This window comes from Oleiphilus sp. HI0066 (assembly GCF_001635725.1).
Window position 1 is genome coordinate 1 of record NZ_LWFH01001056.1, and the last position, 54,989, is coordinate 54,989.

57 protein-coding genes, 1 tRNA gene and 1 pseudogene are annotated in these 54,989 nt (G+C 44.7%); 47 read left to right on the forward strand and 12 right to left on the reverse strand.

Annotated elements, in window-relative coordinates; genetic code table 11:
• The coding region (locus tag A3738_RS12930; RefSeq protein ID WP_197473843.1) for a hypothetical protein at window positions 1-638 on the reverse strand (638 nt) is incomplete at its 3' end.
• Window positions 639-877: 239 nt separating this feature from the next.
• On the opposite strand from A3738_RS12930, the gene A3738_RS12935 reads away from it, so the two are divergent.
• The 14 genes from A3738_RS12935 to secF all read left to right on the forward strand — a co-directional run bounded on the left by A3738_RS12935 (window position 878) and on the right by secF (window position 15,469).
• A complete protein-coding gene (locus A3738_RS12935; protein ID WP_231876648.1) occupies window positions 878-1,666 on the forward strand; it encodes a DUF58 domain-containing protein in 789 nt (262 codons plus the stop codon).
• On the forward strand, window positions 1,666-3,663 hold the full coding sequence (locus tag A3738_RS12940) for a DUF3488 and transglutaminase-like domain-containing protein (RefSeq protein WP_068476668.1): 1,998 nt from the start codon (window positions 1,666-1,668) through the stop codon (window positions 3,661-3,663). The genes A3738_RS12935 and A3738_RS12940 overlap by 1 nt, the downstream gene beginning before the upstream one ends.
• Window positions 3,664-3,669: 6 nt before the next feature.
• A complete protein-coding gene (locus A3738_RS12945; RefSeq protein ID WP_068476670.1) occupies window positions 3,670-4,665 on the forward strand; it encodes a DNA polymerase III subunit delta' in 996 nt (331 codons plus the stop codon).
• An 84-nt stretch (window positions 4,666-4,749) separates the two neighbouring features.
• Complete coding sequence (locus A3738_RS12950) at window positions 4,750-5,100, forward strand: PilZ domain-containing protein (protein ID WP_068476673.1); 351 nt, start codon at window positions 4,750-4,752, stop codon at window positions 5,098-5,100.
• A gap of 98 nt (window positions 5,101-5,198) precedes the next feature.
• Window positions 5,199-5,978 (forward strand): TatD family hydrolase, encoded by a 780-nt coding sequence (locus A3738_RS12955; RefSeq protein ID WP_068476799.1) that lies wholly within the window; start codon window positions 5,199-5,201, stop codon window positions 5,976-5,978.
• Complete coding sequence (locus A3738_RS12960) at window positions 5,965-6,846, forward strand: alpha/beta fold hydrolase (protein WP_068476674.1); 882 nt, start codon at window positions 5,965-5,967, stop codon at window positions 6,844-6,846. Before A3738_RS12955 ends, A3738_RS12960 begins: the two co-directional genes overlap by 14 nt.
• 27 nt (window positions 6,847-6,873) lie before the next feature.
• Complete coding sequence (locus tag A3738_RS12965) at window positions 6,874-7,737, forward strand: DUF4892 domain-containing protein (protein WP_068476676.1); 864 nt, start codon at window positions 6,874-6,876, stop codon at window positions 7,735-7,737.
• A gap of 102 nt (window positions 7,738-7,839) precedes the next feature.
• Window positions 7,840-8,736: a 50S ribosomal protein L3 N(5)-glutamine methyltransferase gene (gene prmB / locus A3738_RS12970; protein ID WP_068476678.1), complete on the forward strand. Its 897-nt coding sequence runs from the start codon at window positions 7,840-7,842 to the stop codon at window positions 8,734-8,736.
• Window positions 8,737-8,757: 21 nt separating this feature from the next.
• Window positions 8,758-9,858, forward strand: a complete 1,101-nt coding sequence (aroC, locus tag A3738_RS12975) for a chorismate synthase (protein ID WP_068476680.1) — start codon at window positions 8,758-8,760, stop codon at window positions 9,856-9,858.
• 8 nt (window positions 9,859-9,866) lie between these two features.
• Window positions 9,867-10,895, forward strand: a complete 1,029-nt coding sequence (gene queA / locus A3738_RS12980; protein WP_068476682.1) for a tRNA preQ1(34) S-adenosylmethionine ribosyltransferase-isomerase QueA — start codon at window positions 9,867-9,869, stop codon at window positions 10,893-10,895.
• A gap of 51 nt (window positions 10,896-10,946) precedes the next feature.
• A complete protein-coding gene (gene tgt / locus A3738_RS12985) occupies window positions 10,947-12,086 on the forward strand; it encodes a tRNA guanosine(34) transglycosylase Tgt (protein ID WP_068476801.1) in 1,140 nt (379 codons plus the stop codon).
• Between the two features lie 43 nt (window positions 12,087-12,129).
• Window positions 12,130-12,498 (forward strand): preprotein translocase subunit YajC, encoded by a 369-nt coding sequence (gene yajC / locus A3738_RS12990; RefSeq protein WP_082869160.1) that lies wholly within the window; start codon window positions 12,130-12,132, stop codon window positions 12,496-12,498.
• Window positions 12,499-12,614: 116 nt separating this feature from the next.
• A complete protein-coding gene (gene secD / locus A3738_RS12995; RefSeq protein ID WP_068476684.1) occupies window positions 12,615-14,471 on the forward strand; it encodes a protein translocase subunit SecD in 1,857 nt (618 codons plus the stop codon).
• A 20-nt stretch (window positions 14,472-14,491) separates the two neighbouring features.
• Window positions 14,492-15,469 (forward strand): protein translocase subunit SecF, encoded by a 978-nt coding sequence (gene secF / locus A3738_RS13000; protein ID WP_068476686.1) that lies wholly within the window; start codon window positions 14,492-14,494, stop codon window positions 15,467-15,469.
• Window positions 15,470-15,544: 75 nt separating this feature from the next.
• Here secF and A3738_RS13005 read toward each other — a convergent pair whose 3' ends face one another.
• Complete coding sequence (locus tag A3738_RS13005) at window positions 15,545-16,345, reverse strand: inositol monophosphatase family protein (protein ID WP_068473937.1); 801 nt, start codon at window positions 16,343-16,345, stop codon at window positions 15,545-15,547.
• Window positions 16,346-16,487: 142 nt separating this feature from the next.
• Here A3738_RS13005 and A3738_RS13010 point away from each other — a divergent pair, with 142 nt between their 5' ends.
• From A3738_RS13010 to A3738_RS13100, 19 genes are all read left to right on the forward strand, one after another.
• Window positions 16,488-17,285 carry an RNA methyltransferase gene (locus A3738_RS13010; protein WP_231876647.1) on the forward strand — a complete coding sequence of 266 codons (798 nt, stop codon included), beginning with the start codon at window positions 16,488-16,490 and terminating at the stop codon, window positions 17,283-17,285.
• Window positions 17,286-17,292: 7 nt separating this feature from the next.
• Window positions 17,293-18,069, forward strand: a complete 777-nt coding sequence (gene cysE / locus A3738_RS13015) for a serine O-acetyltransferase (RefSeq protein ID WP_068476687.1) — start codon at window positions 17,293-17,295, stop codon at window positions 18,067-18,069.
• 72 nt (window positions 18,070-18,141) lie between these two features.
• Window positions 18,142-18,603 (forward strand): Fe-S cluster assembly transcriptional regulator IscR, encoded by a 462-nt coding sequence (gene iscR / locus A3738_RS13020; RefSeq protein ID WP_068475890.1) that lies wholly within the window; start codon window positions 18,142-18,144, stop codon window positions 18,601-18,603.
• A gap of 24 nt (window positions 18,604-18,627) precedes the next feature.
• Complete coding sequence (locus tag A3738_RS13025; protein WP_068476689.1) at window positions 18,628-19,773, forward strand: cysteine desulfurase family protein; 1,146 nt, start codon at window positions 18,628-18,630, stop codon at window positions 19,771-19,773.
• A 133-nt stretch (window positions 19,774-19,906) separates the two neighbouring features.
• Window positions 19,907-20,335 carry a nucleoside-diphosphate kinase gene (ndk, locus tag A3738_RS13030; RefSeq protein WP_068476691.1) on the forward strand — a complete coding sequence of 143 codons (429 nt, stop codon included), beginning with the start codon at window positions 19,907-19,909 and terminating at the stop codon, window positions 20,333-20,335.
• An 87-nt stretch (window positions 20,336-20,422) separates the two neighbouring features.
• Window positions 20,423-21,541 (forward strand): 23S rRNA (adenine(2503)-C(2))-methyltransferase RlmN, encoded by a 1,119-nt coding sequence (rlmN, locus tag A3738_RS13035; protein ID WP_068476693.1) that lies wholly within the window; start codon window positions 20,423-20,425, stop codon window positions 21,539-21,541.
• 8 nt (window positions 21,542-21,549) lie between these two features.
• Window positions 21,550-22,329, forward strand: a complete 780-nt coding sequence (pilW, locus tag A3738_RS13040; protein ID WP_082878354.1) for a type IV pilus biogenesis/stability protein PilW — start codon at window positions 21,550-21,552, stop codon at window positions 22,327-22,329.
• Window positions 22,330-22,331: 2 nt separating this feature from the next.
• The gene (locus A3738_RS13045; protein ID WP_068476695.1) at window positions 22,332-23,258 is read left to right on the forward strand and encodes a helix-turn-helix domain-containing protein; all 927 of its coding nucleotides are present in this window, start codon (window positions 22,332-22,334) and stop codon (window positions 23,256-23,258) included.
• A 4-nt stretch (window positions 23,259-23,262) separates the two neighbouring features.
• The gene (ispG, locus tag A3738_RS13050; protein ID WP_068476698.1) at window positions 23,263-24,375 is read left to right on the forward strand and encodes a flavodoxin-dependent (E)-4-hydroxy-3-methylbut-2-enyl-diphosphate synthase; all 1,113 of its coding nucleotides are present in this window, start codon (window positions 23,263-23,265) and stop codon (window positions 24,373-24,375) included.
• Between the two features lie 27 nt (window positions 24,376-24,402).
• On the forward strand, window positions 24,403-25,668 hold the full coding sequence (gene hisS, locus A3738_RS13055; RefSeq protein ID WP_068476700.1) for a histidine--tRNA ligase: 1,266 nt from the start codon (window positions 24,403-24,405) through the stop codon (window positions 25,666-25,668).
• Between the two features lie 64 nt (window positions 25,669-25,732).
• A complete protein-coding gene (locus A3738_RS13060) occupies window positions 25,733-26,386 on the forward strand; it encodes a tetratricopeptide repeat protein (RefSeq protein ID WP_068476702.1) in 654 nt (217 codons plus the stop codon).
• A gap of 20 nt (window positions 26,387-26,406) precedes the next feature.
• The gene (gene bamB, locus A3738_RS13065) at window positions 26,407-27,558 is read left to right on the forward strand and encodes an outer membrane protein assembly factor BamB (RefSeq protein ID WP_197472266.1); all 1,152 of its coding nucleotides are present in this window, start codon (window positions 26,407-26,409) and stop codon (window positions 27,556-27,558) included.
• A gap of 15 nt (window positions 27,559-27,573) precedes the next feature.
• On the forward strand, window positions 27,574-29,007 hold the full coding sequence (gene der / locus A3738_RS13070; RefSeq protein ID WP_068476706.1) for a ribosome biogenesis GTPase Der: 1,434 nt from the start codon (window positions 27,574-27,576) through the stop codon (window positions 29,005-29,007).
• A complete protein-coding gene (locus A3738_RS13075) occupies window positions 29,004-29,495 on the forward strand; it encodes an asparaginase domain-containing protein (RefSeq protein WP_068476708.1) in 492 nt (163 codons plus the stop codon). Before der ends, A3738_RS13075 begins: the two co-directional genes overlap by 4 nt.
• Window positions 29,488-29,724 carry a cysteine-rich CWC family protein gene (locus A3738_RS13080; RefSeq protein ID WP_068476710.1) on the forward strand — a complete coding sequence of 79 codons (237 nt, stop codon included), beginning with the start codon at window positions 29,488-29,490 and terminating at the stop codon, window positions 29,722-29,724. Before A3738_RS13075 ends, A3738_RS13080 begins: the two co-directional genes overlap by 8 nt.
• A 45-nt stretch (window positions 29,725-29,769) precedes the next feature.
• The gene (crcB, locus tag A3738_RS13085; protein ID WP_068476712.1) at window positions 29,770-30,141 is read left to right on the forward strand and encodes a fluoride efflux transporter CrcB; all 372 of its coding nucleotides are present in this window, start codon (window positions 29,770-29,772) and stop codon (window positions 30,139-30,141) included.
• Between the two features lie 34 nt (window positions 30,142-30,175).
• A complete protein-coding gene (gene serS, locus A3738_RS13090; protein WP_068476714.1) occupies window positions 30,176-31,450 on the forward strand; it encodes a serine--tRNA ligase in 1,275 nt (424 codons plus the stop codon).
• Window positions 31,451-31,461: 11 nt separating this feature from the next.
• A complete protein-coding gene (gene cysG, locus A3738_RS13095; RefSeq protein WP_068476716.1) occupies window positions 31,462-32,853 on the forward strand; it encodes a siroheme synthase CysG in 1,392 nt (463 codons plus the stop codon).
• Between the two features lie 140 nt (window positions 32,854-32,993).
• Window positions 32,994-33,467 carry a hypothetical protein gene (locus A3738_RS13100; RefSeq protein ID WP_068476718.1) on the forward strand — a complete coding sequence of 158 codons (474 nt, stop codon included), beginning with the start codon at window positions 32,994-32,996 and terminating at the stop codon, window positions 33,465-33,467.
• A 45-nt stretch (window positions 33,468-33,512) separates the two neighbouring features.
• Here the strand turns inward: A3738_RS13100 and A3738_RS13105 are convergent, their stop codons facing one another.
• Window positions 33,513-34,577, reverse strand: coding sequence for a 3-deoxy-7-phosphoheptulonate synthase (locus A3738_RS13105; RefSeq protein WP_068476719.1), 1,065 nt, complete (start codon window positions 34,575-34,577; stop codon window positions 33,513-33,515).
• Between the two features lie 226 nt (window positions 34,578-34,803).
• Here A3738_RS13105 and A3738_RS13110 point away from each other — a divergent pair, with 226 nt between their 5' ends.
• Window positions 34,804-35,169, forward strand: a complete 366-nt coding sequence (locus tag A3738_RS13110) for a PilZ domain-containing protein (protein WP_068476721.1) — start codon at window positions 34,804-34,806, stop codon at window positions 35,167-35,169.
• A gap of 18 nt (window positions 35,170-35,187) precedes the next feature.
• Here A3738_RS13110 and A3738_RS13115 read toward each other — a convergent pair whose 3' ends face one another.
• From A3738_RS13115 to flgA, 9 genes are all read right to left on the reverse strand, one after another.
• Complete coding sequence (locus tag A3738_RS13115) at window positions 35,188-36,306, reverse strand: alpha/beta fold hydrolase (protein ID WP_068501280.1); 1,119 nt, start codon at window positions 36,304-36,306, stop codon at window positions 35,188-35,190.
• A gap of 98 nt (window positions 36,307-36,404) precedes the next feature.
• A complete protein-coding gene (locus A3738_RS13120) occupies window positions 36,405-37,196 on the reverse strand; it encodes an enoyl-ACP reductase (protein ID WP_068476725.1) in 792 nt (263 codons plus the stop codon).
• A 24-nt stretch (window positions 37,197-37,220) separates the two neighbouring features.
• Entirely contained in the window at window positions 37,221-38,837 is a 1,617-nt protein-coding gene (locus tag A3738_RS13125) for an ABC transporter ATP-binding protein (protein WP_068476727.1), read from the reverse strand.
• A gap of 12 nt (window positions 38,838-38,849) precedes the next feature.
• Window positions 38,850-39,887 (reverse strand): ABC transporter permease, encoded by a 1,038-nt coding sequence (locus tag A3738_RS13130; protein ID WP_068476729.1) that lies wholly within the window; start codon window positions 39,885-39,887, stop codon window positions 38,850-38,852.
• On the reverse strand, window positions 39,887-40,981 hold the full coding sequence (locus A3738_RS13135; protein ID WP_068476807.1) for a microcin C ABC transporter permease YejB: 1,095 nt from the start codon (window positions 40,979-40,981) through the stop codon (window positions 39,887-39,889). The genes A3738_RS13130 and A3738_RS13135 overlap by 1 nt, the downstream gene beginning before the upstream one ends.
• A 5-nt stretch (window positions 40,982-40,986) precedes the next feature.
• Window positions 40,987-42,786, reverse strand: coding sequence for an extracellular solute-binding protein (locus A3738_RS13140; RefSeq protein ID WP_068476731.1), 1,800 nt, complete (start codon window positions 42,784-42,786; stop codon window positions 40,987-40,989).
• A 143-nt stretch (window positions 42,787-42,929) separates the two neighbouring features.
• Window positions 42,930-43,436, reverse strand: coding sequence for a flagella synthesis protein FlgN (locus A3738_RS13145; RefSeq protein ID WP_068476733.1), 507 nt, complete (start codon window positions 43,434-43,436; stop codon window positions 42,930-42,932).
• 26 nt (window positions 43,437-43,462) lie between these two features.
• The gene (gene flgM / locus A3738_RS13150; protein ID WP_068476735.1) at window positions 43,463-43,765 is read right to left on the reverse strand and encodes a flagellar biosynthesis anti-sigma factor FlgM; all 303 of its coding nucleotides are present in this window, start codon (window positions 43,763-43,765) and stop codon (window positions 43,463-43,465) included.
• Between the two features lie 86 nt (window positions 43,766-43,851).
• Window positions 43,852-44,562 carry a flagellar basal body P-ring formation chaperone FlgA gene (flgA, locus tag A3738_RS13155; RefSeq protein ID WP_068476737.1) on the reverse strand — a complete coding sequence of 237 codons (711 nt, stop codon included), beginning with the start codon at window positions 44,560-44,562 and terminating at the stop codon, window positions 43,852-43,854.
• A 124-nt stretch (window positions 44,563-44,686) separates the two neighbouring features.
• Here flgA and A3738_RS13160 point away from each other — a divergent pair, with 124 nt between their 5' ends.
• From A3738_RS13160 to tolQ, 13 genes and pseudogenes are all read left to right on the forward strand, one after another.
• Window positions 44,687-45,625, forward strand: coding sequence for a chemotaxis protein CheV (locus tag A3738_RS13160; RefSeq protein ID WP_068476739.1), 939 nt, complete (start codon window positions 44,687-44,689; stop codon window positions 45,623-45,625).
• Between the two features lie 18 nt (window positions 45,626-45,643).
• Complete coding sequence (locus A3738_RS13165) at window positions 45,644-46,468, forward strand: protein-glutamate O-methyltransferase CheR (RefSeq protein ID WP_068476741.1); 825 nt, start codon at window positions 45,644-45,646, stop codon at window positions 46,466-46,468.
• 75 nt (window positions 46,469-46,543) lie between these two features.
• Window positions 46,544-46,631, forward strand: a tRNA-Ser gene (locus tag A3738_RS13170).
• 182 nt (window positions 46,632-46,813) lie between these two features.
• Window positions 46,814-47,899, forward strand: a pseudogene (locus A3738_RS32010) (ammonium transporter); the annotation flags it as partial.
• Window positions 47,900-47,926: 27 nt separating this feature from the next.
• Window positions 47,927-48,724, forward strand: coding sequence for a sensor histidine kinase KdpD (locus tag A3738_RS32015; RefSeq protein WP_255376170.1), 798 nt, complete (start codon window positions 47,927-47,929; stop codon window positions 48,722-48,724).
• Complete coding sequence (locus A3738_RS13185) at window positions 48,702-49,235, forward strand: response regulator (RefSeq protein ID WP_068476747.1); 534 nt, start codon at window positions 48,702-48,704, stop codon at window positions 49,233-49,235. Before A3738_RS32015 ends, A3738_RS13185 begins: the two co-directional genes overlap by 23 nt.
• Window positions 49,236-49,423: 188 nt before the next feature.
• Window positions 49,424-49,681 carry an FmdB family zinc ribbon protein gene (locus A3738_RS13190; protein WP_068476749.1) on the forward strand — a complete coding sequence of 86 codons (258 nt, stop codon included), beginning with the start codon at window positions 49,424-49,426 and terminating at the stop codon, window positions 49,679-49,681.
• A 33-nt stretch (window positions 49,682-49,714) separates the two neighbouring features.
• The gene (gene aspS / locus A3738_RS13195; RefSeq protein ID WP_068476752.1) at window positions 49,715-51,499 is read left to right on the forward strand and encodes an aspartate--tRNA ligase; all 1,785 of its coding nucleotides are present in this window, start codon (window positions 49,715-49,717) and stop codon (window positions 51,497-51,499) included.
• Between the two features lie 221 nt (window positions 51,500-51,720).
• Window positions 51,721-52,239, forward strand: a complete 519-nt coding sequence (ruvC, locus tag A3738_RS13200) for a crossover junction endodeoxyribonuclease RuvC (protein ID WP_068476754.1) — start codon at window positions 51,721-51,723, stop codon at window positions 52,237-52,239.
• Window positions 52,240-52,282: 43 nt separating this feature from the next.
• Entirely contained in the window at window positions 52,283-52,888 is a 606-nt protein-coding gene (ruvA, locus tag A3738_RS13205) for a Holliday junction branch migration protein RuvA (RefSeq protein ID WP_068473367.1), read from the forward strand.
• 89 nt (window positions 52,889-52,977) lie between these two features.
• Window positions 52,978-54,003: a Holliday junction branch migration DNA helicase RuvB gene (ruvB, locus tag A3738_RS13210; protein WP_068476756.1), complete on the forward strand. Its 1,026-nt coding sequence runs from the start codon at window positions 52,978-52,980 to the stop codon at window positions 54,001-54,003.
• A 5-nt stretch (window positions 54,004-54,008) separates the two neighbouring features.
• Window positions 54,009-54,419, forward strand: a complete 411-nt coding sequence (locus A3738_RS13215) for a YbgC/FadM family acyl-CoA thioesterase (RefSeq protein ID WP_068473881.1) — start codon at window positions 54,009-54,011, stop codon at window positions 54,417-54,419.
• A 10-nt stretch (window positions 54,420-54,429) separates the two neighbouring features.
• Window positions 54,430-54,989: protein TolQ (gene tolQ, locus A3738_RS13220; protein ID WP_068763631.1), on the forward strand; the 560-nt coding region annotated here is incomplete at its 3' end.

Here is a 54,989-nt window from a genome sequence, read left to right on the forward strand (position 1 = left end):
AAGCCACCGCCTGGGCGGGGAATTAATTCGACTGGACCACCGTCTTGAACCGCTTCAGGGATATTAATTTGATCAATTCCTGGCAGGTTGCCAATAGAGAACGTTAGCTTATCGCCCTGTCGGCTAAGTGCTAAGTCATCACCAATGTATGAGAAGTCGAAGTCACCTTCAGGTGGACGATATCGTTCATCACCAAGAATATCGGCAACCGGCTGAGTGTTGATCTCCTCATAGGTGGGAATGTCAACTTCAATCTCAGGGATAAATACAGCATCAACCGAAGAGTTTCTCAGGGTTTCCTCATCAAGAGCAACGGCGTTAATCAAGCCTGTTTGAGATTCTTCCTGCTCGATCAGTAACTCAGAGTCGGTGTCTTCACCTTCATATGGCGCAATTGTGACACTTGAAATTGTTCTCTGTTGGCTCAGATTACTTTGTTTTTTCGGGGTGATAATAATCGTAGAGTCTTCAATGTACGTATCGGTTAATTCTGAGCTCGTTAGTGACTTAACTTCAGCCTGAACGCTTGAGCTAATTGCGAAGACGCTTCCTGCGACTGTAATGAACGCGCTTTTTCCTAAAGAGCGAAGAGATAGACGATCAATCATAAAGTCTTTACTTCTATGTGAATGCCCCATGAGTATTTACCCAAGTCTCGTTTATTGCAAGTTGACGCGCTATTTATATGCTTCTTTTATTAGGTGTTTATGCTGTAATTAGATGCAGTTAAAAAAATTGGAGAATGACAATAAAAAAGCTATTTAGGCGTTGGCTTGAACGTCGTACGCAAAGGCGCTCCGAGTACCTTCTTACCCAAAAGAATATTTATATATTTCCGAGTAAGCAGGGTTTTTTCTTTCTGTTGATGTTGCTAGTGATGCTAATCACAGCGATCAACTATCAGAGCAGCCTTATTTATTTGTTCGTTTTCATGTTGGGTGGCGTGTTTGCAGTCTCGATTTGGCTTTGTTTTTTTAATATGCAAGGTTTGACTTTGCGACTCAGCGAAATGTTACCGGTTGAGGCTGGAGAAAAGGTCACAGTAAATGTCGTTGCAGATACGGCGGGTAAGCAGCGTTCTGGGTTTTATGCTGCATTTGAAGTAGGGCCAGAATCGATATGGCATATGGAGCAGAGTTTCGATGTAAAGGTTCAGACTCAGTCATTTGAACGAGGCGTGCACTCGTTATCAGGTATTCGTCTTCAAACATACTTTCCTTTCGGTTTAGTTCGAGCATGGACATGGATGTGGTTTGACGAAGCTGTGTACGTTTATCCTAGACCCTTACCGTCACCCGAAAATACAAGCCTAGAGCGCAATGCGGTTTCAGGATCGGGGCAGATCTCGGGGCAAGAGCTCGATAATGTTAAGGCTTATGATAAGGGCGATAATGTTCGAAGAATTCTCTGGAAGCATTTTGCTAAGCGTGATGAGCTAATAGTTCGCTCGCCAGAGCTTCTTAGCGCGGATCCTGTCCATCTTGAGTATGACTCATATATGCGCTTTGGTAAGGAGTTGGCGCTGAGTTATTTGTGTTTCGATGTTTTTGAGTTACATGAAAGTCGTCTTCCGTTTTCGTTATCCTTGCCAAATGTAAGTGTTGGCGAAGAGCAGGGCGAGCTGCATTTGCGACGCTGTTTGAGGGCTTTGGCGGAGTGTGCTTAATGGCCGAAGTGCAAGTATCCCAAACTGAGGTTCTTGAATTAAACGGCATTCGGCACGGAGTTGTTGGTGTCATGCTGCTTCAGGCCGTGTCATTTTTATCGATCGCGCCAATATGGCTCTTCTCGTGCATCGCCCTGTTTATCGCTTTAGTTGCATTACCAGGTCTGGTTGGTAAGCGCTTGTTAAATGTGATTGTTCTCAGTGCGTCATTCATTGTTTTCTTCCTTGACTATCGACTGGATTATTCCGTTGAAATGGCAGCTGTGTTTCTCTTGTTAGTCGGTTGTATGAAGTCACTAGAGTTGCGTTCTCAGCGGGATGTGCTCATTTTCGTTTATGTGATGTTATATTTAAGCGCAGTATCGATGCTGTTTGAGCAAGGTATCATGCATGTGGTGCTGCAGTTTTGCTCACTTCTCTTTTGTTTGGCGCTGCTCATGCGTATTAACGATAGTGTGATAGGAAGCGTGCGCTCTCAAATTGGACGAGTGTTGAAGATTGTTTCTTTGGCGTTTCCGTTGGCAATTTGTCTTTTCATGTTTTTTCCTAGAATTGCGCCACTGTGGTCGATGCCAATTAAAACAAGTTCTGCACAAACCGGGCTCAGCGAGACACTTCGTCCTGGTGCTATTGCCGATCTCACTCAGTCCGCGGAAACGGCATTTCGTGCCACATTCTTTGGTTTGCAGCCAGAGCGAGAAACCTTGTATTGGCGAGCGCTTGTTTTAGATCGATTCGATGGTGATGCTTGGTCGCGTGATCGTGAAGCGCTTTTGGTGGAGCGAGGGCGTGCTGGCATTGCTTCAGTTCAGGCACAAAAGATATATCAGCCGCAATCTGTGAGTACGCCATATTATGATGTGATCCTGGAGCCGCATAACAACCGATGGGCTCTCGCATTGGCAGGTTCAGAATCTGCATCAGGAAACGTATTTTCTATAGGGATGGGGATCAGCGAATTTAACTACTCTCTTAACTCTCCAACACCATACCGAATGAAAATAGATGGGGTGGCAAGTTCCTACGAGGGTACGGCAATTGCTTCTTTGCCTGATGTATCACGTAAGGTATCTAGTTCATTTCAGGATGTGCAGTTGCCGGCTAATGGAAACCCACGCGCTCGTGACTTAGTGACTCGCTTTTTATCCGATGGTACCACCGAAATCGAACTGATATCTAAAATACTGGATTTTTATGCTTCTGAGGGTTTTGCATACACGCTTAAGCCGCCATTACTTGAGCAAGATACAGTCGATGGTTTTCTATTCGATACAAAGCTTGGTTTTTGCGAGCACTATGCAAGTAGCATGGCTTTTTTGCTGCGTGAGGCGGGTATTCCTTCAAGGATTGTTTTGGGATACCAAGGCGGAGAATTTAACGAGAGTGCAGGGCACTGGACGATTCGCCAATATGATGCGCATTCTTGGGTTGAAGCCTATGTTCAAGGGCATGGTTGGTTGCGTATTGATCCGACAGCCTATGTGGCGCCAGATCGCTTGTCTTTCGGGCTTGCGGCAGCAGTACAGGCGGAAGGAACTTTTCTTCAGGATAACTATTTAGCTTCAATCGGTTATCGAGTGGGTGCGTTACGCTGGCTGATTGAGCAGGGTGATGCAATCAATTATCGTTGGCAGCGTTTTGTCTTAGGGTATGGAGAGGCTGATCAAAAAAAACTGCTTCAAAGTATGTTGGGTGAGTTTAGCTGGCGACATTTAGTGTATTTGCTTATTGGTATTCTCTCTGTGTTATCCGCCGCAACGATGCTTTATTTATATCTTGGACGATATTCGAGAAGTTTAACTCGCGTTGAACGTCGCTATTTGCGTTGTTTGTTAGTGTTGCGAGTTTTTCGCGTCGAGCGTTTGCGCGGTGAAACGCCGATCAATTTTTATAAGCGTGTGAGTGATGCTTTGCCGACATATATAAAAAAATATCTTGCCATTCGTACTCGCGAGCTGCACAAAAAACTATACAATGCGGATCTGTCTTTAGAGTAGTGAATTATGAATATCATGCCTTGGCATGCTGAGTTGGTCGAGACAATCTCAGATTTAGAAAAAAGAGACGCATTACCTCATGCGGTTATGTTATCAGGCGGAGAAGGCTTAGGTGTCGATGTGCTTGCGCATACTCTAGCTAGGGCATTGCTGTGTGAATCGCCTGCTTCTGGTTATCCCTGCGGACAGTGCAAAGCTTGTCATTTGATGGAGGCAGGGAGCCACAACGACTTTATGTCTCTTGAGCTAGAAGAGGACGCAAAGCAAATTAAAATTTCTCAGGTGAGAAGCTTGGTTGATTTCGTTAGCGAGTCTAGCATGCGTGGCGGACATAAGGTTGCGGTGATCAATCCGGTCGAAGACTTAAATATCGCCGGTTCAAACGCCTTACTAAAAACGCTTGAAGAACCAGCAGGCGATACGATTATATTTCTCGTTGCGCAGCGTCAAGAAGCTGTATTGGCAACTATTCGTTCTCGTTGCCAGATCTTAAACATCCAGCCGCCCTCACATGAAGATGCTTTATCGTGGTTAATGCAGAGTTTGCCTGCTGCAGATTCTGATGTTGTTCATTCATGCTTGAGTATCTCGAATGGCGAGCCAGTTACAGCGATGCGATTTATTGAGCAAGACGCTTGGGGTCAGCAAAAAACTATGATTGAAGGGCTTGGTGCGGCCGTTAAGCGTAAAAAAACAGTCAGCGATTTGGCTGAGTCATGGGCGGATGACTATTTGCAGGATCGACTCGTTTGGCTGATTCAATGGATCGAGCAAATGATTCGTTTTAGTTCGACGGAAGATGAGAGCGTCTTTTTAAACGCTGATAGCGTTGCAATGCTTAAGTATTTGGCAGGCAAGGCGGGTTTTTCCGTATTGTTTGAATTGCGCGAAGCGCATTTGGTGCAATTGCGTCTATTGATGGGAAGCACAAACCCCAATCCGCAGCTTCTTTGTGAGTCGCTGATTATTCTATGGCAAGACCTAATGCGAAGTTCTCGATAATGTTGCGCTAATTTCACTCGCAGAAATGCGTCATTGCCCTATACTTCAAAAATAGACGTTATTTTTCAGGAATTTAAAACGATTATGTCAGCTGGGTTCGGAGCGCGTAGCGGTATATTAACGCTAACGATCAAAGATAAAGCAGTACTGTATGCTGCGTATATGCCATTTATTCAAAATGGCGGCTTGTTTATCCCGACAGGCAAAAACTATCACCTGGGTGATGAGGTGTTTTTGCTTCTCAATCTAATGGATGAGCCTGAAAAAATTCCGGTAGCAGGTAAGGTTATTTGGGTGACACCAAAAGGTGCGCAAGGAAATCGCGCAGCAGGTATTGGCGTTCAGTTTAGTGCTGAAGACGAAACAGCAAAAAATATTATTGAGAAGGAATTAGCTGGGGCATTAAGTTCGGATCGTCCGACCCACAGTATGTAATTCGTTCTTTTGTAAATAAAAAAAGGCGCACATCATGATGCGCCTTTTTTGTGTTCGCGTTACACTGGCGCGCATTATTTGTGTGTATTCGAGTACTTATGTTTATAGATTCCCATTGCCATTTAGATCGATTAAAGCTTGAGAAATATGAGGGTGGATTAGCAGATGCCATATCTGCAGCTCGTGACGAAGGTGTGAGTGAAATGCTTTGTGTTGCGATTGATCTTGAGCACATCGAAGATGTGTTAGGCGCGGCAAGCTCCTTTGATAATATTTATGCTTCGGTCGGTGTTCATCCAACAAGTTATGAGGGCGAAGAACCGAGCGTTGAGCGTTTATTAGAGCTATCTAAGCGAGAAAAGGTCATTGCGATTGGTGAAACGGGGTTAGATTACTACTACAGCGAAGATAAAAAAGAGCTTCAGCAAGAACGCTTTATTCGACACCTAGAGGCAAGCAAGCAATGTGGCAAGCCTGTGATCGTCCATACGCGAGATGCAAAAGAAGATACCTTAGAGATTATTGCAAAACATGGTGACCCTAGTGTTGCTGGCGTGCTCCATTGTTTTACCGAAGATCTCGATATGGCCTTACGCGCGATTGAACTCGGTTACTATATTTCGTTTAGTGGTATCGTCACGTTTAAGAATGCAGTTGAGCTGCAAGACGTCGCTAAGTCGATTCCGCTTGAGCATATGCTAATTGAGACAGATTCACCTTATTTAGCGCCTGTTCCGTTTCGCGGTAAGCCTAATGAGCCAAAGTATGTTCCTAAAGTGGCGGAGTTTATAGCCGAGTTGCGCGGTATTTCTGTTGAGGAAGTGGCCAAGAAAACCGCGGAAAATTTCCACGCTCTGTTCACGCATGCAAGAGCGTAAGTGTATTTTGAATTATCAGCACTTTTCTCAACAAACTGAGCGATTGACGCTTGCGGGCTTCCATAACGGACAAACGCAGGGCCGGCCTGTGATCATGCTTCATGGGTGGCTAGACAATGCGGCGGCCTTTGAGCCTATGCTCGAAAGGCTTCAACTAGAGGGGCGTCCTGTGTATGCATTGGAGTTGCCTGGTCATGGGAAGTCACAGCATCGCGATAAGTCAGCTCAATATCACCTTGTTGATAATACGATCGATGTCTTGGCGTTTGTTGATAGTATTTCTGAAGGAAGTGATTTCGATATCGTTGGTCATTCCATGGGTGGCATTATCGCGACCTTAGTTGCTGCTTCAGTGCCCGAACGAGTTAAGCATTTGGTGTTGCTAGATAGCTTAGGGCCGCTGACTGATGAAATTGAAAATGTGTTGCCGCAACTCAAAAGAGCGGTGAAGCGTGCATCCTCGTTGAGAAACTCAAAGCTTAATGTTTATCCTACTAAAGAAGTGGCTGCCCGCGCGCGAACGGCAGGGGTCGGTAAGATTTCTATGCCTGCATCAAGACTTCTTGTAGAGCGGGGCACGATAGAGGTGGAAGGTGGTTGGACGTGGTCATCTGATCCAAGGCTGTTAGAGCCATCACTTTTGCGATTTTCTGAAGCGCAGGTTGAGGCAATAATGGGAGGCATCGAATGTCCTGTGCTATTGCTTGTTGGAACGGATGGTTATTTCAAGCAATATGAAGCTATTAAGAAGCGGCTTGCGTATATAAAAACGTTAACGCAGCATCAAGTAGACGGCGGGCATCACTTCCATATGGAAGGTGACGTTGCGCTGACAGCTCAATTAGTCGGTGACTTTGTCACTGAGTAACTACATCGAACCAAAGGGGTTTAGTGAATGCAAAACAGGTTGGCTCGTTCAAGTTGGATGAATGTACACGTGTTTTTGGTCTCTATGCTTTCGATTGCGCTAGTACAAGTAGCGCATGCGAAGCAATTTAGTTTTGAGGCGCCGGGCTTGGAGTTTGTTTCGAAATCGGAACAGGACGTTGCTTTGCATCCGTTTCCTCTTAGTAGCATTAAACGGGTGAGCAATAGTTTACGTGTTGACCGCCAAACTAGCCTCGAAGGTAGTCGAACTAATTATTTATACCGTGTTGCGAGTTTTTCGAGTCGCGATAAGGTCTTAAGTTACTACCGAAATTTGCTTTCATCAAAGGGAAAAATTGAATTTGAATGTGCCGAGCGTAACTGCGGATCGAGTAATGATTGGGCTAACAAAGTGTTCAGTATTCGAAACCTTGCGGGGCGAGACAACAATCAATCTTACTTAGTTGGGAAGGTTGATGATGGTGTAGAGCAAGGCTGGCTTAGTGTTTACGTTGTTGAAAATGTTCGTCGCGAGAATATGGTATATCTGAGCTTCTCCGCGGCGCCTCCAGCAGATTTAGTCGCAGACATGAAGCGCGGTTTATTGGTCAGTGATTCGATGCTAAAGCATTTCAATGCGGATGCGCTAAATGATTATTTGACGAAAACCGAAGGCGCTAAAGTTGTTGCTTTGGCTTATTCGAGTGTTGAGGGTGAAACGCAAGTTGAAGCTTTGGGCGCTGCCGAAGCCTTCGCAAAGCCCTTGCTGCAAGATATCTATGCCCAAGGTTTGAAAGCTGAAAACGTTGAATTTCGACCGATGGGCCGTTTAGGCCAAAAGCCACTTTCTCTCGACGCTAGCCAATGGCTATATCTATATCTCTTAGATTGAGGCCTCTTTTTTATAGTTTTTACGCTTCAGTAGCCAGCATGCTTAGCACTCTGGCTCCATTCCCTATATAATTGCGCGGTTTTTCTACCTTGAGGCAATGTTGTGGCGGCGCAACTACACACAATTGCAGACTTTATTCGATATAGCTTTACGCGGCTCAATAGCAGTGATGTCTATTTTGGTCACGGTACAGATAACGCGTGGGATGAAGCTGTCGCATTAGTTTTACAAACCTTGTCTCTTCCATGGGATTTTGACCGTGAACTTTGGGCTTGTCGTGTGACGGATGAAGAAATTCTTCGCCTCACTAAGAATCTCAATGCGCGCATTGATCAACGTATTCCTTTGGCTTATTTGACCAACAAAGCTTACTTTTGTGGCCTAGAATTTTACGTTGATGACCGCGTTCTCGTGCCACGCAGTCCGCTGGCACAGCTCATTGAGAATGGTTTTTCTCCTTGGTTATTGGATGAACCGCAACGCATTATGGACCTTTGCACAGGTAGTGGGTGTATTGGTATTGCGTCGGCACTTCTTTTTGAAGAGGCTCAAGTTGACTTATTAGATATTTCTGAAGACGCATTAGAGGTATGCAATAAGAATATCTCGAAGTTTGCCCTGCAGGATCGCGTTACTGCCATGAAGTCAGATTGTTTTTCTGCGCTAAGTGAGCGAGATCATCACACTTACGACTTGATTGTGTCTAACCCTCCGTATGTCGATGCAGAAGATATTGGCAGTATGCCGGACGAGTATCGCAAAGAGCCGATGCTGGGTCTCGCATCAGGCAATGATGGCTTGGATTTCACAAGAGAAATGTTACGTCAGGCTGCTTCATATTTATCGCCATCAGGCGTCCTGATCGCTGAGGTTGGAAATAGTTGGGTTGCGCTAGAAGAGGCGTACCCAGAATTAGAATTTACGTGGATTGAATTTGAGCACGGCGGGCATGGTGTATTTATGCTCACGGCAGACCAACTTCAAGCCGTTAAAGAATAAGCAAAACGAAAGGGTTATACGATGTCAGGTAATACCTTCGGAAAGTTATTTACGATAACCACCTTCGGCGAAAGTCATGGTAAGGCACTCGGTTGTATCATCGATGGTTGTCCTCCAGGAATAGAGATTTCTGAGGAAGATATTCAACACGATTTAGATCGTCGTAAACCCGGGACTTCGCGCTTCACCACGCAACGTCGCGAAGCGGATGAAGTAAAGATCTTGAGTGGCATTTTCGAAGGAAAAACCACAGGGACATCGATCGGTATGATTATAGAAAATACTGATCAGCGCTCAAAAGACTATTCAAATATTGCTGATACCTTCCGTCCTGCACATGCCGATTATGCCTACACGCAGAAGTACGGTTTTAGAGACTACCGTGGCGGTGGTCGTTCCTCTGCGCGTGAAACAGCGATGCGTGTCGCTGCGGGCGCTGTTGCTAAAAAGTATTTAAGTCAGGCTTTTGGCATCGAAATTAAGGGATATTTGTCTCAACTAGGCCCGATTAAAGTTGAGAATGTTGACCTGTCTATCGTTGAGGGAAATCCTTTCTTCTGCCCGGATGCGGATAAAATTCCGTTGATGGAAGAGTACATGAAAGACATCAACAAAGAAGGTAATTCGATCGGTGCAAAGATCACGGTGATCGCGACAGGAATGATGCCGGGCTTGGGTGAGCCAATCTTTGATCGTCTTGATGCTGAAATTGCTCATGCTCTGATGAGTATTAATGCAGTAAAAGGTGTGGAAATCGGTGCAGGTTTTGATTCCGTTGAGCAGAAGGGTACTGAGCATCGCGATGAGATGACTCCTGAAGGTTTTCTTTCCAATAATGCTGGTGGTGTCGTTGGTGGTATTTCTACGGGGCAAGATATTGTTGCTCACATTGCTTTGAAACCAACATCAAGCATGCGCCTACCTGGCAAGAGTATTGATCGTTTCGGTAACGAAATTGAGGTAGTGACACATGGTCGTCACGACCCTTGTGTTGGTATTCGTGCAACGCCAATTGCTGAGGCGATGTTAGCGATTACATTGTTGGATCATGTTATGCGTCATCGTGCTCAAAATGCCGACGTTAAATGCGAAACACCAATTATTAAGTCTGAAGCAAACTAAGAGGGTACATGAAGGTTTCTGATTTCGACTTTGAATTGCCAGAGTCGTTGATTGCAAAATATCCACCGAAGGTAAGAGGCGAAAGCCGCTTGCTGCATGTTCAAGGCGCAACCGGCGCCTTGGCAGATCTTCAGTTTGCTGACTTACCTAATTTGCTTAGGAAAGGCGATCTTCTCATTTTCAATAACACGAAGGTCGTTCCCGCTAGGATGTTTGCAAAAAAAGAAACCGGCGGGGCACTCGAAATCTTGTTCGAACGTAAAGTCGAAGAGCAGGTTTTTTTAGCACATGTTCGTTCGTCTAAATCACCGAAACCTGGTTCCAAGTTATATACAGAAGGCGGAAGTGAACTTGAAATGCTTGGGCGCAGAGGCGCGCTGTTTGAATTGAAAGTTTGCGGAGATCAAGAGGTGTTTGCGCTTCTTGAGTCGGAAGGCCATGTACCGTTGCCACCATACATCGATCGTGAAGACGAGTCTCTTGACGATGATCGTTACCAAACTGTTTACGCCAAAGAACCTGGCGCCGCCGCTGCGCCTACTGCGGGTCTGCACTTTAGTGATGAAATGATCAGTGATCTTGCTGAGCAAGGTGTTGAATCGGCTTTTGTCACCTTGCATGTTGGGGCGGGAACGTTTCAACCAGTAAAGGTTGATAGTGTCGAAGACCATGTTATGCACAGTGAGTGGATTCAGGTCACCAAAGAATCAGTCGACAAAATTCGTGAAACGAAGGCAAATGGCGGTCGCGTCGTATGTGTCGGTACAACCAGTATGCGAAGCCTGGAGGCAGCTAGTCAATCAGGTAGCTTAGAGCCTTTCGAGGGCGATACTGATATTTTTATCTACCCAGGGTATTCGTTTGTAACTGTCGATGCCTTAGTCACAAACTTTCATTTACCGCAAAGCACGCTATTAATGTTGGTCTCGGCGTTTTCTGGTCAAGAGAACATGATGAACGCGTATGCTCATGCGATTGAGAATAAGTATCGCTTTTTTAGCTATGGTGATGCGATGTTCTTAGAGCCTCAGCGCTAATCACAAACTATTTTATTTATTGGAGAAGCTATGTCTCGCCCTGAATGCTTTATGTCGTTCGAATTAAAGACGACAGACAAAGTTGCGCGACGCGGAGAACTGAAATTCCCAAGAGGAACGGTTCAGACTCCGGCATTTATGCCTGTAGGTACCTACGGCACGGTTAAAGGTATGCTGCCTCGTGACATCAAAGAGATCGGTGCAGAAATTATTCTAGGTAATACATTTCATTTGATGTTGAGACCAGGAACTGAAGTTATCGAAGAGCATGGTGACCTTCATGACTTTGCGCAATGGGACAAGCCAATTCTTACAGACTCAGGCGGTTTCCAAGTATTCAGCTTGGGCGACATGCGTAAGATAACCGAAGAAGGTGTGAAGTTTAAAAGCCCTATTAATGGCTCTGAAGTGAATGTTACGCCTGAAGTGTCTATGCAGGTTCAGCGTAGTCTCGGCTCAGATATCGTGATGATCTTTGATGAGTGTACGCCTTATCCAGCAACATGGCAGGAAGCGAAAGATTCGATGGAGCGTTCTATTCGCTGGGCGCAACGTAGTAAAGATGAGCATGGTTCAAGTCCTTCTGCACTATTTGGTATTGTGCAGGGTGGTATGTACGAAGATTTACGCGATATCTCTTTAGAAGGCTTAACCGATATTGGTTTTGACGGTTATGCAATTGGCGGTCTTTCTGTTGGTGAGCCAAAGGAAGACATGATGCGCATACTCGAGCATTTGCACGACAAGATGCCAGAGGATAAGCCACGTTATTTAATGGGTGTTGGTAAGCCAGAAGATCTCGTGGAAGGTGTTCGTCGAGGTGTTGACATGTTTGATTGTGTGATGCCTACGCGAAACGCACGAAACGGACATTTGTTTACGCACAGTGGTGTTATAAAGATTCGCAATGCGGTACATCGTCATGATCTAGGTCCAGTTGATTCTGAGTGTGATTGTTACACTTGCAAAAACTTCTCACGAGCATATTTGCATCACTTAGATCGCTGCAATGAGATGCTCGGGGCGCAACTGAATACCATCCATAATCTCCGTTATTATCAAAATCTTATGAGTGGTTTGCGCGAAGCAATCGAACAAGGTAAATTGTCCGACTTTGTTGACGACTTCTATGCTGCGCTAGGGCGCGATACGCCCCCATTAGACATCGAAGATGCGTTTAACGACGCTTAAAACACTAATTTTTTAAATATTCTAAATAGTTAAGAGGAAGAAAATGAGCACGCTTATTAAACAACTTTCGTTATTGGTTCTTATGGTTATGTCAGGTGCGGCATATGCAGAAGGCGCAGCGCAACCAGGTGAGCCTAGCGCGCTTATGCAACTTATCTTCTTCGGTGGTTTCATCTTGATCTTTTACTTCTTGATGTGGCGCCCACAGTCTAAGCGAGCGAAAGAGCATAAGAATCTTGTAGCTAGCTTGAATAAAGGCGATGAGATCGTTACTAACGGCGGAATTGCGGGCAAGATCACAAAAGTATCGGATGACTTTGTTTCGGTCGAGGTTTCTGAAGGTGTTGAATTGAAAATTCAGAAAGTGGCCGTATCTTCTGCTTTACCGAAAGGGACGTTGAAAGGTATTTAATGGAAAGCCGGGTTCGCCCGGCTTTTGTTTTTTTGTGCGCAGTAACTTCTTAGTAACATCCTACTCAAGTTGCATGTGATTAGACACAACAATTAGAAAGGCATTTAGGAGCTCACATGCTCAATAAATATCCGGCTTGGAAATATGCATTGATCGCCCTGATTTTGGTGATCGGTGGTATTTATGCAACGCCTAATTTATTCCCAGACGATTTCGCGATTCAGGTGACGGGTACTCAAACTACGACCGTTGCTGATCAAGAACTTGCGAACGACATTAGCGAAGCGCTTGAACAAGCAGGTATCAATCCCAAAGCGGTTGAATTGCAAGACCGTCTTGTATTGGCGCGATTTGATTCAACTGAACAGCAGCTGAGTGCTAAAACTGTACTTCAGGATGCGCTTGGTGATGATTTTATTGCTGCGCTGAACATGGCACCAACTACGCCAGATTGGTTGAAAGCACTTGGTGCAGGGCCAATGAAGCTAGGTTTGGACTTACGTGGTGGTGTTCACTTTTTGCTTCAAGTAGATATGGAAAAAGCGCTAAGTCAGCGTTTGTCTGTATACGAAAGTGAAATTAAGAGTGCGTTGAGAAATGAGCGTATCCGATATAGAGCTTTCTCGATTGACGGTTTGGACGGTATAAAGATCAAATTCCGTACCGCTGAAGAGCGTGATAAAGCAACTTCTTTTGCGGCGACAGAATACCGCGAGTTCACACGCACCAATCAAGATGAAGAAGATGCGGCTTACCTCATCTTGCGTCTTTCAGAACAAAGCGTGAAAGAGATTGAAGACTATGCCGTTCAACAAAACTTAGTCACGCTTCGTAATCGTGTTAACGAGCTGGGCGTTGCAGAGCCATTGGTTCAGCGCCAAGGGCGTGATCGTATCGTAGTTGAGCTTCCAGGTGTTCAGGATACTGCAACAGCTAAACGTATCATTGGTAAGACGGCTAACCTTGAGTTCCGTTTGGAAGCCAAAGCTGGTGCGCCAAGTAGCCAAACTCAGCGTTTTAACTTTAAGCAAGACGAAAACCGTAGCGGTATTCTCGAAAAAGATGTGATCGTTACGGGTAGTAACGTATCCAATGCGAATGCTGGTTTTGATGAAAATGGCGTCGCGCAGGTAAATATTTCGCTTGATGGTAACGGCGGCAAGATGATGCTTGACGTTACGAAGCGCAGCATCAAACGTCGTATGGGTGTTTTGTTTATTGAGCAGAAAACAGAAACTCGTAAGCGTATTGTTGATGGTGAAGAGGTGGTCGAACGCCGCAATCGTGAGATTCGTAACATCATCAACCTTGCAACAATTCAATCTGCCTTTGGTAATGCCTTCCGTATTACCGGTCTAGATTCCCCGACTGAAGCGGCTGAGCTTGCATTGTTATTGCGTGCTGGTTCATTGGCGGCACCAGTGTATTTCGTTGAAGAGCGTACGGTTGGACCAAGCTTAGGACAGGCTAACATCGATGCTGGCTTGTTGTCCGTGCAGATCGGTTTTGCTCTAGTACTATTGTTTATGCTTGTTTATTACCGTGTATTTGGTGTGATTGCGAACATCGCGCTATTAGTTAACGTTGTGCTCTTGTGTGCATTGATGTCTATGATATCGGCGACGTTAACTTTGCCGGGCATTGCAGGTATTGTTTTGACGGTCGGTATGGCAGTTGATGCGAATGTACTCATATTTGAGCGTATACGCGAAGAATTGAAAGCAGGCATGTCTCCACAACGAGCGATTGATGCGGGTTATGGCAGAGCTTTCGTTGCGATTTTAGATGCAAACATTACAACCTTTATCGCAGCGATTATTTTGTTTGCTGTAGGCACCGGACCAGTGAAAGGCTTTGCGGTTACCTTAGCGTTAGGTATTTTTACCTCAATGTTCACTGCAATTTTCTTGAGTCGTGCCATTACTAATTTGGTTTACGGTTCACGTAAAGTTGAAAAGTTATCCATTGGTTAATAGGTAGTAGGAAACAAAATATGAATACGATTAACTTTATGGGTAAACGCAAACTAGCAGCGCTAGCTTCTATTTTGCTTCTTATCGCATCGATAGCTTCTATTGCTACACAGGGCTTGCAGTTAGGTCTCGACTTCACCGGTGGCACATTGGTGGAAGTGGAGTACGAAATGGCTCCTGATCTAGAGGAGGTTCGAGCGACCCTTAATGATGCAGGTTACGACAAGCTTGTTGTTCAGAACTTTGGTGCAGATACCTCTGTCTTAGTTCGTTTGTCACAAGGCTTTGACGACACAGTTGGTGTGCAAGTGCTGAATGCCTTGTCACAGAGTGGTGAGAAGGTAACGCTGGAGCGCGCAGAATTTGTTGGCTCACAAGTCGGTGAAGAATTGCGTGAGCAGGGCGGTCTAGGGTTGTTGCTCGCACTTGGTATCGTGATGGTTTATGTTGCCTTGCGCTTCCAATTCAAATTCTCTGTGGGTGCCGTAGCGGCCCTTATCCACGATGTAATTATCGTGGTGGGTGTTTTCTCGATCACGCAGTGGGATTTTGACCTGACAGTATTGGCGGCATTGTTGGCGGTCATTGGTTACTCTCTAAATGACACGATTGTTGTTTCGGATCGGATCAGGGAAAACTTCCGTAAGCTGCGGAAGTCGGACTCCGAAGAAGTCATCAACATTTCTTTAACTCAAACCCTGTCGCGTACCTTGGTGACCTCGTTGACAACGATCCTAGTGTTGATTGCGTTATACATTGTGGGTGGAGAGATGATCAATGGCTTCGCTAAAGCTCTTTTGATTGGTGTTTTAGTAGGTACATACTCTTCAATCTATGTGGCAAGTAATATCTTGCTTGCAATGGCGGTCACCAAAGAAGATCTTCTTCCGCCTGTTGATAAAGATGGAGAGGAGTTTGACGAAGGTCCAAGTGAAGCGGATCTGAGAAAGCTTGAGGAACAAGATCGCAAGCGTGCTGAACGTGAAGTGCAACCTTAATCACCAAATAGTGATGAACAATAAAAAACCAGCTTCTTAGCTGGTTTTTTATTGTTTGGAGTAAAGCAAAGCTATTTAACTTTGTAACTTACTTGCATAGCCGCTAAAGCGCTGCAGTGTTGTTTTGAACAACTTAGGGTTGGCTGCAACAACGGAACGGCTATTTGAATTAATCATTCCAGTAGCAAGGTCACCAACTAGGGCGCCAGCTTCTTGGCAGATCAACAAAGCAGCTTCAAGGTTTTCTGATTTTGCCGACGTAAGTAGGGCTGCATCAAGTTGGCCTGAAGCGACTAGTGCCAAATCAAGTGTAGGGCAGTTACTGACACGAGAATTGATTCCCGCGTTGCCCATGTCTGTGATCAGATCGCTAACAACATGATCGGTGCTGCTGTTGCCGAATTGATTGACGACATCACTTGCAAAATATGCGGCGTCTAGATTACGTAAGCTGTTAACGCGGCAACGATGGTCATTGAATGTTGCACCGCTTCCTCTTACTGCAACGTATTCTGCGCCGGTAAAAGGGTTTACGACTGCTGCGCTATGAATCTTTCCGTTTTTCTTGTGCACAAAGCTGTACGCAGTGTCAGGAAGTTTGCGAAGTAGGTGTTGTTCATTGTCGAAGCCTTGGATGAACCAGGCATCTTCTTTTATTTCACTAATTTTCTCGCCAACTTCAGCAACGTAGTGTGTTGGGTAGCCTTTTTTCAGCGCGTCCATAAGTGTTTTGAAAAGCACTTCTTCTAGGTGACGAACCAATTTTAGGTCTTCCTTGAGATCGTTAGCGTTATGCTCTTTACGATCGATGCTTAAGTTCACGTACTCGTTAAATTGTCTGGCAGCGCGGAGCGCGATTTTCAGAATCGGTTGCATTCTTTTCACCTAGTCCTAATCTTGTGGCGCGCATAATAGCAAAAAAGAGTTTTATTGCAGCAAAAAAGCGGTTTTGTTCACAATATATGAATATACTTGCCCTCAATTATAGTCGCAGTTCTTTTTATTGGAGTGGTTAAGGGTGCAAGAGCCGGAGTCTGGTCTCGATATTTTAAATTATCTCAATGACAACGTTGCCGTTATTTTGGTCGGAACGACGCATGCTGGAAATATTGGTGCCGTTGCGCGAGCGATGAAAAATATGGGCTTAAGTGACTTGCGTTTGGTGAGTCCTCAAGACTTTCCCTCTGATGAGGCGGTAAGCAGGTCTGCAGGTGCTGTAGATATTATTGAGAATGTTAAGGTGTTTGATAGTCTCGCTGAAGCCTTGAAGGATCGTCAGCATGTGGTTGGCGCTAGTGCACGTGTTCGAAGTTTTCCTTGGCCAATTGTTAACCCTCGTGTCGCCGCTGAAGATACTCTGGACTTGATTAGTACGAATACAGCCCCAATTGAGGTTGGCTATGTATTCGGTCGTGAATCGAGCGGCTTAACGAATGAAGAGCTACAGCAATGCAATAGCCATGTAAATATCCCAGCCAACCCGATTTACTCTTCATTGAATTTGGCAATGGCTGTTCAAGTTATTACGTATGAATTGAGAATGACCGCATTACAAGGTCTCGATTCGCAGTTGCTCAAAACAGTACGTGATGGCAAATCAGGTGACTGGGATGAAGAGTTAAGTTCACAAGAAGAAGTTGGCGGTATGCTAGATCATCTGACGCGCGTTATGGTTCAGACTGGTTTTTATGACCCCGACAATCCAGGTCAACTTTTACCAAGATTACGACGATTGTTTCAGCGTCGCCATCTCGACAAAATGGAAGTTAACATTTTGCGGGGTATACTCAAAAGTGTTGAGAAAACGATTAAGTAGGTAAGTAATGTTCAAAGCGATGAAAGAAGATATTCAAAGTGTGTTTCACCGTGATCCGGCGGCACGGAATACATTCGAGGTTTTGACAAACTACCCTGGGCTGCATGCTCTTTGGTTCCACAGGATCGCTAATAGCTGTTGGAGAAACGATTTTAAATGGTTGGGGCGTTTTATTTCTTCAGTGAGTCGGTGGTTTACAGGGATTGAAATTCATCCAGGCGCGACCATTGGGCGGCGGTTTTTTATCGATCACGGCATGGGTGTTGTGATCGGAGAGACAGCTGTGATCGGTGATGACGTCACTTTGTACCAAGGCGTGACGCTTGGCGGGACTAGCTGGAATAAAGGTAAGCGACACCCAACCTTGAAAGATGGAGTGGTTGTCGGTGCAGGCGCCAAGGTTCTCGGCCCCTTTGAGGTTGGTGAAAATGCAAAAGTTGGTTCGAATGCGGTTGTAACGAAAGCAGTTCCTGCAGAAGCGACGGTGGTTGGTATCCCTGGGCGAATCATTTTGAAGTCTGTACCGACTTCAAAGGCCAGCGTTGATGAATCGAAGCGTAAAAAAATGGAAGAGAATTTCGGCTTCGATGCATATGGTTTGAGCGAAGAAATGCCTGACCCAGTGGCGCGATCTATCAGAAGTATGCTTGATCATATGCATTTGGTTGATGAGCGTATGAATCAGATGTGCAAAGAGCTCAGAAAGCTTGATAACTCTTTCGTAAAAGAAGATTTGCAAGGAATTAACGAGCAGGATATCGACTGCTTCAAACAAGCAAAGTAAGGGTATGCTTAGTAGTTGACTGATTTGGTCAGGTATTGAATAATGCGATTAATTCCTATTTGATGTCTGACTATGCGTTTAACTACAAAAGGGCGATATGCCGTCACAGCAATGCTTGATCTAGCGCTTCACAGTGCATCTGGTCCGGTTACCTTAGCAGACATCTCTGGCAGGCAAGGTATTTCATTGTCATATCTCGAGCAGTTATTTTCTAAGTTGCGCCGACGCAAGCTCGTCGCAAGTACGCGCGGCCCTGGTGGCGGATATACGCTAGGCCAAATGGAATGCTCTGTGTCGATTGCGGCGATCATAGATGCAGTAGACGAGTCGATAGATTCAACGAAGTGTCAAGATAAAGGCAATTGCCAGCAAGGTCAGAAGTGCCTTACTCACCATCTGTGGTCCGATCTGAGCGAACAGATCCACTCTTTTTTGAGCGATATTACACTAGAACAGCTTATGTCGAAGCGTGAAGTGATCGAAACTGCAGAGCGACAAAATTCTCTTGCGGGTCTAATATACGCCGAGCAGTGAAATATCTCTTGTAGAGCGAAACAAATGATTTATCTCGATTATGCGGCGACGACGCCAGCAGATCCTCGTGTTGTTGAAAAAATGTTGGCTTATTTGGGCCACGATTCTTGTTACGCAAATCCAGCATCTCGCTCCCATATGTTAGGTTGGCAAGCTGAGGCAGCCGTCGAAAGTGCACGCAAACAAATTGCGACAGGATTGCATTGCGATGTAAGAGAGTTGGTTTGGACGAGTGGAGCGACGGAAGCAAACAATTTAGCTATTAAAGGTCTGGCTGAGTACTTTGCTGATCAAAATGACCCACGAAAACATATTGTAAGTTCTGCTACCGAGCACAAGGCAGTCTTAGATGCATGCACGTACCTCGAGACAAAAGGTTATGAGGTGACGTTTGTGCGTCCAGATGATCAGGGTGTTGTTACCCCAGAGATTCTGGAAGAGGTTGTACGGCCAGACACTTTGCTGGTTTCAGTCATGCATGTGAATAATGAAACAGGCGTGATTAATCCTATTAAGGAATTGGCAGAGTTTATAAAATCGAAAGGCATATTCTTCCACGCGGATTGCGCACAAAGTGCGGGAAAGTTGCCGTTAGATTTATCTAAAATTCCTGCTGATTTAGTCTCTTTGTGCGCGCATAAAATTTATGGCCCAAAAGGTATAGGTGTTCTGTTTGTTCGTCGGAGCGCGGATTTTCAGTTAGTGTCACAAATACACGGTGGCGGACACGAGCGTGGTATGCGTTCGGGTACCTTGCCTACTCATCAAATCGCTGGGTTTGGTGAGGCATTTCGCTTGTCACTAGATGAGATGGACGGCGAGCAGAGTCGCATCGAATCACTTAAAAAGCGTTTTGTCGATGCGCTTCAAGGTGTCGATATGATTGTTAACGGGGAGGGCGCAATGTCTGTCGCTGGAATCGTTAATTTGAGTTTTCCTGGTGTAGACGGGCAGATGTTGTTAACAGCTCTTCCTAATTTAGCTATTTCTTCCGGTAGTGCGTGTAATTCTGCAAGCATGGCTCCATCACATGTGCTTAAGGCAATGGGGTTGTCTGATGAACTTGCTTTGAGTTCATTGAGGTTCTCTTTTGGGCGTTTTACGACGGATGCTGATGTTGATAATGCTGCGGCGGTATTGAAAGATGCGCTGCTTAAAATGCAAAGTTAACAAAGTAGCTATAAGTTTTACGAAAGTAAGCGGAAGAAAGATATATTTTTGCTTTAATCGGCCTTATAATTCCGCGGCAAATTTTTAACAGCTCATATTAGAGCGCTAATACATAATTTATGGGGATAATATCATGGCGGTAGAACGCACCTTATCAATCGTTAAGCCAGACGCAGTTGCTAAAAACGTAATCGGCAAAATCTACGATCGTTTCGAATCAAACGGTTTGCAAATCGTTGCTGCAAAAATGGTTCAACTTTCTCAAGAGAAAGCTGAAGGTTTCTACGCTGAGCATAAAGAGCGTCCTTTCTTTGGTGACTTGGTGGCGTTCATGACTTCTGGTCCTGTATGTGTACAAGTTCTTGAAGGCGAAGGTGCGGTTCTTAAAAATCGTGAGTTGATGGGCGCAACAAACCCACAAGAAGCTGACGCTGGTACTATCCGTGCAGATTTCGCTTCTTCAATCGATGCAAACGCTGTTCACGGTTCAGACTCTACTGAATCAGCAGCGCGTGAAGTTGCTTACTTCTTTGCTGATGAAGAAATCTGTCCTCGCGGCTAATTTCTTTTTCGCAGGTAGACAAAAGCAGGGCTCTGTTTGGGGTCCTGCTTTTGTGCGTATTAGGACATCGTATTTTAGGTGACAAACATGACTGAAGTGACAAGCACTCCGCGTAAAAATTTACTTGGAATGCCAAAAGCTAAATTAGAGGCATTTTTTGCTGAAATTGGTGAGAAGCCGTTTCGAGCCAAGCAGGTCATGCAATGGATTCATCAATATGGTGTGTCAGATTTTGATGAAATGACTAATATTTCCAAAAGCTTACGAACTAAACTTAAGGAAATTTGCGAAATTACGCCGCCCGAGGTAACTTACCAAAACATTTCTGCTGACGGAACGCGCAAATGGGTTATGCGTATGCCTGGTGGTAGCAGTATAGAAACTGTTTTGATTCCTGAGGGTAATCGCGGAACGTTATGTGTTTCATCTCAGATTGGATGTGCGTTGGACTGCAGTTTTTGCTCAACTGGCAAGCAAGGCTTTAACCGAAACTTAAGTACTGAAGAAATTGTGGGGCAGATTTTCAATGCGATTGCCTCATTCGAAGGGATTGATCGAAACAAAGAGCGTCCAGTTACAAATGTTGTGTTCATGGGTATGGGCGAGCCACTTCTAAATTTCGATAACGTCATGGATGCCGTAAATCTCATGATGGACGATCTTGCTTATGGGATTTCTAAGCGGCGTCTTACGGTGAGTACTGCGGGTGTAGTGCCTGCGATTGATAAAATGAGCGAAGTGACGGATGCAAGTATCGCGATCTCCTTGCATGCGCCAAATGATGAGTTACGAAATGAATTGGTACCTGTAAATAAAAAGTACCCAATTGACGTGCTAATGACCTCGGTAAAGAATTACCTGAGTGGATTGCCAGACAAGCGTAAAGCGACCATAGAATACACATTGCTCGCTGGCGTGAATGATCGTAAAGAGCATGCCCAACAGTTAATTGAAGTATTGAAAGGTTTGCCTTGTAAAATCAATTTGATCCCATTTAACCCGTTTCCGCATAGCGGGTATAAAAAGCCAAGCAATAACGAGGTGCGTCGTTTTCAAGAGTGGCTGACAGAGGGTGGGTACATCACGACAGTTAGAACAACTCGTGGTGACGATATAGATGCTGCGTGTGGCCAATTAGTCGGGCGCGTTGATGATCGTACTAAGCGCAGCGAACGATACATAAATCTGAGACAAATGAACGAGTAAATTTAACTATGATGAGCCGTATTATAATAATTCTCGGTTTAACAGTTTTGTTGGCTGCATGTGTGACGACAAATGATAGCTCCTTGTCTCGCAACGCAGATCCTGAGGTTGCACTTGAACGCTACGTTAATCTTGGCTTTGAGTACATCAAACGAGAAGACTTTACGCGGGCGAAGAAACATCTAAATAGAGCTTTAGAAATTGATGATGATAATGCGCCGGCTAATAGTGCTCTTGGCCTTATTTATTCTCGTCAGGGCGATAAAGAAATCGCCGAAAAAATGTTCAAGAAGGCAATTGCAGCGGATTCAACGTATACGCGCGGCCGCACTTACTATGCAGCGTATTTATTTACGGAAGGACGTTTTGAGACAGCGCTGGAGCAATTTTTAATCGCGGCGGAAGATACTACATTCCCTTCTAGAAGTCAGTTGTATACCAATATCGCTTTGTGTCAGATTCGCCTCGATAATCCTGATGCAGCAATCTTAGCTTACGAGCGCGCTTTGCAGCTTGATCGATTTAACTCGAACGCATTAGCTGGAATGACAGAGTTATTGCTCACCAAGAACGACTTTAAACGTGCGCAGTTTTACTACAATCGACTTGTGAATCAAATTGCACAACAGGCGTTGACTCACTCGGCTCAGACCTTGTGGCAAGGCGTACGTATTGCCAAACATTTTAATGCTGTAAAGCAGGCCGAAAGTCTAGCTGCACTTTTGCGTGAGTTATATCCAGACTCACAAGAATATAAAAACTACCTAAGTCTATATTTCGGTAAATAAGCATGAGTGAACAAGAAGAAGTCCAAGAAATTACTCATCCCGGACCTATTCTCAGGGCGGCAAGAGACGAACTTCGTTTGTCGATCGATGAGGTGGCAAGTCAGCTTCACTTGCGTCCAAGTGTTGTCGCAATGATCGAATCCGAAAATTATCATGATTTTTCCAGCGATGTCTTTTTGAAAGGGTATTTTCGATCTTACTGTCGTTTAGTTGGTTTGCATGAAGAGCGCATGGTGGAATTGCTTGAAAGACAGCTCACAGTCATCGTGGAAGAAAAGAGGCAGCTAGACAAGCAGCAAGCTGACGAAAAGCTCAAAGCAAAACGTATTCATTTGATGAAATTGACTGGTGTTGCAGGGTCGATTGTGGTGGTTTGCGCTTTACTGGTCTGGACCTTGATTGGTAGTGAGAATGAGCATGAGCTTGAACAGCGTTCAGATAGTTCGTTGGAAAGTCCAGGGGCGGTTGTTGAACCCCCGGCAGCGCCGGAGGAAGTGGCGGAAGAGAATGATTCAGTAGAGCTTGTGTTAGTTGATGAGAAACAGTCCGCTGCTGAAACCTTAGGCGAAACGTCTGCAGTAACTGATGTAGCTATTCAATCATCGAATCTAGATGCAGAAGATCAGTCTTCTGAAAGTCAGCCTGTGGATGAAGTTTCAGCGCTTTCAAATCAAGATCAACCTCAAGTCAGAGGGACAATTTCAATCACTTTTACAGGTGACTGTTGGTTTGAAATATATGATGACCAAGATAATCGTATCAGCGCTGATTTGATGCGTGATGGTCGTAAGTTTGACTATGAATTTTCAACGGCACTTCGCGTTGTTCTTGGCGATGCAAGTGTTGCGCAAGTGTTCGTAAACGATGTCCAGTACGATATTTCGTCCTATGTCAGCACAACTGGACGCGCAGAATTTACTGTAGAGTAGAGTTATGAAGTTTGAGTCGCCGATAAAGCGAAGAGTTTCCCGTCAAATTATGGTGGGTGATGTGCCTGTGGGCGGAGATGCTCCGATTGCAGTGCAAAGTATGACGAATACTGAGACCACCGACGTCCAAACGACGCTCGGGCAAATTCAAGAATTAGCCGATGCGGGGGCGGACATTGTTCGGGTATCAGTCCCAACGATGGATGCCGCCGAGTCATTTAAGTTAATCAAGCAAGGCTCGCCAGTACCTTTAGTTGCAGATATTCATTTTGATTACAAAATTGCACTTAAAGTTGCTGAATATGGGGTCGATTGTTTACGTATCAATCCCGGAAATATCGGTAAAGAAGAACGTATTCGTGAGGTCATTGCGAGTGCTAAAGACCACGGGATTCCAATCCGAATTGGTGTGAATGCAGGGTCGCTAGAGAAAGACTTGCAGAAGAAGTACGGCGAGCCAACGCCTGCTGCGCTTGTTGAGTCTGCGATGCGTCATGTCGAGATTTTGCAGAGACATAATTTCGATAACTTCAAGCTGAGTTTAAAAGCGTCTGATGTGTTCATGACGGTTGCAGCATATAGAGAAATCGCTCGATTGATTGATCAGCCATTGCACTTGGGTATTACAGAAGCGGGCGGTTTTAGGGCTGGAGCGGTTAAGTCTGCAGTTGGTCTTGGCATGCTTTTAATGGATGGTATTGGCGATACGCTTCGTGTTTCGCTGGCAGCAAATCCTGTTGAAGAAGTCAAAGTCGGTTATGACATTCTTAAGTCTTTAAAGCTTCGTTCAAAAGGTATCAATTTTATTGCTTGCCCTAGTTGCTCGCGACAAAACTTCGATGTCGTTAAGACAATGAATGAGCTTGAAACACGTCTCGAAGATATTTCAACGCCGCTCGATGTTGCCATTATTGGATGTGTTGTTAACGGTCCTGGTGAAGCTAAAGAAGTAGATCTTGGGTTAACTGGTGGATCTCCGAACAATCTCGTTTATGTCGATGGCAAACCAGATCATAAGCTTTCAAATGATGACTTGGTTGATCAGTTAGAAAAACGTATCCGTGCGCAAGCTGAAGCTAAGCAGGCGCAAGAAGAAAATGTTATTGCGAAAGCTTAGTTTCGCGTTTTAATAAAAGGTTTATTTGTGGCAAAGATTCAAGCTATCCGTGGAATGAATGATTTACTTCCCGGCCAATCGTCAAAATGGCAATACCTCGAAAATATCGTCTCTGACTTATTGAGTAAGCATGGCTATCAAGAGATTCGTATGCCGATTGTCGAGCAAACCGAGTTGTTTAAACGCTCGATTGGTGAGGTCACGGATATCGTTGAAAAGGAAATGTATACCTTTGAAGACCGCAATGGCGATAGCCTGACTTTGCGTCCGGAGGGCACGGCGTGTTGTGTTCGTGCAGCGGAGCAACACGGCTTGCTTTTTAATCAAACGCAGCGCTTGTGGTATCAGGGACCTATGTTCCGTCACGAACGTCCTCAAAAAGGTCGTTATCGCCAGTTTCATCAGATTGGTGTTGAGTGTTTTGGGTTTGAAGGTCCAGATATCGACGCAGAACTTATTGCGTTGACAGATCAATTATGGAAAAAACTAGGAATCCGTGACTCGGTAGAGCTTCAGATTAACTCCTTAGGTTTGCCCGAAGAGCGTTTGGCATTCAAATCTGCTCTTGTGGTTTATTTATCTGATTTCAAAGACCAGCTTGATGAAGATAGTGTTCGGCGTCTTGATACAAATCCTTTGAGAATTTTGGATTCAAAGTCTGAGCAGACTCAAAAAATACTTGAGCAGGCGCCTGTTCTCACAGACTTCTTCGGTGAAGATTCGAAAAAGCACTTTGCAGAATTAACGGCATTTTTGGATGGTTTAGGTATTCGCTATGTAGTGAATCCTAAATTAGTACGTGGCCTAGATTACTACTCGAATATGGTGTTCGAATGGGTTACCGATGCGCTTGGTGCGCAGGGTACGGTGTGTGCGGGTGGTCGTTACGATGGCTTGGTAAAACAGCTTGGTGGAAAGGGTTCTCCTGGCGTTGGTTTTGCGATGGGTGTAGAGCGTCTTGTTCTTCTGCTCGAAGAGCTTAAGGTATTCCCTGAAGAGCTTGATGTGGTTGCGGATGTTTATATTGTCGCCGCAGGTGATGGTACTCAAATTAAAGCCTTCGAATTAGCAGGTCACTTGCGATCTGAAGGTGGTCTTCGTGTGTTGCAAAATATGGGGCAGGGCTCGTTCAAATCTCAAATGAAAAAAGCGGACAAGTCTGGTGCGCGCTATGCGGTTATTCTTGGCAGTAACGAAATTGATACCGACACAGCTTTGGTTAAGCCTTTAAAGAGTGATGAAGAACAAAAAAGCGTTGCTCAAAGTGATTTGATTAAATACATCGTTGTTTGAATGCAGTAAACTACTGCGCGGCTGATTAGCTGCTAATAAGAAATTGAGTTAAGTGGAGTAATTTGTGGACGAGTTTAAGACCGAAGAAGAACAAATCGCAGCGATTAAAAACTGGTGGAAGAATAACGGTAGTTCTGTGTTGCTAGCCGTTGTTGCTGCTCTTGCAATTGTATTTGGTTATCGTGCATGGCAAAACAACGTAGAGAATGATAAAGCGACAGCCTCTGCGTTATATCAGCAGTTGGTTAGCATCTCTACCCAGCAAGCAGGCTTAGGCGACGACCAGTCAGCTAGCTTTATTGCGAACGAGCTTAAAGAGAAATTTATAGATTCTGAATATGCGCGTTTTGCAGCATTGTTCTTGGCGAAACAAGCCGTGACTGCCAAAGATTACGATACTGCGCTTGCAGAACTTGATTTCGTTTTAGAATCAAATGAAGACCCGCGTACGATCCACATCGTTAATGCACGTAAAGCTCGCATTCTATCAGCGAAAGGTGAGTATGAAGCTGCGCATGCTTTACTCGATGCATCAGATGAAGCATTCGCCCCTGCATATCTTGAAATTAAGGGCGATATCTACATTCTTCAAGGTGATCGCGAGTCAGCAAAAGAAAGTTATCTAGCGGCGTTTGATATGGTGAAAGATGCGCCACAACGAGCACCACTTTTAGGTGTCAAATTGTCTGACTTGGGTGTGGACACACAGAGCCTTTAGTCACCTTCATGGATCATAGTATGACAAAGAGACTTATACAGTGTCTTGGCTTGAGCGCGGTTTTTACCGCGCTTTTTGCTTGTAGTTCTGACACTGGAAACATTCCTACAGAATTAACACGTATTGAAAACCCGATTTCTGTTGATAAAGCGTGGGACGCTGATGCAGGTTCTGGTGATGATGAATTACAACTACAGCTAGAGCCCTTCGTTAGTGGGCCCAGCGTATTCACAATCGACATAGATGGTGAATTACAATCTCGCTCCACAGAAACTGGTCGTTTAGAGTGGGAAGTAGATTTAGATCGCAGGGTTAGTGGCGGTGTGTCGGGAGATAGTCGCCAGCTCTATGTGAGTACGTTCCAAGGGCAACTTATTGCTTTATCTCGTAGCAATGGCCAAGAATTGTGGCAAGCGCGATTAAGTTCAGAAGCACTGAGTGTTGTAGCAAGCGACGGGTCTACGGTAGTTGTGCATGCCAGCGATGGGAAGGTATTTGGGATTAACGCTGATACTGGAGCACAAAGGTGGCGTTATGATAGCGATACGCCAGTTCTTTCTCTGCGCGGCACATCTTCTCCTTTAATTAGCGGTGACTCAGTATATGTGGGTCTCGCTAATGGGGCCTTGATCGGTATTGCGATTGATTCGGGTCGTAAGCAATGGTCTGTTAACTTGGGAACACCAAGCGGACGCACTGAGCTTGAACGTCTAGTAGATGTCGATGGAACTTTTGTCTTAAGCGGAAGAACACTTTATGCAACCGCTTATCAAGGCGACTTGAAAGCCATCAGTCTTACTACTGGTGAAACCTTGTGGTCGATGGCCTTATCCTCTTATTCAGGCGTAGGGGTGTCCGAAGATGGGAATACTATTATTTCTGCAGATTCCGACGGAAGAGTTTTTGCGGTCGAGGCATCGACAGGCAAAGAGCTTTGGGAAACGGAAAAACTTCTATACCGACGTTTAGGTGCTGTTACGACAATTCTAAATTATGGAGTGGTCGCTGATTTTGAGGGTTATGTTCATTTTCTTGATTTAAGCAATGGCGAACTTGTAGGGCGTGTTCGCCCCGATAGTGATGGCGTATTAGGACGCATCAAAGTCGTTGAATCCACACTCTACGTCTATACTCGTTCTGGCGATCTGTACACCTACGAATTAAATCTTTAAGCGGAATACGATTAAATGGTTCCTGTAATAGCTCTTGTAGGGCGACCAAATGTTGGGAAATCAACTCTCTTTAACCGGATGACAAAGTCGCGCGATGCGATTGTTGCTGACTATCCGGGGCTGACTCGTGACAGAAAATATGGCGAGGGTCACCATGGCGATAAGAAGTATATCGTTATTGATACGGGTGGTTTGACGGGAGACGAAGAAGGCATCGATATGGCGATGGCCGAACAGTCATATCTTGCGATTGAAGAAGCGGATTTGGTTCTGTTTGTTGTATCAGCAAGAGACGGCTTAACGCCCGCCGATGAGATCATTGCGAAGTCGATACGACAGTCAGGTAAGCCGTGCGAACTTGTCGTAAATAAAGTTGATGGGTTGAGTCAAGACGCAGTGGAAGCTGATTTTTATAAGCTTGGTATAGGAACCCATCACTTAACTGCAGCCTCACAAAATCGTGGAATCACGTCTTTGACTAGTGAGATTATCGATAACTTTCCAGAAGCTGATGAGGTGGAAGACCAAGAGCCTCATGGTTGTAGTATCGGAATCATTGGTCGTCCTAACGTTGGTAAATCAACCTTGGTGAATCGCTTACTGGGGGAAGAACGTGTCGTTGTTTTCGATATGCCTGGTACAACGCGAGACAGCGTTTATATTCCTTACGAACGTAGAGAGAAGCCCTACACCATAATCGATACTGCAGGTGTTCGTCGCCGAAAAAATGTAAAAGAGACGGTTGAGAAGTTTTCAATTGTAAAAACACTGCAGGCGATCGCTGACTCCAACGTAGTGGTATTAGTGATCGATGCTCGTGAGGGAGTTGTTGAGCAAGATCTTCATCTACTTGGCTTTGCAATGGATGCTGGACGCGCGATTGTTATTGCTGTCAATAAATGGGACGGCATGACTGGTGAAGAAAAAGACGCTGTAAAAAATGAGCTCTCTCGCCGATTAGTCTTTATGGATTATGCAAATACACACTTTATTTCTGCGAAGCACGGAAGTGGTGTGGGTGACATGTATAAGTCTATAGATCAGGCATACAAGTCAGCATTTGCTAAATGGCCAACAAAACGACTGACAGAACTGCTTCAAGATGCAGTAAGCGATCATCAGCCACCTGTTGTTCGTGGACGTAGAATCAAATTGCGTTTCGCGCACCAAGGCGGTTCAAACCCACCTGTTATTGTTGTTCATGGTTCTAAAACCGATGACTTGCCAGATAGCTACAAGCGATACTTGGAAAATACGTTCAGAAAAGTATTGAAAGTAAAAGGTACGCCGATTCGTTTTGATTTTAAATCGAGCGAGAATCCGTTTGCGAATCCTACTAATAAGTTATCGGCAAAAGACAAAGTCAAAGCGAATCGCAAGAATGAAGCGAAGGCGTTTGAAAGTCGCCGCTCTAAGAAAAATCGAAGAGGTTCGAAGGGTAAACGATGACGAAAATAGCATTAGTTACAACCGGCGGTACGATAGATAAAGATTACTTTGATGCGCTTAGCGATTATAAAGTTGTTGAGTCAATCATCCCGGAATTGTTGGCCCGTATTGGGTCTGGCGTTGAAGTTGAACAGCATGAGATTTGTCGCAAAGATAGTTTAGAGTTAACGGACGACGACCGCGCGGCGCTGAAGGCGTGCATAGAAAGTCTTGGATGTGACAAAGTGCTTGTGACACATGGTACAGACACGATGGTCGACAGTGCTCAGGCGCTTGGTGATATGCCTGGAAAAACGATTGTTTTTACGGGAGCTATGCGTCCAGCACGTTTTCTTGATAGCGATGGTCTCTTTAACGTTGGTGTGGCGTTAGGTGCGCTACAAAGCAAGGAAAGCGGTATTTTCATCGCAATGACGGGCCAAGTATTTACGCCTGATGCGGTGAAAAAGAATCGCGCAGCGCAACGTTTTGAAAGTACGAGTGAATAATAAAGCTGTTTGCCCGTCTTGCGGTAACGAAAACAAATGCGGTATGGCTGCGCTGGACGCGGAATCGAATCTTTCGCAAGTGAGATGTTGGTGCTTACCTGAAGGTGGTTTTGATTTGGATTCAGTGAACGCTGAGTCAGTGTCGGGTGCTCAGCACTTGTCTTGTTATTGCAACCAGTGCTTAAAAGATAAGAAAGTTGTTGAAGGCAATAGTGTAATCACCGAATAAGGTCGGTACACTGCGTCTACAATCAAGAAGGGGGGGAGCAGGGAAATGAAAGTGCTTATTGGCGTTGCCATAGCAGGCGCAGTTGGCGCACTGTTACGTTTCGGTGTCACTCTTCTTGTCGGCCAGCGTTTTTTCCCTTGGGCGACTCTTTCCGTCAATGTTGTTGGGTCGTTTTTGATGGGAGTAGCTTATGTTGCGATTGTCGAAAAAGCTATTATTCACCCAGACTTGAAACCTGTCATTATGGCGGGAGGCCTTGGTGCTTTCACGACCTTTTCCGCGTTCTCTCTAGAGGTGTGGGCTTTCATTGAGAAAGGTGCGCTTTCGTATGCGCTACTTTATATTTTTAGTTCAGTGTTGTTGTCTATTACGGCACTGTGGTTGGGTATCGTAATTAGTCGTTACTGCCTCGCATAAAGAATTGAACAAAATTAAACGAAGTTGATTAGTCATGTTAGATCCAAAACTTATTCGTAGCGACGCTCAAGCAATTGCAGAGCGCCTTAAAATCAAAAAATATGAGCTTGATGTAGCCGGATTTGAAGCTTTAGAAGAAAGACGTAAAGCGATTCAAGTGGAAACTGAGACCTTGCAAAGCGAGCGTAATGCCCGTTCGAAGGGAATTGGTAAAGCTAAAGCGGCCGGCGAAGATATTGCACCACTAATTGCTGAAATGGATAAGATGGGCGCTGCTTTAGAAGAGAAAAAAGCCGAGCTTAAAGTTCTTCAAGATGAGATAAATGCGTTGTTAGCTGGAATGCCAAACATTCCTGACGAAGAGGTTCCTACTGGTAACGACGAAAATGATAACGTCGAAGTCGCTGTTTGGGGCGAACCAACTACGTTTGATTTTGAAGTGAAGGATCATGTTGCGTTAGGCGAAGGCTTGGGCAAATTAGATTTCGAAACAGCAAGTAAGCTAACCGGATCGCGCTTTGTATTGATGCGTGGCGCCTTAGCTAAATTACATCGTGCTCTTGCTCAATTTATGCTTGATACGCATACCGAGACTAATGGCTATGAAGAGCTATACCTGCCGTACATCGTCAATGACGAGTCTTTGTACGGTACCGGTCAGTTGCCAAAATTTGCAGAAGATTTATTTAAGCTCCATGCAGATAGAGAGTTTTATCTGATTCCTACTGCAGAGGTTCCTGCGACAAATATTGTTCGTAATGAAATTGTTGAAGAAGCTGAGCTACCATTACAATTCGTGTGTCATACACCTTGTTTCAGAAGTGAAGCAGGTTCTTATGGGCGTGATGTGCGAGGTATGATCCGTCAGCATCAATTCGATAAAGTTGAACTCGTTCAGGTAGTAAAACCAGAAGATTCTGACGCCGCGCTTGAAACCTTAACGTCGCATGCCGAAGGTATTCTTCAGGCTTTGGAGCTTCCTTATAGAAAAGTGATGCTTTGTGGTGGTGATTTAGGTTTCTCAGCGGTAAAAACCTATGACTTGGAGGTTTGGTTACCAGGTCAGCAGGCTTATCGTGAAATCTCGTCATGTAGCAACACGCGTGACTTCCAAGCTCGTCGCATGCAAGCGCGTTACCGTGACCAAGCTAGCGGGAAGCCGGCATTGGTGCATACCCTGAATGGATCAGGTTTAGCGGTAGGTCGTACCATGATTGCGGTACTTGAAAACTATCAGCAAGAAGATGGTTCGATTAAAGTGCCAGAAGCACTTAAATCATACATGGGTAATATCGACGTTATTCGCTAAGAGACGCTCTTATGAACTGGCTTCCGTTGTATTTTAAGCCGCAAGGGCAGTCAGTTCTTGTCTTTGGTAGTGGTGACGTTGCGACTAGAAAAGTTCGATTTCTACAACGAACAGAATTTCCGATTACCGTAATTAGTATTGATGAGACTGCTAAGGATAGGTTTACTGAGTTTGAATCGGTGGATGTTATTCATAGTACAGGCCTTGATTCTCTTAGCTCTCAATTGTTTGAAAACGTTATTTTTGCAGTTGCGGCATCTGAAGATCATAGCGCTGACGTCTTTTTTGCTCAGCAGGCTCGCCAAGCTGGTATCCCAGTTCATGTGGCACATTCCATAGACGATAGTGATTTTTTGCTTCCTGCTGTAATTGATCGAGGCCCGATATCGGTCGCGGTATCGAGTGCAGGTCAGCATCCTACCTTAACTCGCCTTGTTCGTAATCGTATCGAATCCGTATTGCCGGCAAGGCTCGAAGCTTTGGCTGAGCTAGCATTACGCTATAAAGATAAGGTACGAGAAAAGCTCTCAACTAATAATGCCCGTCGTGCTTTTTGGGAGCGTCAGCTAGAAGGTCGTGTTGCAGATCTTGTATACAGTGGACGTGATGAAGACGCGGAGCGTTTGTTACTAGAGAGCTTAGATAGCATAGCGAGTTCCACGCAGGGCGTTGGAGAAGTTTATCTCGTTGGTGCAGGGCCTGGTGATCCTGATTTACTTAGCTTTAGAGCATTGCGGTTGATTAGACAGGCAGACGTCGTGTTATTTGATCGTCTTGTGTCGCCCCAAATACTCAACCTAGTTCGCCAAGACGCGGATATGATAGATGTCGGTAAGCGGCGTTCTCATCATACGATGCAACAGGAAAGTATCAACGAATTGCTAGCTAAACTCGCCAAACAAGGTAAACGTGTTCTTCGCTTAAAAGGCGGAGACCCCTTTATATTTGGGCGAGGTGGGGAAGAGATCGAAACGCTCTCAGAGCATGGCGTTCCATTTCAAGTTGTTCCGGGTATTACTGCAGCTGCAGGGTGTGCGAGCTATTCGGGAATTCCATTGACGCATCGAGATCATGCTCAATCTGTGCGTTTTGTGACTGGGCATTTGAAGAATAATAGCTCGGAGTTAGATTGGCCTAGCCTTGTCGCTGAACAGCAAACGCTCGTATTCTATATGGGCTTGGTCGCTTTACCTCAAATTGCAGAAGGTCTAGTGAATCAAGGCATGTCGCAGGATATGCCTGTGGCAGTTATTTCACGCGGAACCTTACCAGATCAGCGTGTATTGATTAGCTCTCTGTCTCGCGTAGCGGCAGACGTTACGGCTGCTGAGCTTAAAGCTCCAACGATTATTATTATTGGTACTGTCGTGAATCTTCACGAAAAGTTGGGATGGCAGTCTTAACTAAGTGTGTAATTGTGTGAATCGAAATGTAGCGAATTGTTTTTCATTGCTGCGCTTCACGCGCCCTAAGATAACCATGACCGACTGAAACTGACATTAAGTGTCATAATGAATCTAGTAGTAACACTGTTAGGCACATTATGAACATCATTCCTAAATCTGCAATTCGTATCCTAGAGTTGCAAAACGTATCTCTCCCGAGCGTCGGCTTGAACGAGCCTCAAACCACAATTAATAAGGTCAGCAAATCAAAAGGATTGCTATCCCGTTTTTCGAAATCAAAACAAAAGTCTACAACTGCCCTTGATAAGAGAAGCCAGCAGCATAGTTTTGAGGTCGCGAGCTGGCTGAGGTTTGGCTTTTCGGAGGAGTCTCGCTTGGTTACGCTGTGTCTATCTTATTCCGATTCTAGTGGCGATTATGTAGCCCTGGTCGAAGAGCAAAGTGTAAACGATAAGGCAAGTACAATGATGTCTGCCGTTATTGATTTGCAAACCAAAGGTCCGATACAAAAACTGGCAGTAGCTTGTGCGGGGTTAAAAGTTGAAGATCGCTGTTATATAGAAGATTTAACGATAAAAAGAATAACTCAAGAACAAAAAATTAGTGCATAGAGAGGTTAAGCGCTGCTGAGATAATGAAAGCAGCGCTTGAGATGCTTAGCGTGTAGGAAGAACGTCCTTCAATTTCGCATGCATATCTAGAATAGCTTTCTCTGTAGTTTCCCAATCAATACAACCATCTGTCACAGATACGCCGTATTCCAGCTCTTCTAAGTTTTCAGGAATTGATTGATTCCCGAAATTAATATTACTTTCGATCATCAATCCAATGATTGACTTGTTACCGTCAATAATTTGATTCGTAGCGTCTTGCATTACCAGTGGTTGCAATGCTGGATCTTTGTTTGAGTTTGCATGGCTACAATCAATCATAATATTGCTTGCCAGATTTGCTTTCTCTAGAGCTTGTTCGCAGAGCGCAACGTTCACGGAATCGTAGTTTGGCTTACCGCCGCCGCCACGCAATACAACGTGTGCGTATGGGTTACCTTTTGTACGTACAATTGAACATTGGCCTTCATGGTTGATTCCCAGGAAGCTATGAGGGTGTGCGACTGATCCAAGTGCATTGATTGCTACACCAAGTCCACCATCTGTTCCGTTTTTAAAGCCAATAGCAACAGACAGACCAGAGCTCATTTCACGGTGTGTCTGCGATTCAGTTGTTCTTGCTCCGATTGCAGACCAAGAGATTGTGTCTTGAAGGTATTGCGGAGAAATCGGATCAAGCGCTTCTGTAGCAGTCGGTAGGCCGATTTCTGCGATGTCGATCAGAAGCTTACGACCAATATGAAGACCATCTTCGATTTCAAATGAATCGTTTAGATGTGGGTCATTGATCAATCCCTTCCAGCCAATCGTTGTGCGTGGCTTTTCAAAATAAACGCGCATGACTAGGTAAATAGTGTCGCTTACTTTGTCTGCCAATTCTTTTAGCCTTAGGGCGTAATCTTTGGCAGCATCAATGTCATGAATTGAACAAGGACCGACAACAAGGAAGATACGCTTGTCTTTGCGATCAAGGATATTATTGATCGTTTCGCGACCTTCAGTGACAACTTCTTTCGCTTTCTCGGTAAGAGGGATGTCTTGCTTTAGTTGTGCGGGAGTAATAAGGAGTTCTTGGCTCGCAACATTTATATTATCTAATTCAGCGCTCATTTATTTAACCTACTGATATCGTTTCGTTTCCGACAGGTTATTGTTTTAACAACAGAAAGTTTGTCTTTGTGGGCACGATGTTGACCTAAACGTTAATGCTTTGCAACGACATAGCGAATGTTCCGTGAAACATTATGAAAAAACCTGTGATTATCGATAACCTTTTGAACATCGCTGTCTATACTTTTGTTATTCAAAACAAAAACAAGCTTCGGTAAAGGAATATATGATTAGGTATTACAGTGATGACGAGCGGCGCCGCGAAGCACGGATGTATCGCAGTGGCGAAATCTTTGTTGAACTCGTTGCACCGACACCAGATGAAACTTCGAGCCCTGAAATTGTTCGCTGTGAAGTGCTGGACATCTCTGCAACGGGCGCTCAGTTGCTAGCCGACGATTCAATGAAAGTCGGAGCGATTCATACGCTTGTGATCGATCTTGATGAATATGACAAAAACTATCGACTAGCAGGAGAAGTCCGTTGGGTACGTACCCATAATGACGGCTTTCTTATAGGTTTTGAGTTTTTGGATTCTGAACAAACAGGTATTGATGATTGGAAGGGCTTGCTCGCTAATTTCTTAAATTAACGAGCGGTGTGCTTTTACTTATTGCTCGTCAGTCATTTCTGGTAAGCCATCACCAAATAAGGCTTCTTTATCACCTACAGAATTAACCGCATCTTGTAAGGTGAAGGAATCGCGGCCTAAGCCTTCGAGAGTCGGCAGAGGTTCGTCGTTTATGAAAGCAATTAAGTCATAGGCAGAGTCTTCTGCATGCTCTTCCATCGCCAAATGCCCGATTCCTTTATACTCAACCATCATTGCATTTGGAACTTCTTCCACCCATCTCTCGGCGTGCTCGAAGTCACCCCATTTGTCTTTATTTCCCCACATAATTAGAGCGCGATTTTCAATGTTACTCAGAGTCTCTTGAGTTCCGTACTCCATCAGCTCGCGCGCTAGGCTGGCGTGACGTACATTTGTCGCATGCGCTCCTGGGCCTTGCAAAAGATGGATGTAACGCTGGAGGGTGTCGGGGGTGATTTTTTCTGGATTGGCGTAAAAATCATCTACCATTGTGGTAACGATCGTTGATGGTTGAAAATACTCGGAAAGTAGGCCTGTATTATCTAAGTATCGGACCATGAAAGGGGGCTCTTGCTGCATGCCAAGAGGCGATACCAAAGTAAGAGTTTTTACTTTATTTGAGTTGTCTATAGCGTAACGTGCAGCTAAATATCCGCCGTAAGAAGCACCGACTAAATGAAAGTTTCGGAGCTCGAGATCTTCAATTAGGTAGGTGAGGGTATGACTCAGGTAATCACGACTTAAGTTTTCAGGACATAGATCTTCTGGTGAGCGAATGCAGCGTGGTGCCCCCGTTAAACCTGAGCCAGGTAAATCAATCGCGATAACACGAAATTCTTGGCGAAGTATTTCGACCCAGCGGTTCCATGTGTGAACAGAGGAAAGCTCGCCATGGATAAGGACAATGGTATCGCCTTCGCCTACATCACGAAAATGCACAGGTAAGCCAAAGTCATTATCGCGATAGTCTGAGTCAGGATAGGTATAGCGGGAAGTGATGTACCAATCAGGTAATTCCGAAAAACCTAGAAAACTAGTCAGAGAAGTCGAGGATTTAGATGCACCCTTCATATTCGTACACGCGCCAAGCAATACAATGCTCAAAGTGACTAGCGCAACTTTTAAAATGCGAAACATACGCAGTTGTTTCTCTCTAACTTCCCAGTAAAACCGTAAGCATACGCAAACTAGCAGACTATTCAGTGAACTAGTGCTGTTTACGTTAGCTAACTTAGTTAGGCATCGTCCAAAGGATGCATAGCGGTGGTATTAAATCCGCCATCAACGAACAAAATCTCTCCACTAATTCCACTCGCTAAGTCGCTACACATAAATGCAGCCGCATTACCCACTTCTTCGATAGTAACATTGCGCTTCAATGGGGCTTGCTTAGCGGTTTCATTCAACATTTTTCTGAAGTTTTTAACTCCTGAAGCAGCTAATGTTCGAATCGGACCAGCGGAGATAGCATTCACGCGAATACCATCTGCGCCCAAGCTATTCGCCATGTAACGAACATTGGCTTCAAGGCTCGCTTTAGCAAGGCCCATAACGTTGTAATTCGGAACGACCTGTTGTGAGCCAAGATAAGTTAATGTAAGCAATGAACCGCCTTTTTCTCTCATCAAAGGACGTGCGTACTTAGCGAGCGCAACGAAACTATAGGCGCTGATATCATGGGCGATAGCGAATCCTTCACGAGTGGTCGCATCAACATAATCGCCTTCTAGTTCATGAGCAGGCGCATAACCAACTGAATGCACCACAATGTCGATAGAACCCCACTGCTTTGAAATCTCTTCAAAAACGGCTTCAATTTGCGCATCGTCAGATACATCTAAGGGAAGAATTAATTGGCTGTTCCATTTTTTCCCAAAATCAACAACCCTTTTTTTCAGCTTCTCTGTTTGGTAAGTCAGTGCAATTTCAGCGCCTTCACGATGCATAGCGTCTGCGATGCCGGTAGCAATGGAAAGCTTACTTGCTACACCGATAATAAGTACTTTTTTACCAGCTAAAAAGCCCATAGTGATCCCTTAGAAATAATCTGTTTAAGCGGTCGCCGGATTGTGTCCGTAAAAGAATGCGGCATCAAGCAATTCTTTTGTGTATTCATGCTGTGGAGATGAAAAGAGCTGTTCACAATCGTTTTGTTCGATAACTTGGCCGTGTTGCATGACCATAACGCGATGACTTAATGCGCGGACAACAGCCAAGTCGTGACTAATAAAGATATAAGCGATCTGATACTTTTTCTGGATATTCTTAAGTAGCTCGATTACTTGAACTTGGATACTTCTATCTAGCGCCGATGTCGGTTCATCCAAAATAATGATTTCAGGCTTGAGGATCAAAGCTCGTGCAATAGCGATACGCTGGCGCTGTCCGCCCGAAAATTCATGTGGATAGCGATGTCGCACTTCTGGGTCGAGCTCAACTTCAGTTAGCGCGTCGATGATCATTTGCTCTCGCTCAGATTCCGAGCCAATGCCGTGAATATCAAGGCCCTCAGCAATGATCTGGCCAATCGACATTCGGGGGCTTAGGCTTCCAAATGGGTCTTGAAAAACGATTTGAATTTCACGACGAAAAGGACGGAACTGGCTTTGGTTTAACTGGTCAATTCGTTTTCCGTTGAAGGTGATTGAACCCGTGCAATCGAGCAACTTTAGTATCGCCATTCCAGTCGTAGTTTTGCCGCTGCCACTTTCGCCAACAATACCTAGTGTTTCACCTTTTCTTAATGACAGGTCCATTTGCTTTACAGCCTGAAAGCTGCGTGTCGGTTTGCCGAAAACATTACGTCTAAGAATAAAATCAACACTTAGCTGTTCTGTTTGAAGAATCGTATCGGAATTCTCTTCGACGGGGTATGGAGAGCCGCTTGGTTCTGAGTTAATTAGCGTTTGCGTGTATTCTTCTGTAGGGGAGTTGAATATTGCTTCGGCATTGCCATGCTCTACAACGTGCCCATATCGCATAACGCATACGTGATCTGCATATTGTCTGACGACATTGAGATCATGCGAAATGAGAATGATGGCCATATCTAGTTTTGTCTGTAGATCAGCGATTAGCTCTAAAACCTGCTTTTGAACCGTTACATCTAGCGCTGTTGTTGGTTCATCGGCAATGAGTACCTCTGGTTCATTAGCAAGAGCGATAGCAATCATTACGCGCTGCTTTTGTCCTCCAGAAAGCTCATGAGGGTAGGCGCTTAGTCTTCGTTCCGGTTCTGGTATTCCAACCAAACGTAAGAGCTCAAGGCAGCGCTCTTTGCACTGGTGAGCGCGAAGTCCTTGATGTATCTCAAGCACCTCACTAATTTGTTTCTCAACTGTATGTAAAGGATTAAGAGAGGTCATTGGCTCTTGGAAAATCATTCCAATTTTGTTGCCTCGCACACCTCTTAGATGACGTTCGTCAGCTTGGAGTAGGTCGTGACCTTCGAAGGTGATTTTACCTGATGTGTAACGCACAGTTTGTTTTGGAAGGAGCTGCATGATCGCATTCGTACTGACAGATTTACCAGATCCACTTTCACCTACAAGAGCGAGTGTCTTTCCTTTGAATACATCGAAACTAACGTTGTGAACTACGGTTTGCTGAACATTGTTATGTTCAAAAGCGATGCTCAGATCTTGGACGGAAATAATTGGTGTAGTCATGATGAGTTCCGTTTAAATCTTTCTCGGATCAAAGGCATCGCGCACTGCTTCGCCGATAAATACGAGTAATGAGAGCATAAGAGCAAGTACGATGAATGCTGTCATTCCAAGCCAAGGTGCATGAAGGTTTGTTTTACCTTGCGAGATCAGCTCGCCAAGTGAAGGAGATCCGGGAGGTAGGCCAAATCCTAAGAAATCGAGCGAAGTAAGAGTTGTGATAGACCCCGTCAATATGAACGGCATAAAGGTTAAAGTTGCAACCATCGCATTCGGTAGTATGTGGCGAAACATAATGCCTGCATTGTTCAGGCCTAAGGCTCTAGCCGCTCTAACATATTCAAGATTACGTGCGCGCAGGAACTCGGCACGAACAACATCGACTAAGCCCATCCAGCTGAATAACAGCATGATTCCAAGTAACCACCAGAAGCTCGGTTCAATCATGCTTGATAGAATGATTAGCAGAAATAGTACTGGTAGCCCTGACCAAATCTCTATGAATCGCTGGCCAATTAGATCGACTTTTCCGCCGTAGTATCCTTGTAATGCGCCAACAGCTACTCCAATGATGGATGAGAAAATTGTCAACGCTAAGCCGAATAAGACAGAGATCCTAAAGCCATAAATTACTCGCGCAAATACGTCTCGCGCCTGATCGTCTGTGCCCAGCCAATTATCAGACGTGGGGGAGGAGGGCGCTGGTTCACTCAAGTTATAGTTGTGCGTGTCGTAGCTATAGCGAATAAGTGGCCATAGCATCCAGCCTTTCTCTTCGATTAGCTCGACGACGTATTCATCACGATAGTCGGCTTCTGTTTCAAATTCCCCTCCAAATTCGGTCTCTGCATAGACTTGGCTAATCGGAGAATAGAAGCTCCCATCAAAATATATAAGCAGAGGTTTGTCGTTAGCGACAAGCTCAGCAAACAATGAGAAAAGAAATAGCGCCAGAAAAAACCATAGAGAGTAGTACCCGCGTCGGTTTGCTTTGAAATTTTCTAAGCGACGACGATTAAGAGGCGACCAATTGTCGGTATTGAGTAACTGCATTATGACTCTCTACTTTCAAAGTCTATTCGCGGATCGATGAGCACATAGGTCAAGTCACTAATCAGCTTCAGCAGCAATCCGACAATGGTGAATATATAGAGGGTTCCAAACATGACTGGATAATCTCGATTTAGAGCCGCTTCGAAACCTAATAGCCCGAGACCATCTAGAGAGAATATGACTTCGATAAGCATGGAGCCGGTAAAAAATATACCAATCAGTGCGCTCGGCATTCCCGCAATAACAATAAGCATCGCGTTTCGAAAGACATGGCCGTAAAGCACTCGATTCTCAGTGAGTCCTTTCGCGCGCGCGGTTGCGACATATTGCTTATTGATTTCGTCTAAGAAGGAGTTTTTGGTGAGCATCGTGAGTGTTGCGAAACCGCCCACTACGATTGCTGTCACGGGCAAGACTAAATGCCATGCGTAGTCGAGAATCTGCTTTAACCACGAGAGTTGGTCGTAGTTGCTTGAGGTAAGTCCGCGAAGGGGAAATAGATCCCAGTAACTTCCGCCGGCAAATAAAACGATAAGTAACACGCCGAATAAAAAACCTGGTATCGCATAACCAACGATAATGACGCTGCTCGTCCAGACGTCAAACCGGCTGCCGTCATTGACAGCCTTTTTGATACCCATTGGTATCGATAGCATATAAATGATTAGCGTAGACCAAAGCCCAAGTGATATAGATACGGGCATTTTTTCGAGAACAAGATCGGTGACGCTTTTATCTCGAAAGAAACTATCTCCGAAATCAAAGCTGAGATAGCTTTTTATCATGATCCAAAAGCGTTCATGCGCAGGTTTATCGAAGCCATAAAGCTTCTCGATCCGCTCAACGAGTTCTGGGTCGAGGCCTTGAGCACCTTTGTATTTGGAACTAGAGCTTTCACTAGTTGAGCCGCTCATGGCAGTATCAGAGCCGCCCCCTAAACGGGCTTGGACATCTGATTCCATTCCTTGGGTTTGAGCGAGCATGCGTTCTACAGGGCCGCCGGGAGCTGCTTGGACAATCACAAAGTTGAGAAGCATGATCCCAAACAGGGTAGGGATCATAAGAAGCAAACGCTTAAATATGTAGGCGGGCATTTCTGTTACTTCACCCACCAAGCGTCTAAGTAAATGCCCGATTTTGGTGTAACTTCGGGATGAGCAAGCTTCTTGCTATACGCGATGCGATCAACTGGGTTGTACCAATTTGGAATCGCGTAATGGCCCCAGAGTAATACTCGATCTAAAGCTCTCGTGCTAGTGATAAGAGATTGTCTATCTGGAGAGCTAATAACCATTTCAATTAGTTCGTCGACAACTGGGTCGTTGATACCTGCATAATTACGTGATCCCGGCACAGCAACTTTACTGGAGCTCCAATACTCACGTTGTTCATTGCCTGGCGAATTAGATTGGCCAATGCCACTGACAACGACATCGAAATCAAAATCGCGCAAACGATTAATATACTGAGTTGTATCAACAACTGTAATTCTTGCATCAATGCCTAGTCTTTCTAAATTCTTAATGAAAGGCTGAACGACTCGTTCAAAGTCTTTTTGGAACATTAAGAATTCGAGTTTAAATGGGTTTCCATTTTGATCAACGCGCTTGCCGTTCTTAACGTCGTAGCCAGCTTCCTTTAACAAGCTCATCGCTGAGCGCAGATTTTTGCGAATAGAGTTTGGTTTTGCTGTGCTTGGTACAGAATAGGGCGTGGTAAATACTTCTGCTGGAAGCTGTTTCTTAAATTTTTCTAAGATGGCAAGTTCTTCGCCTTCTGGGACGCCGGAAGACGCCAATTCAGAGTTTTCGAAATAGCTCGAAGATCTTTTATAAGCACTGTGGAATAAGTTGCTGTTAGTCCATTCGAAATCAAAGGCATAAGTGAGCGCGCGTCTTACTTTAGGATCGCTCAAGTATGCTTTGCGGGTATTGAGAACGAATGCCTGCATACCCGATGGGCGTTCGTGTTTGATTTCTTCTTTGATTAGCTCGCCTGAATCGAACAGCTTACCTTTATACTGTGTGGCCCAGTTTCTAGCTGTGGTCTCGGTTCTAAAATCGTATTCACCCGCTTTGAATGCTTCGAGAGCAACAGTGTTGTCGCTGTAGTATTCGTAAACGATTTCATCGAAATTATATTTACCTTTCGCTGTTGGTAAATTTTTTGCCCAGTAATCGGGGTTTCTCTTGTAGGTGATCGAACGACCTGCTTCAAAGCGGTCAATAACATAAGGGCCGTTACCAACAGGGATATCTAAGCCCGCAGAACCAAACCCGACTTTTTCCCAATATGCTTTTGATAGCACTGGCATCTGACCAAGAATTAGAGGGAGTTCTTTGTTTTTGTCGTCTTTAAACTTAAATGTGATAGTTTTACTGTCTTCAATAACTACATCAACCACATCTCCGTAGTAAGCCGCGTAAAATGGACGTGCGCGCTCATGCGTGGTGAGCATGTTAAATGTATATTTCACGTCTTCTGCGGTAATTGCAGAGCCATCACTGAAGGCTGCGTCTTCGTTGATAACAAAGCGTACCCAGCTGCGATCAGCAGGCATGATAATTTGTTCGGCTATTAATCCATATTCAGAGAACGCTTCGTCTTCGGAGTGATTAGTGAGTGTTTGATAGAGATAAGAAACCCCGGCGCCACTGACACCTTTTACGACGAATGGATTGAAACTATCGAAGCTGTTAGAGCGCACGCTTAAGCGCAGCGTTCCGTCTTTCGGAGCGTCAGGATTAACGTAATCATAGTGCTTAAAGTCGGCACCGTATTTTAGGTCTCCGTGCATCGCAAGGCCGTGCGACGGCGCAGGGTCTTGATTCGCGTTAGCAATGCTGGTGTTTAAGGAAAGAGAGAAAACTAAAGCAATAGATAAGTGCCAAGTTCGCATAATATAGGGCCGCGCTTGTTAGTGTTATTAATAGAATCCTAAAGCGATTTGACTCAAGCGTCTAGCGAGTAAAGGCTGTTTTATGGTTGGTTTGAGTCAGAGGTCACGCGAGAGCTCGCGGGTTGCTTAAAAGCTATACAGTTTTATGCTTTTGCGATTCTGTTAGTGCCGGAGTACGTGCTTTCGCCGCCTTTCTCACCGTAAAGCTTTGGTTTTTGATGTTTGCCTCGAACCATATCCATAATTTTTTGATTTCGCGATCGTGAGCGCTCAATGACTAAACCGTTTACTTGGTTTAATTCCTTGCACTGTTCGAGTTGATTAAGTGATTGCGACCAAAGAGTTGACAGCTCCGCGTCACCAAGCGCGTCTATCCCCATCTTTACTTTTCCAGCTTCGATAGGTGCTCCAGAGGCAGTGATGAGCTTAACTTTGGCGCGAGCTCGATCTTCAATGTTCTTAACTAGTGTGCCTTTGGTTTTTGCGATGACTTCAATTTCGGTGCTGTTACGATCTTTCAGAGCTTGGGCTTCGTTTAAAAGTGTCTTATGCAATTGATCAAGATCAGAAAGATCTTTATCGATAAGTTGCTTCAGCTGTTTACAGAGGGCAGGTTTGCGTTGTTCGAATGAAGAAGGGGTGTTAGCCATTAGTGCTTGCCTCGAAAAGAATAAATCTATTCGAGATCAAGCATTTTTTGAGCCATGTTTTCAGGGTTTGATTTGTATGTTCCGTCTTCAATCGACGCGCGTAGTTCTGCAACGCGCGCAGCATCAACATCTGGCTCAGATTTGAGAGAGTTCTCTGCTCGGCTAAGAATCTGAGCAGTGTTGCTTAAGCTAACTTGAGCGGAACTGGCCTGAGGAGCAGGGCTTGAACTAGCAGTCTCTTTGGTTTGCGCAGGCGCGTTTGTTTCATTGCGTTTTGCGCGCAAATTCTCAAGATTGCCAGAATTTAAACCATTAATGTCGATGTTCATATTTCATACTCTAACTGCTTTACGCATAGTTTATCGGAAGCTAGTAAAAAAACTTTAATGAATTTTCGTATAAATCTCGTATTTTTTTAGAGAACAACTAAAACTTTACCTCTTTCAAGGACTTGGGCTCGGATAATTCTCTCAGAAGATAAGTTTCTAACACTAATTTGCTCTCCGAGAGACCCTGCACTCAAGGCTTCGCCTTTCATTTGAATGCGGATGGCGCTGTTTGATGCGCTTATTAGAACTTCATCTCCGCGCTGCACGAGCATAGGTGCTTTTAACTGGGTTGGGCTGATGACTTCGCCTTGACGAATGCTACGTTTAGTAATCATTCCCACGAGATGATCTGGATGTCCGTAGCTACCACGCCTATTGAGATTTACCTGCTGTTCCATCGTACCTAGATGGCTTTCTCTAATGGCGGTGTTCTTAGGAATGCTTTGCAGCGCTGTAATCACTTTCTTGTATAGCGCGGCTTTGGCAGAAATATGAATTTGCCAAGTTGGACTTGCACATGACATGGCGATTGTATTGTTCGCTGTTTTGAAAATATCTCTACGTAATTCTTTCTTAATTTCACTTTCACATACTGGCACACTAAATTTCGGTGAAACTTTGCCGATCTTATATTCAGTGCGGAAGCCTTTTGCCTCGTACGTACTGAGTTCCATAGTGAGATATGAGTATGCTTCAGTAATAAGATTTTCTGCATTTAAGGTCTGCGCAAATGAACTATTCGCAGCGATAGAGGCTAAAAGCAGGGTAACTATTGTGTATAGATGGCGTTTCGACATGCGCTTTAATGACAAATAATCGTTATTTGCGATATTTACTGCAATCTATAGGCCTACTTTTTAATGATGGTCTATTATTGATTTGATAAAACTTTACTAATTTCTCAATTATCGAGGTGTTACCTTGGCTGGTGTGTTAGATAGCGTAAACCAACGAACGCAGTTGGTTGGCCAAAATAGGCTTGAGCTTCTGTTATTTAGGTTGGCTGGGCGTCAGGTATATGGCATCAACGTCTTTAAGGTAAAAGAGGTTCTTCAATGTCCTCGTCTTACGAGTCTGCCTAAAAGTAATCCTGTTGTTAAAGGTGTTGCTCATATCCGGGGCGGCACTATTCCAATTTTAGATATGGGTATGGCGACTGGTCAGCGTTCTGTCGCTACAGACGATCTTACTGAACAATTTATTATCATCACGGAATACAACCGAAATACACAAGGCTTTTTGGTCGCAGGCGTCGAACGTATCGTGAACCTAAATTGGGAAGAGATTCATCCGCCACCGAAGGGTTCTGGAAAAGAAAACTACCTTACAGCCGTTACTGAAATAGACGACAAATTAGTTGAGATTTTGGATGTCGAAAAAATCCTCTCTGAAGTCTCTCCGATGGATGAAAGTGTCAAAGAGAGTACGCTTGACGGTCGCGACAAAGAAGAATTTCAAAAGCATCGAATTTTGGTTGTCGATGATTCTGTGGTTGCGCGAAAGCAAATTCAGAATTGTTTGCAGACCATTGGTGCTGAGGTAGTGCTCAAAAACGATGGGCGCCAAGCCTATCAACACTTAAGAGAAATCACCGAAGATGGCTCTCGCGCGAGTGATCACTACAGTATGATGATCTCTGATGTGGAAATGCCAGAAATGGACGGTTATACCTTGACGGCTAAGTGTAAATCGGAAAGTTCGTTATCTGATTTATATATTATGTTGCACACTTCTCTGAGTGGCGTATTTAATCAAGCGATGGTCAAAAAAGTTGGGGCAGACGACTTTATGGCGAAATTTAGTCCCGACGAATTGGCTGAGCGTGTAATGCAGGCAATTGATTCGCATATTCAGCAATAAAAATTCAGGGAAGTTTTTGTGATTAATAGTCAGTCTTATGATGCCTTTTGTGAGTTTTTAGATTCCGCTTGCGGAATTGTGCTTGGAGCAAACAAAGAGTATTTGGTGAACAGCCGACTACGCGCAGTGTTTGAGGAGAATGGTCTTGAGTCATTAGACCAACTTCTAGAAAAACTAAAATTTGGCAATCACATGCTTCGTCAAAAGGTTGTTGATGCGATGACAACAAATGAGACTTTATGGTTTCGTGATGATCATCCATTTAAGTATTTTAAAGACGAGCTTTTAGAGCAGTTGTATTCAGTGGCCGGCGCTAGAAAACCAAGGATTTGGTCAGCAGCCTGCTCTAGTGGTCAGGAGCCTTATTCGCTTTCTATTTGTGCTAATGAGTTTGCCAAAGCTAAGCCTCTTCTTGGTTCGAGGGGCTTAGATATCGTCGCAACAGATATTTCATCTTCAATCTTAGATGTTGCAAGAAAAGGTGAATACGATCAGTTAGCTTTGAATAGAGGTATGTCAAAGGAGCGTCTTGAAAAGTATTTTGATCAAGGTGCTCATAACACTTGGACCGTTAAACCTAATATCAAGCAGAGCATTCAGTTCAAGTCGCTTAATTTACAAGATAGTTATATCGCCTTGGGCGGAAAGCTCGATATGATTTTTTGTCGTAACGTGCTTATTTATTTTTCCCCTGAAAATAAAAGGCAGATTCTCGAAAAAATGCATGCTCAGCTTCGCCCGAAAGGTTATTTAATGTTGGGAGCGTCTGAGTCGATTGGTCCTGCCGGAGAGCTGTTTAACATGATTCAGTATCGCGGCGGCATTGTTTATCAAGCAAAGTGAACTCCTTCTTGCTTTTGGTTTATCCCTAATATAAATTACGCCGCTTCTCAAATGGGTCGTCGGTCTATTTGTGTTGGTGAGGTGGCCGAGTGGTCGAAGGCGCACGCCTGGAAAGTGTGTAACGGGAAACCGTTCGAGGGTTCGAATCCCTCCCTCACCGCCAATTTATAAAGAGTCGAATCTTACTTCTGTCCAAACTCCGTCATTTCTATCCTTTTCTGTCTGGTCTAAACGCCACAAATTGATCTACATCAATTTTTAAAATTAACCTACAAATTCACTGCGTTTACGCCTGAATGACGACTAGCCTGACTGTTTAGTTTCTAATTATTGAGTTTGGTGACTGTGTCTGCTGAAGCGATCTGGTTAGCCGTTTGCGTATTCTTAGTTTTTCTCCAGCAAGTAGGTTTTTTATTGCTAGAATCTGGTTTGGTGCGTTCAAAAAACAACGTTAACGTTGCTGCAAAAAATGTCCTCGACTTATGTTTAGTGATTCTTCTTTTCTGGTTTGTCGGATAAGCAATTGTCTTTGATGGCGATCTTGTATTGGAAGGTGAGGGCTATCTAGTCTTTCTCTATCAGAGCCTATTTTTTGCACCCTGTGTAACGTTGATATCCGGAGCTCTTTCAGAGCGCGTTGCTCTCTGGGTATATGTCATTGTAGCGGTTTTTACCGCGGTCTTTATCTATCCCTTTTTTGCTTTTAATGTCTAGAGTCAGTCTGCACTGCTCGCACAGTTTGGGTTTGTAGACCTAGCTGGTTCGGCAGTTGTTCACGTCGTGGGTGGTGCGATTGCTTTGGCCGTACTTTTGATTATTGGTCCGCGGGAAGGTGTGTTTGTTAAAGGGCGCAAAGTGGCTCTTGCCGCTAATATGCCTGTAGCCGTTGGCGGTGGATTTTTATTGTTCATAGGCTGGTTAGGATTTAACGGTGGTTCAGCATATCGCTCAGATATCGACGTATTTTTAGTCATTGTTAATACGGTTTTCGCTGCATGTGGAGCGGGTGCTTTTGCTGTAGTATTTTCACTGCTGCGACGCTCAATTATTGATGTGAAGGTTCTGATAAATGCAATCTTATCAGGGCTAGTCGCGTCTTGTGCCTCGGCTCATCTTATTACGCCGACTCAAGCGCTTATGCTTGGTGTGCTTGCGTATTGGGTAATGAAAGGTTCTTCATCATTACTTGAATACTTCGAAGTTGATGATGCAGTTGATGCTGTGCCCGTTCATTTAGGTGGCGGTATGGTGAGAGTGTTGCTTCCTGTTCTGTTTGTTTCTGAGTTTTCGTTGCTGCCTCAGCTTGTTGGCTTGGCAATCGCTGTGGTTTGGGGTTTTGGTTTAACGTATGCAGTGATGCGATTAATTAACCGCTTTTGGCCTCTCAGAATTAGTAAGGAGGCCGAAAAGCTTAGGCTCAATATTTACGAGCACGGAGAGCGTAATGATCTGTCGGACATGATCGAGTCAATCAGCCACAACCATGAAAGCGGAGAACTAACGAAGCGATTGCCTGAAAATGAATCCACCGAAGTTGGTTTGTTAGCGGGGCATTACAATGGTCTTCTAACAAGCATAGATGCTCAGCAGCAAGAGCTTCAAGATTTACTGCGTGAGTCGCGGCGTCTCCAAGGTGTAAAGGATGAGTTTATCGGGACGATGAATCACGAAATACGAACGCCTATTACTGCGGTTATTGGATTCGCAAAACGATTGGTGTCTGGTGTTAGCAATGCTGATGAATCACGTGATTTGTCTAAGCGCGTGCTTGAAGCGGGGCAAAGACTCGATGCACTGTCCAAGCAGTTGTTAGATGTTGAGCGCGTAGATGGTTTTGAACACGGTGTTAGTTGCCAAGCTTACTCGTGCGAAGCTGTTGTACGAGAGGTGGGGGTTCAAGCGCACCTTATGTTTGATGAGCTTGGTGTCGGGATTAAGGAATCTGTTCCCAAAGAGCTCGAAGGTCAGGTTTATATAGATATGCAGGTCTTGTACGACGTGTTACGTGAGGTTTTTGATAATGCGCGTAAGTTTGGTGATGGCTTATCCATAGAGGTTAATTACAACTTCGATCAGCGGAAGAGTTTTGTTTGTTCGATAACCAATTACGGCTCTGAGCTGTTACTTGCTCATGAGCCTTATGAGAAGTTTTGGCAGGCTGACTCGTCATTGAGTCGTTCTCATGAAGGCTTAGGTTTTAGGTTTGTACTTATCGCGTCAACTTCTAGGTGCTATGGGTTGTTCTATTCGTCATGAGTCATCATCAAAGGGTGTGACATTCTTTCTCTCTTTCCCCTTGCAAACTGATAACAATGAACCCGAAGAAATACTTGAATATTTGTCTGAAGGCCTGCAAAGCGAGTTGGCAAATGATCATGTTGTTTCCTATAAGGGCAAGCGATGTCTTATTGTTGATGACACGATGGATAATCAAGTGTTGATTGAGTTTGCCATGGCTGACCTTGGGTTTGATTGTGATACGGCAGATAACGGAGAGATCGCTGTTGAGAAGGTGCGCGCTGAGCAGTATGACATTGTTATGATGGATATGCAGATGCCTGTTATGGATGGTGTAACGGCAACGCAAAAGATTCGGAATGAGCTAGGCATCGCTGATTCGGAGCTGCCTATTGTGGCCATTACCGCGAATGATTTAGACGAGCATCGGCAGCAATGTTTTGATGCTGGAACGAATGACTTCTTAACGAAACCTCTTGATAACGAGAAGCTTAAGTCAGTTCTGTTAAACTTGCTCACAGATCAATAATTTTGCTGCTGGGCTGTAAAAAGGTTTAATAAATTAAAAAAATGTGCACTTCCGTGCAGGCAGTCTCTTTAGTAAGCCGTTCTACTACTGCTCAAGTCCTCAAAATTGTTTATACTACCGCCCCTTTTTTAAGCGTGACTAGTTAGCGCTAGAAAGTTTTCGTCTGTTTTTCAGTAAGAAGGTGTTTGATGCCAATCTATGAGTATGCTTGTAAGTCGTGTGGCTTTCAGAAAGACGTACTTCAGAAATTAAGCGATGAACCGTTAACAGCGTGTCCAGAGTGCAATAACGAAACGTTTTCCAAGCAGATTTCTGCGCCGGGATTCCGGTTGTCGGGCGGCGGCTGGTATGAAACAGATTTTAAAACTGGCAAAAAGAAGAATTTAGCGGGTGATGCTGGAAAAAGTTCGTCATCTAGCTCATCAAGTAGCGATAGCGCTGCATAACGGTATTAGTAAGAATATAATTAGGACAGGACTATGCGCAGTCAATATTGCGGTCAAGTAACAGAAGAATTGATCGGACAAGAAGTTACCATTTGTGGTTGGGTTCATCGTCGTCGTGACCACGGTGGTGTTATTTTCCTTGATATGCGTGACCGCGAAGGGATCGCTCAAGTTGTATTTGATCCAGATACTGAAGAAAGCTTTGCAGCGGCTGACCGTGTTCGAAGTGAATATGTTCTTCAAATTAAAGGTCTGGTTCGTGGTCGTCCAGAAGGCACGATTAACGAGAATATGACGACTGGTAAGATCGAAATTCTTGGCAAAGAGCTTGTTGTTCTTAATAGTGCTGAGACGCCTCCATTCCCGCTAGACGAATTCGTAGACGTTGGTGAAGATACGCGCCTTAAATACCGTTTTATGGATCTTCGTCGTCCTGAAATGCTTAACAAACTTATGTTCCGTTCAAAAGTAACGAACTACATTCGTAACTACATGGACGGCAACGGCTTTATGGACGTTGAAACGCCAATCCTTACACGTGCGACGCCAGAAGGTGCGCGTGACTACTTGGTGCCAAGTCGCACTCAGCCAGGTAACTTCTTCGCACTTCCTCAGTCACCACAGTTGTTCAAACAGCTATTGATGGTTTCTGGTGTTGATCGCTACTACCAAATCGCTAAATGTTTCCGTGATGAAGATTTGCGTGCTGACCGTCAACCTGAATTCACACAGGTGGATGTTGAAGCTTCATACATGAGCGAAGAAGAAATCATGGCGAACATGGAAGGCATGGTTGGTTCAATGTTCAAAGACTTGCTTGACGTTGATCTTGGCGAATTCCCTAAAATGCCTTATTCAGAAGCGATGAGCAAATACGGTAGCGACAAGCCTGACTTACGTATTTCGCTTGAGATTGTTGATGTTGCTGACTTGATGGAAAGTATCGAGTTTAAGGTGTTCGCAGGCCCAGCAAAAGATCCTAAAGGTCGCGTTGCAGCACTTAAAGTTGATGGTGGTGCGGAACTTAGTCGTAAGCAAATTGACGAATACACCAAGTTTGTTGGAATCTACGGTGCGAAAGGTCTTGCTTGGATTAAGGTTAACGAAATCGAGAAAGGCGTTGAAGGTCTTCAGTCGCCAATCGTTAAGTTCTTAGGCGAAGAAGTTGCAATGCAAATTATGGATCGCCTAGGTGTTAAAAATGGCGATATTGTATTCTTCGGTGCAGATAAAGAAAAAGTTGTAAACGAAGCGCTTGGCGCACTGCGCTGCAAAGTGGGTGAAGATCTCAATATGTTCACAACAGAGTGGGCACCACTTTGGGTTGTTGACTTCCCTATGTTCGAAGAGTTGGATGATGGAGGCTTAACAGCAATTCACCATCCATTTACAGCGCCTTCTTGTTCACCTGCTGAATTGCGTGATGCGCCTGAAAAAGCATTGTCACGTGCGTACGATATGGTACTTAACGGTACTGAGCTTGGTGGTGGTTCTATCCGTATTCACGATGGAGAAATGCAAAGTATTGTATTCGATATTCTTGGTATCGACGCAGAAGAACAGCAAGAGAAGTTTGGCTTCTTATTGGATGCATTGAAGTTCGGTTGTCCTCCTCACGGTGGTTTGGCATTTGGTCTTGACCGTCTTGTGATGTTGATGACGGGTGCAAGTTCTATTCGTGAAGTGATTGCCTTCCCGAAAACACAGAGTGCTACTGACGTACTAACTAAGGCGCCAGGTGAAGTTGATAAGAAGCAGCTTCGTGAGTTGAGCATTAAGCTAAACCTTCCTGAGCCACAGAAAGAAGAGTCTAACTAAAGCTCTTTAATCTTCTTAATTAAAGTCATGACGGACAGATGTAATCGTGTGATTGCTAAGTTCGTCATGTCTTAACTAGTTTTTATTACTATCTTTGTCTTCGACCTCATTCTGTTTGTGTCTATATTCTCCTAGTTCGATTCTCCCATTTCTTATATTTAATGGCGTGTCACGTTATACCCCTTTAAACTCGCCTGAATTGTTTTGCTTGTAAGATCTTTATGTCAATTATCTTAGGGATAGATCCTGGTTCTCGAATTACCGGTTATGGTTTGATCGAGTTTAAGGCCGGTAAAAGCTATTACATAGGTAGTGGGTGTATTCGCGTTCAGAAAGATTCGCTCGCTGACAAGTTGGGGTTGATTTTCAATAGTGTTACGCAGCTCATTCAGCAATATAGTCCTGATGAGTTTGCGATTGAAGAAGTGTTCATGGCGCGTAATGCAGATTCAGCACTTAAGTTGGGTCAAGCAAGAGGTGTTGCTATTGCGGCTGCTAATGTTGCTGGCTTGCCAACTAGCGAATACGCTGCGCGCAAAGTGAAACAGGCTTTGGTAGGCAAGGGATCAGCAGATAAATCTCAAGTCGCGCATATGGTGGTCAATATGTTGGGTTTGAATGCTACGCCACAGGCAGATGCAGCGGATGCTTTGGCTGTTGCCCTGTGTCATGCACATATGCAGCAAAGCTTAATAAAAATGACCGGTGCGACGCGCAGTCGACGCGGTAGAGTAAGTTAATAAGGCTTGGCTGAAAGTCTGTTTTGATAATTTAGGAAGTATTTTGATTGGAAAAATAAAGGGTGTGCTTGAATCTAAAAATACCCATCAAGCACTCATTGACGTCAATGGCCTGTGTTACGAGTTAGATGTTCCGTTATCAACTGCATTCTCGCTGCCAGAGATTGGCGAGCAGGTAGTGTTGTATACGCATTTTGTTGTGCGTGAAGATGCTCAATTGCTTTATGGTTTTTCTTCTCTCTCGGACAGAGATGTCTTCCGAGTACTCATCAAGGTGAATGGTGTAGGGCCTAAATTAGGTGTCGCGATTCTGTCTGGTTTAAATGCCTCAGATTTGAAGCGCTGCGTTGAACTTGAAGATGTTAGCGCGCTGGTAAAGCTTCCGGGTATCGGCAAAAAAACAGCAGAGCGTTTGTTGATTGAGTTGAGAGATAAGCTAGGCGCTGTAGCAACCGAAAACGATGGCCTTGGAGAGATGGAACAAGCTGCCGTTGCTTTACCAGAAGAGTCAGTCGAGCAAGAGGCAGAGGCAGCATTAACCGCATTAGGTTACAAGCCGAGTGATGCGGCGAAGCTCGTGAAGAAGAGTTTTGAAGCAGGGATGTCTGTCGAGGATCTTATTAAGCAGGCCCTCCGTTCGCTCAGCTAGCTAGTGTGTTTGGCACTGTAACTGATATTTAACTTTCGTCAGTGTGCTTGAGATGTACACTAGTTTTATTCATCACTCTCTTTTAAGCCATGATTGACGCAGACCGCCTAATTTCCGCCGCGCCCAATAGCGGCGGCCGCAGTAAGCAAGAAGAAGCACAAGATCGTGCTATTCGCCCGAAATTACTAGCTGACTACGTAGGTCAGCCTGTTGTCAAAGAACAAATGTCTATTTTCGTTGAGGCAGCAAAAAAACGAGAAGAGGCACTTGATCATGTTCTTATTTTCGGTCCGCCTGGCTTAGGTAAGACAACGCTCGCGAATATCCTCGCTAATGAACTTGAATCTAACATTCAGTCTACGTCTGGGCCGGTGCTCGAAAAGGCAGGCGATTTAGCGGCCTTACTCACCAACTTAGAAGAAGGCGACATTCTTTTTATTGATGAGATTCATCGTTTAAGTGCGAATGTCGAGGAGGTTCTTTATCCCGCGATGGAGGATTATCAGCTCGACATTATGATTGGTGAAGGCCCAGCAGCGCGGTCTATTAAGTTGGATTTGCCCCCGTTTACACTGGTTGGCGCTACCACGCGCGCCGGACTATTAACGTCACCACTGCGTGATCGATTCGGTATTGTTCAGCGCCTCGAGTTTTATAGTGTCGCTGACTTGGCGAGTATTGTGGAGCGTTCTGCTCGCTTATCTGGAATTCATATTGAGTCACAGGGTGCTGTCGAGATTGCTAAGCGTTCTCGTGGTACGCCGCGTATTGCTAACCGCCTTTTGCGTCGCGTACGAGATTATGCGGAAGTTAAAAGTGACGGAAGCATTACTCAGAAGGTCGCTGATAAGGCCTTAAATATGTTGAGTGTAGATGAATGCGGTTTCGATCATATGGACCGAAAGTTACTGCTCACGATGATTGAGAATTTTGGTGGTGGTCCAGTAGGCGTTGAGAGTATGGCTGCCGCAATAGGTGAAGAGCGAGGAACGATCGAGGATGTTCTCGAGCCTTATTTAATTCAGCAGGGCTATATGATTCGCACGCCTAGAGGGCGAATGGCCACTGAAAAGGCATGGTTGCATTTTGGTTTAACGATGCCTGTAGGGGAATAGGATAGATGGATCCTTTTTCACTGCCTATTCGAGTCTATCTCGAGGATACCGATGTTGGTGGTGTGGTGTTCTATGCCAATTATCTAAAGTTTTTCGAACGTTCTCGTACTGAATTTGTCCGTACTCAAGGGTTCGAAATGCGGCGCTCGCTTTCAGATGGGGTGAGTTTTGTCGTTGCTTCCTTGAATATTAATTATCGAAAGTCAGCTTATTTAGATGATGAGTTGCTGATATTCACTGAAGTACTAGAAATAAAACGATCATACTTTGATGTTAAACAATGGGTTGAGCGCGTTGGTGAAAAGGGCGTGACACTCGTTGAGGCGCAAGTGCGTGTAGCCTGCGTTGATCTTGATAGTGGTCGGCCACAAGGTATGCCAAAACAATTAGTTAGCGCTCTGCAGGGCGTGTCTTAGGGGATTTATTTTGGAAAATCAGATTTCTGTTTGGGGCTTGATCGCAGACGCGAGCTTGTTGGTGCAATTGGTTATGCTGGCTTTGTTGGCTGCATCCGTTATTTCTTGGTATCTAATTTTTCAGCGTAAAGCTTACTTCCAAACTGCTAAAGCAAACCAAGTTGAATTCGAAGAGCGATTTTGGTCTGGAATGGATCTCAGCCGTCTCTATCGAGAATCCGAAAATGTGCCAGGTCTCGAGTACATATTTCGGGCGGGTTTTAAAGAATTTAATCGTCTTCGCCAAAATGACATGGATGCCGATGCGATCATGTCTGGAACGCAGCGAGCGATGCGCGTCGCCCTAGCTCGAGAAGCAGACCGACTCGACGCAAATTTGTCTTTCTTAGCGACTGTTGGCTCGACTAGTCCTTATGTCGGCTTATTTGGGACCGTTTGGGGGATCATGAATTCGTTTTTGGGTTTGGCGCAAGAGCAGCAAGCGACACTAGCAACGGTCGCTCCAGGTATTGCTGAGGCACTTATTGCAACAGCAATGGGCTTGTTTGCTGCGATTCCAGCGGTAGTTGC

Coding starts and splice junctions, on each gene's coding strand:
- A3738_RS12935 (WP_231876648.1), top strand. CDS start 878: ATGCTAATCACAGCGATCAACTATCAGAGCAGCCTTATTTATTTGTTC.
- A3738_RS12940 (WP_068476668.1), top strand. CDS start 1,666: ATGGCCGAAGTGCAAGTATCCCAAACTGAGGTTCTTGAATTAAACGGC.
- A3738_RS12945 (WP_068476670.1), top strand. CDS start 3,670: ATGAATATCATGCCTTGGCATGCTGAGTTGGTCGAGACAATCTCAGAT.
- A3738_RS12950 (WP_068476673.1), top strand. CDS start 4,750: ATGTCAGCTGGGTTCGGAGCGCGTAGCGGTATATTAACGCTAACGATC.
- A3738_RS12955 (WP_068476799.1), top strand. CDS start 5,199: ATGTTTATAGATTCCCATTGCCATTTAGATCGATTAAAGCTTGAGAAA.
- A3738_RS12960 (WP_068476674.1), top strand. CDS start 5,965: ATGCAAGAGCGTAAGTGTATTTTGAATTATCAGCACTTTTCTCAACAA.
- A3738_RS12965 (WP_068476676.1), top strand. CDS start 6,874: ATGCAAAACAGGTTGGCTCGTTCAAGTTGGATGAATGTACACGTGTTT.
- aroC (WP_068476680.1), top strand. CDS start 8,758: ATGTCAGGTAATACCTTCGGAAAGTTATTTACGATAACCACCTTCGGC.
- queA (WP_068476682.1), top strand. CDS start 9,867: ATGAAGGTTTCTGATTTCGACTTTGAATTGCCAGAGTCGTTGATTGCA.
- tgt (WP_068476801.1), top strand. CDS start 10,947: ATGTCGTTCGAATTAAAGACGACAGACAAAGTTGCGCGACGCGGAGAA.
- yajC (WP_082869160.1), top strand. CDS start 12,130: ATGAGCACGCTTATTAAACAACTTTCGTTATTGGTTCTTATGGTTATG.
- secD (WP_068476684.1), top strand. CDS start 12,615: ATGCTCAATAAATATCCGGCTTGGAAATATGCATTGATCGCCCTGATT.
- secF (WP_068476686.1), top strand. CDS start 14,492: ATGAATACGATTAACTTTATGGGTAAACGCAAACTAGCAGCGCTAGCT.
- A3738_RS13005 (WP_068473937.1), bottom strand. CDS start 16,345: ATGCAACCGATTCTGAAAATCGCGCTCCGCGCTGCCAGACAATTTAAC.
- cysE (WP_068476687.1), top strand. CDS start 17,293: ATGTTCAAAGCGATGAAAGAAGATATTCAAAGTGTGTTTCACCGTGAT.
- iscR (WP_068475890.1), top strand. CDS start 18,142: ATGCGTTTAACTACAAAAGGGCGATATGCCGTCACAGCAATGCTTGAT.
- A3738_RS13025 (WP_068476689.1), top strand. CDS start 18,628: ATGATTTATCTCGATTATGCGGCGACGACGCCAGCAGATCCTCGTGTT.
- ndk (WP_068476691.1), top strand. CDS start 19,907: ATGGCGGTAGAACGCACCTTATCAATCGTTAAGCCAGACGCAGTTGCT.
- rlmN (WP_068476693.1), top strand. CDS start 20,423: ATGACTGAAGTGACAAGCACTCCGCGTAAAAATTTACTTGGAATGCCA.
- pilW (WP_082878354.1), top strand. CDS start 21,550: ATGATGAGCCGTATTATAATAATTCTCGGTTTAACAGTTTTGTTGGCT.
- A3738_RS13045 (WP_068476695.1), top strand. CDS start 22,332: ATGAGTGAACAAGAAGAAGTCCAAGAAATTACTCATCCCGGACCTATT.
- ispG (WP_068476698.1), top strand. CDS start 23,263: ATGAAGTTTGAGTCGCCGATAAAGCGAAGAGTTTCCCGTCAAATTATG.
- bamB (WP_197472266.1), top strand. CDS start 26,407: ATGACAAAGAGACTTATACAGTGTCTTGGCTTGAGCGCGGTTTTTACC.
- der (WP_068476706.1), top strand. CDS start 27,574: ATGGTTCCTGTAATAGCTCTTGTAGGGCGACCAAATGTTGGGAAATCA.
- A3738_RS13075 (WP_068476708.1), top strand. CDS start 29,004: ATGACGAAAATAGCATTAGTTACAACCGGCGGTACGATAGATAAAGAT.
- crcB (WP_068476712.1), top strand. CDS start 29,770: ATGAAAGTGCTTATTGGCGTTGCCATAGCAGGCGCAGTTGGCGCACTG.
- serS (WP_068476714.1), top strand. CDS start 30,176: ATGTTAGATCCAAAACTTATTCGTAGCGACGCTCAAGCAATTGCAGAG.
- cysG (WP_068476716.1), top strand. CDS start 31,462: ATGAACTGGCTTCCGTTGTATTTTAAGCCGCAAGGGCAGTCAGTTCTT.
- A3738_RS13100 (WP_068476718.1), top strand. CDS start 32,994: ATGAACATCATTCCTAAATCTGCAATTCGTATCCTAGAGTTGCAAAAC.
- A3738_RS13105 (WP_068476719.1), bottom strand. CDS start 34,577: ATGAGCGCTGAATTAGATAATATAAATGTTGCGAGCCAAGAACTCCTT.
- A3738_RS13110 (WP_068476721.1), top strand. CDS start 34,804: ATGATTAGGTATTACAGTGATGACGAGCGGCGCCGCGAAGCACGGATG.
- A3738_RS13115 (WP_068501280.1), bottom strand. CDS start 36,306: ATGTTTCGCATTTTAAAAGTTGCGCTAGTCACTTTGAGCATTGTATTG.
- A3738_RS13120 (WP_068476725.1), bottom strand. CDS start 37,196: ATGGGCTTTTTAGCTGGTAAAAAAGTACTTATTATCGGTGTAGCAAGT.
- A3738_RS13125 (WP_068476727.1), bottom strand. CDS start 38,837: ATGACTACACCAATTATTTCCGTCCAAGATCTGAGCATCGCTTTTGAA.
- A3738_RS13130 (WP_068476729.1), bottom strand. CDS start 39,887: ATGCAGTTACTCAATACCGACAATTGGTCGCCTCTTAATCGTCGTCGC.
- A3738_RS13135 (WP_068476807.1), bottom strand. CDS start 40,981: ATGCCCGCCTACATATTTAAGCGTTTGCTTCTTATGATCCCTACCCTG.
- A3738_RS13140 (WP_068476731.1), bottom strand. CDS start 42,786: ATGCGAACTTGGCACTTATCTATTGCTTTAGTTTTCTCTCTTTCCTTA.
- A3738_RS13145 (WP_068476733.1), bottom strand. CDS start 43,436: ATGGCTAACACCCCTTCTTCATTCGAACAACGCAAACCTGCCCTCTGT.
- flgM (WP_068476735.1), bottom strand. CDS start 43,765: ATGAACATCGACATTAATGGTTTAAATTCTGGCAATCTTGAGAATTTG.
- flgA (WP_068476737.1), bottom strand. CDS start 44,562: ATGTCGAAACGCCATCTATACACAATAGTTACCCTGCTTTTAGCCTCT.
- A3738_RS32015 (WP_255376170.1), top strand. CDS start 47,927: ATGATCGAGTCAATCAGCCACAACCATGAAAGCGGAGAACTAACGAAG.
- A3738_RS13185 (WP_068476747.1), top strand. CDS start 48,702: ATGGGTTGTTCTATTCGTCATGAGTCATCATCAAAGGGTGTGACATTC.
- A3738_RS13190 (WP_068476749.1), top strand. CDS start 49,424: ATGCCAATCTATGAGTATGCTTGTAAGTCGTGTGGCTTTCAGAAAGAC.
- aspS (WP_068476752.1), top strand. CDS start 49,715: ATGCGCAGTCAATATTGCGGTCAAGTAACAGAAGAATTGATCGGACAA.
- ruvC (WP_068476754.1), top strand. CDS start 51,721: ATGTCAATTATCTTAGGGATAGATCCTGGTTCTCGAATTACCGGTTAT.
- ruvB (WP_068476756.1), top strand. CDS start 52,978: ATGATTGACGCAGACCGCCTAATTTCCGCCGCGCCCAATAGCGGCGGC.
- A3738_RS13215 (WP_068473881.1), top strand. CDS start 54,009: ATGGATCCTTTTTCACTGCCTATTCGAGTCTATCTCGAGGATACCGAT.